Annotated in this window: 60 protein-coding genes, 2 tRNA genes and 1 pseudogene; 34 read left to right on the top strand and 29 right to left on the bottom strand. The window is 68.7% G+C overall.

All coding sequences use genetic code 11. The annotated features are described in order from the left end of the window. Window positions 1-60 precede the first annotated feature (60 nt). From ME121_RS18050 to ME121_RS18025, 6 genes are all read right to left on the bottom strand, one after another. On the bottom strand, window positions 61-1,470 hold the full coding sequence (locus ME121_RS18050) for a phage major capsid protein (RefSeq protein ID WP_059409375.1): 1,410 nt from the start codon (window positions 1,468-1,470) through the stop codon (window positions 61-63). 93 nt (window positions 1,471-1,563) lie between these two features. Then, complete coding sequence (locus tag ME121_RS18045; protein WP_059409374.1) at window positions 1,564-2,628, bottom strand: HK97 family phage prohead protease; 1,065 nt, start codon at window positions 2,626-2,628, stop codon at window positions 1,564-1,566. Further along, window positions 2,628-4,052, bottom strand: a complete 1,425-nt coding sequence (locus ME121_RS18040; protein ID WP_059409373.1) for a phage portal protein — start codon at window positions 4,050-4,052, stop codon at window positions 2,628-2,630. Before ME121_RS18040 ends, ME121_RS18045 begins: the two co-directional genes overlap by 1 nt. Next, the gene (locus tag ME121_RS18035) at window positions 4,052-5,752 is read right to left on the bottom strand and encodes a terminase large subunit (RefSeq protein ID WP_059409371.1); all 1,701 of its coding nucleotides are present in this window, start codon (window positions 5,750-5,752) and stop codon (window positions 4,052-4,054) included. Before ME121_RS18035 ends, ME121_RS18040 begins: the two co-directional genes overlap by 1 nt. Before the next feature lie 55 nt (window positions 5,753-5,807). Continuing rightward, a complete protein-coding gene (locus ME121_RS18030; RefSeq protein WP_059409368.1) occupies window positions 5,808-6,188 on the bottom strand; it encodes a hypothetical protein in 381 nt (126 codons plus the stop codon). A 4-nt stretch (window positions 6,189-6,192) separates the two neighbouring features. After that, window positions 6,193-6,507 (bottom strand): hypothetical protein, encoded by a 315-nt coding sequence (locus ME121_RS18025; protein WP_059409367.1) that lies wholly within the window; start codon window positions 6,505-6,507, stop codon window positions 6,193-6,195. Between the two features lie 91 nt (window positions 6,508-6,598). Between ME121_RS18025 and ME121_RS18020 the strand changes: the two genes are divergently transcribed. Next, entirely contained in the window at window positions 6,599-6,946 is a 348-nt protein-coding gene (locus tag ME121_RS18020) for a hypothetical protein (RefSeq protein ID WP_059409366.1), read from the top strand. Here the strand turns inward: ME121_RS18020 and ME121_RS33780 are convergent. Further along, window positions 6,921-7,127 (bottom strand): HNH endonuclease signature motif containing protein, encoded by a 207-nt coding sequence (locus ME121_RS33780; protein ID WP_143739289.1) that lies wholly within the window; start codon window positions 7,125-7,127, stop codon window positions 6,921-6,923. The genes ME121_RS18020 and ME121_RS33780 overlap by 26 nt on opposite strands. 376 nt (window positions 7,128-7,503) lie before the next feature. On the opposite strand from ME121_RS33780, the gene ME121_RS18015 reads away from it, so the two are divergent. Further along, a complete protein-coding gene (locus ME121_RS18015; protein WP_059409365.1) occupies window positions 7,504-7,974 on the top strand; it encodes a LexA family protein in 471 nt (156 codons plus the stop codon). Here the strand turns inward: ME121_RS18015 and ME121_RS33775 are convergent, their stop codons facing one another. The 3 genes from ME121_RS33775 to ME121_RS18005 form a co-directional block, all read right to left on the bottom strand. Further along, entirely contained in the window at window positions 7,975-8,580 is a 606-nt protein-coding gene (locus ME121_RS33775) for a hypothetical protein (RefSeq protein WP_143739290.1), read from the bottom strand. 553 nt (window positions 8,581-9,133) lie between these two features. Next, the gene (locus ME121_RS18010) at window positions 9,134-9,337 is read right to left on the bottom strand and encodes a hypothetical protein (RefSeq protein WP_059409363.1); all 204 of its coding nucleotides are present in this window, start codon (window positions 9,335-9,337) and stop codon (window positions 9,134-9,136) included. Further along, window positions 9,337-9,609, bottom strand: a complete 273-nt coding sequence (locus ME121_RS18005) for an HU family DNA-binding protein (RefSeq protein WP_059409362.1) — start codon at window positions 9,607-9,609, stop codon at window positions 9,337-9,339. Before ME121_RS18005 ends, ME121_RS18010 begins: the two co-directional genes overlap by 1 nt. 439 nt (window positions 9,610-10,048) lie before the next feature. Here ME121_RS18005 and ME121_RS33770 point away from each other — a divergent pair, with 439 nt between their 5' ends. The 4 genes from ME121_RS33770 to ME121_RS33765 all read left to right on the top strand — a co-directional run bounded on the left by ME121_RS33770 (window position 10,049) and on the right by ME121_RS33765 (window position 12,641). After that, window positions 10,049-10,225 (top strand): hypothetical protein, encoded by a 177-nt coding sequence (locus ME121_RS33770; RefSeq protein ID WP_179240017.1) that lies wholly within the window; start codon window positions 10,049-10,051, stop codon window positions 10,223-10,225. Window positions 10,226-10,783: 558 nt separating this feature from the next. After that, window positions 10,784-11,023, top strand: coding sequence for a hypothetical protein (locus ME121_RS18000; RefSeq protein WP_059409361.1), 240 nt, complete (start codon window positions 10,784-10,786; stop codon window positions 11,021-11,023). Window positions 11,024-11,328: 305 nt separating this feature from the next. After that, a complete protein-coding gene (locus ME121_RS17995) occupies window positions 11,329-11,691 on the top strand; it encodes a hypothetical protein (RefSeq protein WP_089231528.1) in 363 nt (120 codons plus the stop codon). A 65-nt stretch (window positions 11,692-11,756) separates the two neighbouring features. Then, entirely contained in the window at window positions 11,757-12,641 is an 885-nt protein-coding gene (locus tag ME121_RS33765) for a hypothetical protein (RefSeq protein ID WP_143739292.1), read from the top strand. Here ME121_RS33765 and ME121_RS17985 read toward each other — a convergent pair. The 11 genes from ME121_RS17985 to ME121_RS17935 form a co-directional block, all read right to left on the bottom strand. Next, a complete protein-coding gene (locus ME121_RS17985; RefSeq protein WP_059409357.1) occupies window positions 12,586-13,503 on the bottom strand; it encodes a hypothetical protein in 918 nt (305 codons plus the stop codon). The genes ME121_RS33765 and ME121_RS17985 overlap by 56 nt on opposite strands. 8 nt (window positions 13,504-13,511) lie before the next feature. Continuing rightward, window positions 13,512-15,323 carry a replicative DNA helicase gene (locus tag ME121_RS17980; RefSeq protein WP_089231530.1) on the bottom strand — a complete coding sequence of 604 codons (1,812 nt, stop codon included), beginning with the start codon at window positions 15,321-15,323 and terminating at the stop codon, window positions 13,512-13,514. Further along, a complete protein-coding gene (locus tag ME121_RS17975; protein WP_059409356.1) occupies window positions 15,320-15,730 on the bottom strand; it encodes an SLOG family protein in 411 nt (136 codons plus the stop codon). Before ME121_RS17975 ends, ME121_RS17980 begins: the two co-directional genes overlap by 4 nt. Then, window positions 15,727-16,419, bottom strand: coding sequence for a hypothetical protein (locus ME121_RS17970; protein WP_059409355.1), 693 nt, complete (start codon window positions 16,417-16,419; stop codon window positions 15,727-15,729). The genes ME121_RS17975 and ME121_RS17970 overlap by 4 nt, the downstream gene beginning before the upstream one ends. Continuing rightward, the gene (locus tag ME121_RS17965; protein WP_059409353.1) at window positions 16,416-17,219 is read right to left on the bottom strand and encodes a hypothetical protein; all 804 of its coding nucleotides are present in this window, start codon (window positions 17,217-17,219) and stop codon (window positions 16,416-16,418) included. The genes ME121_RS17970 and ME121_RS17965 overlap by 4 nt, the downstream gene beginning before the upstream one ends. Next, window positions 17,219-17,854: a hypothetical protein gene (locus ME121_RS17960; RefSeq protein ID WP_059409351.1), complete on the bottom strand. Its 636-nt coding sequence runs from the start codon at window positions 17,852-17,854 to the stop codon at window positions 17,219-17,221. The genes ME121_RS17965 and ME121_RS17960 overlap by 1 nt, the downstream gene beginning before the upstream one ends. 541 nt (window positions 17,855-18,395) lie before the next feature. Further along, window positions 18,396-18,620 carry a hypothetical protein gene (locus tag ME121_RS17955; RefSeq protein ID WP_059409350.1) on the bottom strand — a complete coding sequence of 75 codons (225 nt, stop codon included), beginning with the start codon at window positions 18,618-18,620 and terminating at the stop codon, window positions 18,396-18,398. A 4-nt stretch (window positions 18,621-18,624) separates the two neighbouring features. After that, window positions 18,625-19,092 (bottom strand): Ros/MucR family transcriptional regulator, encoded by a 468-nt coding sequence (locus tag ME121_RS17950; protein ID WP_059409348.1) that lies wholly within the window; start codon window positions 19,090-19,092, stop codon window positions 18,625-18,627. Window positions 19,093-19,127: 35 nt separating this feature from the next. Continuing rightward, complete coding sequence (locus ME121_RS17945; protein ID WP_059409346.1) at window positions 19,128-19,697, bottom strand: hypothetical protein; 570 nt, start codon at window positions 19,695-19,697, stop codon at window positions 19,128-19,130. 7 nt (window positions 19,698-19,704) lie between these two features. Next, a complete protein-coding gene (locus ME121_RS17940; RefSeq protein WP_059409344.1) occupies window positions 19,705-20,634 on the bottom strand; it encodes a hypothetical protein in 930 nt (309 codons plus the stop codon). A gap of 219 nt (window positions 20,635-20,853) precedes the next feature. Next, window positions 20,854-21,219 (bottom strand): hypothetical protein, encoded by a 366-nt coding sequence (locus ME121_RS17935; protein ID WP_143739293.1) that lies wholly within the window; start codon window positions 21,217-21,219, stop codon window positions 20,854-20,856. Between the two features lie 166 nt (window positions 21,220-21,385). Here ME121_RS17935 and ME121_RS17930 point away from each other — a divergent pair, with 166 nt between their 5' ends. After that, window positions 21,386-21,685, top strand: coding sequence for a hypothetical protein (locus tag ME121_RS17930; protein WP_089231532.1), 300 nt, complete (start codon window positions 21,386-21,388; stop codon window positions 21,683-21,685). An 8-nt stretch (window positions 21,686-21,693) separates the two neighbouring features. Here the strand turns inward: ME121_RS17930 and ME121_RS33760 are convergent, their stop codons facing one another. Continuing rightward, complete coding sequence (locus tag ME121_RS33760) at window positions 21,694-22,008, bottom strand: transcriptional regulator (RefSeq protein WP_245337845.1); 315 nt, start codon at window positions 22,006-22,008, stop codon at window positions 21,694-21,696. Window positions 22,009-22,106: 98 nt separating this feature from the next. Between ME121_RS33760 and ME121_RS33755 the strand changes: the two genes are divergently transcribed. The 11 genes from ME121_RS33755 to ME121_RS17880 all read left to right on the top strand — a co-directional run bounded on the left by ME121_RS33755 (window position 22,107) and on the right by ME121_RS17880 (window position 29,336). Beyond that, window positions 22,107-22,925, top strand: coding sequence for an XRE family transcriptional regulator (locus tag ME121_RS33755; RefSeq protein ID WP_089231537.1), 819 nt, complete (start codon window positions 22,107-22,109; stop codon window positions 22,923-22,925). Window positions 22,926-23,555: 630 nt separating this feature from the next. Beyond that, window positions 23,556-23,846, top strand: a complete 291-nt coding sequence (locus ME121_RS17925) for a hypothetical protein (protein WP_059409337.1) — start codon at window positions 23,556-23,558, stop codon at window positions 23,844-23,846. Further along, window positions 23,847-24,026 carry a hypothetical protein gene (locus tag ME121_RS17920; RefSeq protein ID WP_059409336.1) on the top strand — a complete coding sequence of 60 codons (180 nt, stop codon included), beginning with the start codon at window positions 23,847-23,849 and terminating at the stop codon, window positions 24,024-24,026. Between the two features lie 145 nt (window positions 24,027-24,171). Beyond that, on the top strand, window positions 24,172-24,804 hold the full coding sequence (locus ME121_RS17915) for a hypothetical protein (RefSeq protein ID WP_059409335.1): 633 nt from the start codon (window positions 24,172-24,174) through the stop codon (window positions 24,802-24,804). Further along, the gene (locus ME121_RS17910; protein WP_143739294.1) at window positions 24,801-25,205 is read left to right on the top strand and encodes a hypothetical protein; all 405 of its coding nucleotides are present in this window, start codon (window positions 24,801-24,803) and stop codon (window positions 25,203-25,205) included. The genes ME121_RS17915 and ME121_RS17910 overlap by 4 nt, the downstream gene beginning before the upstream one ends. After that, a complete protein-coding gene (locus ME121_RS17905) occupies window positions 25,202-26,758 on the top strand; it encodes a recombinase family protein (protein ID WP_059409331.1) in 1,557 nt (518 codons plus the stop codon). The genes ME121_RS17910 and ME121_RS17905 overlap by 4 nt, the downstream gene beginning before the upstream one ends. A gap of 2 nt (window positions 26,759-26,760) precedes the next feature. Further along, the gene (locus ME121_RS17900) at window positions 26,761-27,864 is read left to right on the top strand and encodes an ATP-dependent DNA helicase (RefSeq protein WP_059409330.1); all 1,104 of its coding nucleotides are present in this window, start codon (window positions 26,761-26,763) and stop codon (window positions 27,862-27,864) included. Next, a complete protein-coding gene (locus ME121_RS17895; RefSeq protein WP_059409328.1) occupies window positions 27,861-28,283 on the top strand; it encodes a hypothetical protein in 423 nt (140 codons plus the stop codon). Before ME121_RS17900 ends, ME121_RS17895 begins: the two co-directional genes overlap by 4 nt. Then, window positions 28,280-28,477 (top strand): hypothetical protein, encoded by a 198-nt coding sequence (locus ME121_RS17890; RefSeq protein WP_059409326.1) that lies wholly within the window; start codon window positions 28,280-28,282, stop codon window positions 28,475-28,477. Before ME121_RS17895 ends, ME121_RS17890 begins: the two co-directional genes overlap by 4 nt. Continuing rightward, window positions 28,474-28,968: a hypothetical protein gene (locus tag ME121_RS17885; protein WP_206406862.1), complete on the top strand. Its 495-nt coding sequence runs from the start codon at window positions 28,474-28,476 to the stop codon at window positions 28,966-28,968. Before ME121_RS17890 ends, ME121_RS17885 begins: the two co-directional genes overlap by 4 nt. After that, window positions 28,965-29,336, top strand: a complete 372-nt coding sequence (locus tag ME121_RS17880; RefSeq protein ID WP_059409324.1) for a helix-turn-helix domain-containing protein — start codon at window positions 28,965-28,967, stop codon at window positions 29,334-29,336. Before ME121_RS17885 ends, ME121_RS17880 begins: the two co-directional genes overlap by 4 nt. Window positions 29,337-29,374: 38 nt before the next feature. On the opposite strand, the gene ME121_RS17875 is transcribed toward ME121_RS17880, so the two are convergent. Then, entirely contained in the window at window positions 29,375-29,641 is a 267-nt protein-coding gene (locus ME121_RS17875; protein ID WP_059409322.1) for a hypothetical protein, read from the bottom strand. A 190-nt stretch (window positions 29,642-29,831) separates the two neighbouring features. Between ME121_RS17875 and ME121_RS17870 the strand changes: the two genes are divergently transcribed. The 7 genes from ME121_RS17870 (at window position 29,832) to ME121_RS17845 (ending at window position 33,815) form a co-directional block, all read left to right on the top strand. Beyond that, a complete protein-coding gene (locus ME121_RS17870; protein ID WP_059409321.1) occupies window positions 29,832-30,740 on the top strand; it encodes a hypothetical protein in 909 nt (302 codons plus the stop codon). A 55-nt stretch (window positions 30,741-30,795) separates the two neighbouring features. Then, entirely contained in the window at window positions 30,796-31,020 is a 225-nt protein-coding gene (locus tag ME121_RS33750; RefSeq protein WP_143739295.1) for a hypothetical protein, read from the top strand. 69 nt (window positions 31,021-31,089) lie between these two features. Further along, entirely contained in the window at window positions 31,090-31,527 is a 438-nt protein-coding gene (locus tag ME121_RS17865) for a hypothetical protein (protein ID WP_059409320.1), read from the top strand. Continuing rightward, complete coding sequence (locus ME121_RS17860; protein WP_059409318.1) at window positions 31,524-31,889, top strand: hypothetical protein; 366 nt, start codon at window positions 31,524-31,526, stop codon at window positions 31,887-31,889. Before ME121_RS17865 ends, ME121_RS17860 begins: the two co-directional genes overlap by 4 nt. Then, window positions 31,886-32,350 (top strand): hypothetical protein, encoded by a 465-nt coding sequence (locus tag ME121_RS17855; protein WP_059409316.1) that lies wholly within the window; start codon window positions 31,886-31,888, stop codon window positions 32,348-32,350. Before ME121_RS17860 ends, ME121_RS17855 begins: the two co-directional genes overlap by 4 nt. Next, window positions 32,340-32,597 (top strand): hypothetical protein, encoded by a 258-nt coding sequence (locus ME121_RS17850; protein ID WP_059409315.1) that lies wholly within the window; start codon window positions 32,340-32,342, stop codon window positions 32,595-32,597. Before ME121_RS17855 ends, ME121_RS17850 begins: the two co-directional genes overlap by 11 nt. A gap of 12 nt (window positions 32,598-32,609) precedes the next feature. Continuing rightward, window positions 32,610-33,815 carry a site-specific integrase gene (locus tag ME121_RS17845; RefSeq protein WP_245337846.1) on the top strand — a complete coding sequence of 402 codons (1,206 nt, stop codon included), beginning with the start codon at window positions 32,610-32,612 and terminating at the stop codon, window positions 33,813-33,815. Window positions 33,816-33,905: 90 nt separating this feature from the next. Here ME121_RS17845 and ME121_RS17840 read toward each other — a convergent pair. Next, a tRNA-Asn gene (locus ME121_RS17840) sits at window positions 33,906-33,981 on the bottom strand. A gap of 292 nt (window positions 33,982-34,273) precedes the next feature. Here ME121_RS17840 and ME121_RS17835 point away from each other — a divergent pair. After that, complete coding sequence (locus ME121_RS17835; protein ID WP_059409314.1) at window positions 34,274-34,510, top strand: hypothetical protein; 237 nt, start codon at window positions 34,274-34,276, stop codon at window positions 34,508-34,510. A gap of 319 nt (window positions 34,511-34,829) precedes the next feature. Beyond that, window positions 34,830-36,509 carry a methyl-accepting chemotaxis protein gene (locus tag ME121_RS17830; RefSeq protein WP_012319436.1) on the top strand — a complete coding sequence of 560 codons (1,680 nt, stop codon included), beginning with the start codon at window positions 34,830-34,832 and terminating at the stop codon, window positions 36,507-36,509. 49 nt (window positions 36,510-36,558) lie between these two features. On the opposite strand, the gene ME121_RS17825 is transcribed toward ME121_RS17830, so the two are convergent. The 3 genes from ME121_RS17825 to rocF form a co-directional block, all read right to left on the bottom strand. Then, window positions 36,559-36,632: transfer RNA gene (locus ME121_RS17825), tRNA-Cys, on the bottom strand. 117 nt (window positions 36,633-36,749) lie between these two features. After that, on the bottom strand, window positions 36,750-37,616 hold the full coding sequence (locus ME121_RS17820) for an urease accessory protein UreD (protein WP_059409312.1): 867 nt from the start codon (window positions 37,614-37,616) through the stop codon (window positions 36,750-36,752). Next, a complete protein-coding gene (gene rocF / locus ME121_RS17815) occupies window positions 37,616-38,584 on the bottom strand; it encodes an arginase (RefSeq protein WP_059409311.1) in 969 nt (322 codons plus the stop codon). Before rocF ends, ME121_RS17820 begins: the two co-directional genes overlap by 1 nt. 405 nt (window positions 38,585-38,989) lie before the next feature. On the opposite strand from rocF, the gene ME121_RS17810 reads away from it, so the two are divergent. After that, window positions 38,990-41,146, top strand: coding sequence for a methyl-accepting chemotaxis protein (locus ME121_RS17810; RefSeq protein WP_012319439.1), 2,157 nt, complete (start codon window positions 38,990-38,992; stop codon window positions 41,144-41,146). A 25-nt stretch (window positions 41,147-41,171) separates the two neighbouring features. Here the strand turns inward: ME121_RS17810 and ME121_RS17805 are convergent, their stop codons facing one another. After that, window positions 41,172-42,581, bottom strand: a complete 1,410-nt coding sequence (locus ME121_RS17805) for an ATP-binding protein (protein ID WP_059409310.1) — start codon at window positions 42,579-42,581, stop codon at window positions 41,172-41,174. After that, window positions 42,578-43,333 (bottom strand): response regulator, encoded by a 756-nt coding sequence (locus tag ME121_RS17800; RefSeq protein WP_012319441.1) that lies wholly within the window; start codon window positions 43,331-43,333, stop codon window positions 42,578-42,580. The genes ME121_RS17805 and ME121_RS17800 overlap by 4 nt, the downstream gene beginning before the upstream one ends. A 124-nt stretch (window positions 43,334-43,457) precedes the next feature. Between ME121_RS17800 and ME121_RS17795 the strand changes: the two genes are divergently transcribed. The 6 genes and pseudogenes from ME121_RS17795 to ME121_RS17770 form a co-directional block, all read left to right on the top strand. Then, window positions 43,458-44,702: an acyl-CoA dehydrogenase family protein gene (locus tag ME121_RS17795; RefSeq protein WP_043073768.1), complete on the top strand. Its 1,245-nt coding sequence runs from the start codon at window positions 43,458-43,460 to the stop codon at window positions 44,700-44,702. A 114-nt stretch (window positions 44,703-44,816) separates the two neighbouring features. Further along, window positions 44,817-46,682: a glycoside hydrolase family 15 protein gene (locus ME121_RS17790; protein ID WP_059409309.1), complete on the top strand. Its 1,866-nt coding sequence runs from the start codon at window positions 44,817-44,819 to the stop codon at window positions 46,680-46,682. Between the two features lie 130 nt (window positions 46,683-46,812). Further along, the gene (locus ME121_RS17785) at window positions 46,813-48,072 is read left to right on the top strand and encodes an aromatic ring-hydroxylating oxygenase subunit alpha (RefSeq protein ID WP_024829786.1); all 1,260 of its coding nucleotides are present in this window, start codon (window positions 46,813-46,815) and stop codon (window positions 48,070-48,072) included. A gap of 2 nt (window positions 48,073-48,074) precedes the next feature. After that, complete coding sequence (locus tag ME121_RS17780) at window positions 48,075-49,214, top strand: FAD-binding oxidoreductase (RefSeq protein WP_029358872.1); 1,140 nt, start codon at window positions 48,075-48,077, stop codon at window positions 49,212-49,214. Window positions 49,215-49,276: 62 nt separating this feature from the next. Further along, a complete protein-coding gene (locus tag ME121_RS17775; RefSeq protein ID WP_059409307.1) occupies window positions 49,277-51,319 on the top strand; it encodes an NADH:flavin oxidoreductase in 2,043 nt (680 codons plus the stop codon). 8 nt (window positions 51,320-51,327) lie between these two features. Next, a pseudogene (locus tag ME121_RS17770) lies at window positions 51,328-53,187 on the top strand (DUF3483 domain-containing protein); the annotation flags it as partial.

Genomic DNA, 53,187 nt, shown 5'->3' with positions numbered 1-53,187 from the left:
GACGTCGCCGCTGCGTGCCGCGCGCCAGCCGGAGCCAGCGCGCGGCTATGCGGACGCCGATCAGGCGACGGTGGAGGGCGAACCCGCGCGGACGTGGGTCAGCCGGACCGCGGCCTTGGGCTGGTCGAGGGTCACGTCGTGCTGCATCTCGCAGAGGATCGCGCTCATGTTCTGCTGCCAGAGCAGGACGAGCGTGCCGCCGTCGTCGATGGTCGCCTCGGTGGAGGTCTTCATGGTCATGCCCTCCTCCTCGGCGAAGAGCACGTGCCCGAAGTCGACGAGGCCCAGATCGCCCTCGTCGGTGTTGGCGCCGCCGTTCTCCGCGAACTGGTTCGAGACCAGGATGCGGATGCCCTTCCAGCGCGGGTTCACCGGATCGTCGACGCCCGGGTAGATCTGGTTGCCGTTCCCGTCGCGCATGTCGGCGAGGTACTGCTGGAAGCGGTAGCCCATCGTCCACCGCCAGGTGTCCGACCGGACGATGTTGGCGCCGGTGAGGGCCAGCATCATGCGCGAGGCGATCCGGTCGAGCTCGGCGTAGGTCGGGGCCCGGCTGTTGGCGAACAGACCCGCGGCCGAGCCGTCGATGACGGTGATCCCGTCCTGGTTGTAGATGCCGGTCGGCGTGGCCCCGGCGCCGGTGCCGAAGTACATCGCCGAGTCCATCTTCAGACCCATGACGCGCTGCAGGTCGGTCCGGACGTAGTCCTCAAGCCGGCCGATGGTCCACTTGGCCGCCTCGTTCGTCATGTAGACGATGCCGGCGAGCTTGTGGCTCCGCATGTCGATGTCGTCGAAGGTCGGCGCGCCGACGGGCTTCTTCGCGCCCTCGCCGACGTAGGCCGCGGTCGCCGAGCCGACGCCGCGGGCCTGCCGGTACGTGCCGCCGATGAGCTGCACGCGGCGCGGGTTGCCCTGGAGGAAGGTGGCGGCCGGATAGAGGATCGGGATGATCTCGTCGGCCACCGGCTGCGGCAGCAGCACGCCTCCGCTGACGCCCGAGGCGAGGCCGGCCTTGAAGCGCTGCTCGCGCGCCTTGGCGTCGAGCTCCTTGAGCACCTCGCCGTAGCCTTCCTGCTTCAGCAGGTCGACCGGGCTGATGCGCTCGCCGGAGCCGCTCTCCTGCGACTGCTTGTTCAGGATGGCGGCCTTGGCCTGGGCGGCGACCGGCAGGAGCGCCTTCTGGTAATCCTTCACCGTCTTGGCGGGGGACGCATAGGGACGGCGCTCGCCACCCTCAGCGCCCTCGCCGCCGGCCGGATCGTTGGCGCCCTTGGATGCCGCCGCCTCGATCGCCTGCTCGCGCTCGGCCAGCTTGATCTGCTCCAGGGTGTCCTCGCAGGACTTCAGGCCGTCGGTGTAGGCGGTCCGGTCCTCGGTGGAGGCGTTCTCGGCGAAGGCCTTGGCCTTCAGGTCCACGAGGCGCGCGCGGCCGTCCTTCAGGCGCTGGCGCAGGGTCTTCAGGTCCATGTCATTCTCCCACGACTCGAAAGACCGCGCACCGCACCAGCGCCGGCCTATTGGTGATGCGCCCCGAAGGGCTCCGGTTGGAGGTGCGGCCGGTCAGGCGGCGCTGTGGAGCGCCATCTCCTCGTCGAGGGCGGCCTCGCGGGCCGACGCCTCGAGCAGTGCGTGCCGCGCTTCGAGCGCGGGGATGTCCTTGGCAAACTGATCGCGGAGCTTCTGCTCCGGGGTCGGCTCGGGAGCGGGCTTCTTGCCGTCCTCGGCCGGCTTCGGGTCAGCCTCGCCCGTCTTGCTCTTCAGGCCGAGGGCCAGCAGGACCCGATCCACGACGCCGGGCTCCTTCTCGATCGCCTCGGCGAAGCGCTCGGCCTCGCTGGGCTCGATCGGCGCCAGGACCGGTGCGCCGCCCTCGCCCGCCTTCACCTCGAACGTCTTGCCGCCGAACACCACGGTGCTTTTGGCCGGCCGAGAGTCACGGTGCGCGTCCTCGAACGCCTTGCGGGGCACGATCAGGCCGTCTTTCAGGTCCCAGCAGTCGAGCACCTGCTCGATCATCTCGCGGGACAGCGTGTCGCCCTCGGCTGCGGCCTTGGCCAGCGCGGCAGGGTTGGCCGGGATCGAGCACGGGGAGCACTCGTACAGCTCGGCCTCGTGGATCATGTAGCCCGGGTAGAAGTAGGAATCCCGCTGATCCTCGGGCACCTCGCGGCGCTCAATGGTCTTCGGCATAAAGCCGATCGAGCAGGCCCGGATCGACCCGGCCTCGAGGTGGAGCGCCAGCCGGTCGGCCTGCGGCTCGCCCTTCGTCAGGTTCAGCGTGCCCTCGGTGCGCTTCGGGCGCCCGGTGAGCGTCTTCTGGATGTCCGACCACTGGCCGACCGGCATGTCGCGCGCCTGATGCCCCCACGGGGCAACCGGGTTCTTCTCGAACTGCGCGGTGTCGAGGCCGGCCTGAACCACGATGTCCCGGTCCCGGTCCTCGATCTCGGCCGACATGACGAAGCGGATGGTGCCCGCGTCCTTGTCGAACTTGGCCTTCTCGACCATGGCGGCCGGGAGCGCCTTGAGCACCAGCCCGTCGTCGCGGGCGAAGTGCTTGCGCTCCACGCCGCCGTAGCCACGCGAGCCGAGATATTCGTCGATCGAGACGCGCTTCGAGGCCATCAGGCTGCTCCTGCGGTGTGGACGAGCCGCGGGCCCGCCTTGCCAGCGTTGTTGTCCGGGCTCTCGCCTTCACCGGCGCCTGGCTGTGTCGGGTTCTGACCGGTCGCCGCATGGACGACCTCGCCGTTGGCGTCGATCAGGCTCATGTTGACCGGCACCGTGCGCTGGTCGCCGCCCTTCTTCAGCGGGTTCAGCCGGAACGGCATGACCTCGCGGCCTTCGTCGAAGGTCATGAGGCCGGAGCTCATGCCGGCCTTGACCAGCTTCTCCAGAGTGTCCGGATCGTTCGACATCAGGGCCGAGCGGTCGAACTGGAGGCTGTAGATCGGCCACTGCTCTTCCGGCAGCGAGTGATTCCGGAACTTCGTCTCGATGTTGACCGCCAGCGGCATGAGGCAGTCATTCACGTACTGCCGGTTCATCGCCGACATGTTGTTGTAGGCCACGGCCTCCAGCGCGTAGATCCGGTGCGGCGGCACATCCATGAGGCCACAGATCCGCATGACAGCCTGCGTGAAGCTGTCCTTGCTCTGGGCGTCGACCGAGTTGATCGCGACCGGCTTCGCTGTGAGCCCGGCCTCCAGAAGGATCGCCTCGCCGCTGCTGGTCGCCCGGCGGGCCGCCTCGCGGAGTTGATCCTTCAGCCGGCGGAAGGCGGCCTCACCCTGCTCGGTGGTGGCGAAGCCCTCCTTCGTCTCGAACACCAGCGGCTGCTTGCCGTCGTTGCCGAACAGCTTGGTCTGATAGCGGCCGATCGCGGACAGCAGGTCGAGGTTCGGGCCGCCCAGCGCGAGGTTAGACAGGCCGTTGACACCGTCGAGGAGCCGCCCGCGCAGGTGGATCATCTCGTGCTCGGGCACGATCAGGTAGGTGTCGCCGAGGGCGGCCCGCTCGTATTCGGTCGCGGCCACGATCTCGTAGAAGATGTTGCCCCTGTCGCTGACGCGCATGCGGGCCCGGCCAGGCATGATCGGGATGTACTCCTCGATCGTGTCCTCGCGGTCGCGCGGCGTGTACACGTAGGCGTTCTGCGCCACCTCCAAGTGGAGCACGACCATCCGCCAGAACTCCGGCCACGTCATCGCCGTGCCGTTCGGCTTCGTCATCAGGTGGTAGGCGAGCTCGCCCTTGCGCGGCTCGATCATCTGCCAGCCGCGGCCGTTGCGGCGCCACTGGAGCATCTCGGCCTTGGAGATGTCCCGGGCCTTCACGTCCGCGCACTGGATCAGCAGCGCGAGACCGATGGCGCTGCCCTGGTAGTAGCCCCGGCCGACGCCGAGAAAGCCGAGATCGTCCCAGCCGCGATCGTACATCTCGCGGGTGATGGCCTCGCGCGGGTCCTGCGCCGGGCCGGAGTAGACGAGCTGCCCCGCCTCATCCGACTTGGCGAGGCCCGCCCACATCTCGGCTTCGGTCATCGCCATCAGGAGAATCCGATCAGGCCGCGGTTCATGTAGATTGAGGGCTTCTCGACCTTGATCCCGGCCGCGATGTTGCCGGCATCCGCCTGGAGGCGGGCGGCGTCCGCGGAGATCAGGGCGTCCATGCCGTCGATCGACTGCTTCGAGCCGCGCTGCTCCTTCTTGGGCAGCACGTTGTCGTTGGCGTCCCGGTGACCGACCACGTTGCCGGCCATCCACGATGAGATCGGATTCCCGTCGTGCTGGAAGCGGCTCGGCTCCGCGTGGCGGGTCATGATGTCGTCGGTCGCGTAGGTGATGTGCCGGGCGACCTTCGGGACGATGTAGGCGGTGTAGCCCTCGGCCTCGACCTCACCCATGAGGTAATCGGCCTGGTGCTGGTCGAAGGCGAAGCCGGCCACGTTGTGCCCGCGGATCATGCCGAGCACGTCGTTCCGGATCGTCGGGTGGTGGACGTGGCTGCCCTTCGTCAGGGTCAGGTAGCCGGCATCGGCCCACGCCTGGAATTGGTCCGCGTACCGATCATCCTGGAACCGCGGCGATCGCTCCGGAAGCCAGTACCGGAACACCGCATAGAGGACGTCCTCCACGCAGATCAGGAAGCAGGCCGCGTTCAGATCCGAGTGGCTCGCGAGGTCCACACCCACGAACATCGGGAAGCCCTTCAGGGCGTCCAGCGTAAGCTTGCGGTCCCCGCAGGCGTCCCATTGCTCGACCGAGAAGAGGTTGCCGGCGGCTCGGCTCCAGATATTGAGCCGAGTGCGCTTGTACTCCTGGAGCTTCGCCTCGCTCTTCCGGGCCTCGCGCTCCTCGGTCTCCAGGGAGGTCGGGTTCAGCGAGATCCCGTAGAGCGGGTTCAGCTTCTCGACCACGCCCGGGTCGAAGCGATTGTCCTCGTCGCCCGGGTCGGCCGCGTACATCGCGACGAAGACACGATCCGCGCGCAGCTTGCCCTCCAGCACCTGCTGGTCCGACTTCCAGCCATCGTATGCCGGGCCCGAGGCGTTGCGCCCCGCCGTCGAGATGCCCAGCCACAGCGGCTGCTGCCGGGCGCCCTGCGCGCTCTTCAGCACGCCGATGACGTCCTGGTTCTGCGCGTGGACCTCCTCGGCAAGCACGACGTGCGGGTTGAGGCCGTCGAGGTTCGGCGCGCGGCCCGCGAGGAGCTTCAGCTCGGCGCCGGTGCGCCGGAACTTGATCGTCTCCGTCGTGTCCTTGGCCATCAGCCAGGACCGAAGCTCCTGCTCCTTCTCCAGCGTCTGCCGGATGGCGAGGTACGGGATATCGGCCTGCTTCTCAGAGCCCGCCGCGACGCAGCCCTCGGCGCCCGGCTCACCCTCGTAGTTCAGGCAGTACAGGACGATCCCGACCGAGAGCGCCGTCTTGGCGTTCTTCCGCGGAACCCAGAAAGCCACCTCTCGAACCCAGCGCCGACCGGTGTCACGCTCGCGGAATCCGAAGATCGCCGCCAGCCACCAGCACTGCACCGGCTCCAGGATGATCGTCCCGGCGAACCCCTTGATGTGCGGCAGCGTCTCAATGAAGGCGCAGGCGTCGTTCGCCCGGTCCGCGTCGAAGATGAACTCGCTGCGGGGCTTCTTGGCCTCCTGCAGCATGTGGAGGAAGCGGTGGCAGCCGAGCCGTTCCCAGCGGCAGGCCACCACCGCGCCCTGTACGACGGCCTGGGCGTACCATTCGGCCATGCCGACGTAGTCAGGGATCAGATCGCCCTTCAGGTCGACCTGGGCAAAGCGATGGTCAGCGACCTCCCGAGAAACCGAAGCGCGCGTACCGGTTGACGGGCGCTTCCTTCGGCGCGGAGATCGGCTTGTCGAGGTCATCGAGAGCCAGCCGTTTCTGTGCCGCGAGCAGCCCCGTGAACCACGATGCCCGGGGCGTCAGGCCCTCGGTCTCGATCCGCTCGATCTGGTCGAGCAGCCCCGCGTAGGTCGACAGCGTCATGTGCATGTCGATCGAGAGCCGGCCGGCATTCCAGATTAGCCGAGCGAGCTCGTCGTAGGTGCGCTTCGCCTTCTCGGTCTTCAGCGCGGCGCGACAGGGCGGCAGCTCCCGAAAGCCCGGGTGCGCGACCACCTTCGCATCGCCCTGCCCTACCTGTGCGAGACTGGCCTTGGACATGACATCAGGAGCCGTCGTCGTTCTCTCGGCTGGCCACGTCGGGATGGCCGGGCGAGCCCTTGCCGATCCGCGGGACGCCGGTGGGGCCGCGATCCGCGCCCATGGCCTCGGTCAGGATCCGCTGGCTGTGCTCCTGGAGCGTCACGCACTCACGCAACCGGGCGATGATGTCCCTGTTGTTGCGGTGGACGTCCTTGGCCACGTTCCGCGGATCGTCGGCGATCTTGGCGCATTTCGCCTCGATCTCCCCGATCATGTCGCGCAGGTGCTCCTCGAGCTTCGCGCCACCCGGGTTCTCGGCCGACATCAGGATCGCCATGGCTGAAATCCTTATCCACAGAGCCGCAGCCCTGAATTGACTCGTCTCAGCACTAGAACGAAAAAAGAACATCTGCCGCTGGAGATCCAGCATGCCCGACGCCCGCCGCGACCCATTTGCCGGCTGCCCCGAGACGACGCAGTTCATGCTCCTGCTGCCGTCGACCATCCTCGACGACGATAATCGGCGGTCAGATCTCGTCGAACGCCTCGAAGCGGCCTTTCCCGGATCGACTTTCTCCGCCGCGCCCTGCGAGCGCCTCGCGAAGCCCGGCGGTGGGACGCTCCTGATCGACGAGCCGATCGCGATCCCCCTCATGGGCAGCGTCGGCGCCGAGGATCGTCACTCGCCGATGTACCGCCGCCCCTCTCCCGACCGCATGGCGGAAATCAACGCGGCGTTGCTCGCCTTCATCAACGGATCGGCGAGCCTGAATTAAACCTTGCTGGTCGGGCGCTCGGGTCGTCGCACCACAGCGGCAACTGATCGAGCTGCCCGATCTGGCGCGCGTGGATCTCCATCGAGCCCTTCAGGCCGTGATGCCGGATGCAGAGGCCCCACCAGTTCGCCGGATCGAACATCGCCCCACCGTCGGCGATCGGAATCTTGTGATCGACCACCTTCGCGAATTCGAGGCGCCCTTCCTGGTCGCACCAGATGCAGAAAGGGTGCTTCCGACGATGCTGCTCCGAAGCTCGGTCCCACCGACTGCTGTAGCCGCGTTCGCGAGGCGAAGTGCGGGGCTTCTGGACTACCAGCGCCCGCGGCGGCCGTCGGCCCGGGAGAACCTTCGGCATCGCTGCCCGCGGACGCAATTCGGGATGTGGCGAAACACATGCCCCCAACCGTGCGGTATGGCAACCGGAAATTTGCGAGTCATATCAATGTGTTGGTTTAGCATTTCGGGCCAAGGGATTCCTCGGACTCGCTAAACCATCATTGATTGCGTCAATCGGTCATGCCGCATTGATAGATGGCATCAATCGGAGGAGACGAATGCGAGGGCTGACCAACGGGCAATGCCGCGCTCTGACTTTCATCAGGCGGCGGGTCGAGGCGCAGGAGGAATCACCCACGTTGCAGGAGATCGCCGACCACATGGGCGTGAAGGCCAGATCAGCCGCGCACCGAGCGGTGGAGGGGCTGATCGAGGCCGGCTACGTGATCAGGTCGGGGCGCGGCCGCCTTTGTTTGACGATTCCCGGAGATGCTCCTGCGCTCGCCATCGTCGATCGGAAAGTCGAGCGGGTCGTGAAGCACACCGTGGCGCTCGACGCGATGTCGGCGCACCCGCCGGCGGACAAGGCGAAGCTCCTCAGCACCAGGAAGAAGCGCACCTACGTGGTGGAATTGGAGAAGGACCTGCACACGCGGCTGCGGAAGATTGCCCGGGACGCCGAAGCGCCACCGGAGCGGATCATCGCAATGGCGCTCCGCGACTTCATCATGGAGCGGAATGCTGGCTGATTAAGGGGTAGGCAGGGGGCCCTGACCAATCAATGCGACGATGCGCGCTTGCAGCTGTGCCCTTAGATCAACAGCGTCAGTCCAAAGAATATGAGGGTACTGTCTTGTGTCGAAGTGCAGGCCATTGATCTGGTTGGCACGTATAGTCCAGATTACTGGGATGCCAAGGCCTAAAGCGAAACCTGCTTCGAAATAGACGCCACCGCGAGGTACGAGTTCTGTGCCACCATTGGCGGTGTTAACATGACCGGTGGTGAAATCCGACACCACAAATTTAGATCGACGTATCTGTGCAATAATCTCATCATCAATGCGGTTCTGATGAGTGTGCTGATCGATGCGCATGGGTGCATAACCAGCCGCACGAATGCCTGGCTCAAATCCATCCTGCCAGATTTCGCCCATCTCCGCCCCAAACCACATCGCAACAAAGGCTTGCTGCGATTGCGCGATTTTTGTCTGCAATCTCTCCAGATGAATGACGCCAGCTGGCGTGATCTTGACAGCCGAGTTGCCGCCCTCTCCAAGCGTCTTCTTGATAAGTCCCTGCTCATGCATGTAATCAATATAAAACTGTACTTGTTGTTTTGCGCTGCCCTGGTTCATGTTTTCGTTGTTCTGCCGGGTCTCGATGCACCCAATTGTGCATAATTCCTGTTCTACTCTGTCCGGTTTGCTGGTGTCATATATTACAACAGGCTCGCCCAATCTTGTGCTGCGTCGGCGAATGGCAGAGAGCATATCATTCGCTGCTTGCTCAAACGTAGGCCCCGAGGATTCCACTGCGCGGTCTATATAGCCGCTATCGACTCGGGGAACGCCTCCTCGCTGATTGCTCTTCCAAATCGCGTGTCGGATAAGTGCAAGATCCTTACTAGATAGATGTTGAAGGCGTGCTTCTGCGCTCCCTGTAATGCGGCATGCGCCTCCGAGCTGAGCGCCGCGCACCTCGACCTCGTCAGCGCCGACAGGCCCGTTTCTATTTGGATTTGAGAGGAGCAAGAGAGGCGAAACAGGCACGAGTGATCCCTTTTGTGGGCAGCCATAAAGCCAGAGCTCAGAGCGGCGGGGGATCACCGTGAACGCCTTTGCAGGCTTGGTCCACAACCTTGTTTGATAGCGGCCGCAGCAGCGTTAGCCACCGCGGCCGGGACGTCGATCAGCGATTGGCTGGCTTCAGGATGGTCGGAGAAACCCAGACGCATTGCAGCGCGCCGTTGTTCATCCATGAGACCTCGACCTGCGGGACTTCGGCTTTCCAGAGAATGCCGGTCACCGTGGCGACGGTCTGATCATCCTCGCCGATGCACACCTTCTGCCCCAGCGCGAATTGCGAGGCATAGGTGGTGTGAGCGCCGGCCATCAGGCCACGACGTCGGCGAGCGCCTTCGCGGGCTTGAATTTTGCCGCCTTGTGCGCGGGCTTCACGTAGGGCTGACCAGTCGCGGGGCTCTTGCCGCGACGCTCGGCCACCGCCTTCACGCTCAGCCGGCCAACATCGGGGATGATTACATCCCGCCCGCTCCGCAGCTCGACGTGGATCAGATCGCTCAGCGCCTCGACCACCGCGCCGACCTGGCTCTTCTTCAGGGTCGACTTCTCGGCGAGATGCGCCACGAGCTCATTCTTCGTCATCGTCGTTCTCCAATGCACCGCACTATCGCGGTCCGCACAACCTGCTCCGGCCTCTCGCGCAAGTAAAGCCGCCAAATCGGGCTCGGAGTGGATTTTCTTGCCCCATATCCGGTCTCCGGCCAGCCCCAGCTTTATCAGGCCCTTTCGCTGGGTCGCCGATCGCCACCCGAGCGCCAAGTATTGCGATTGTCCGTGCCGGATTTTTGAGGTTTTGGTTCTCGCTTTTTGACCCCCTGTGCGGTCCGCGTCCCCGCTGGCACTTTCCTTAATCGCGCCCGGCCACCCCTTCTGACCTTGGTCACCTCACGGGCGCGTCGGCATCACTGCATCTGTTCTCGCCATTGCTTGCGATTTCGTTCGGAAATGCGTTGACACGGCTTCGGGGCTGATTATGTTCGCTCCCAGATCCGATTGTGGATCGCTCCTGAGTGCCCTGACGATGACGAGCAACGAGATCCGCTCTGCCCTGCAGCTCTCTGACCTCCTGGCTGAGAACGCTGCCCGCTCGCTGGATAGCGGCCTTACTCCTGATCAGGCGATTGCCGACCTCGAGGCGGCGCTGGACGCCAGCCTGAACGGTGCTGGCCCTGAGGCCGCCCCGGCTCTCTCCGCCTGATGTGCTGCTCAGCCCCGCTCCTCGGCGCTCTGGCCTTCCTGTTCCTGGCCAGCGTCTACGCCCTCACGGCACCCCGACCCTGATGCGACCCGTGCGCCGGGCCTGACCTGGCGCACCAGCCGCAACAGTGCGGACCCAGCGGCGATTGTGCCGCGCAGCTCGAGATGTCCCATGTCGATCACCCAGACCCGTCAGCGCGTTTTCCGTCGTGCTCGCCGTGAGCGCATCGCCCGGAAGGAAGCTTTCCTCCGCTCCGCCCATTGATTTGCAGGTATCCAGCCGCGATGCCGGGCCTCTGTTATTGGTCTGTTTAGGCGTCGGGCCGCATAACTACAGCGTCACCGCAGAGCCGATTGTGGCTCGCTTCGGAAGGCACCTGATCATGATCCACAACGCAGTGTCTGCGTGCGCCCGAGCTCTGCGCCGCGCCCTCGTTCCGGCCGCTGAACTGCTGGCCTTCGTCCTGATGACTGCAGGCGTCTGCGGATCCGTGGCGATTTTTTTCTGAGCCGAGATCTTTCTCCCATGCCGCGATCGTGCGGCGCTCTGCGAGGCACCATGGGCATTTCGACTTTCGGCGGGTCAGTCGCCCCCTACACGCACGCTGAGACCTGCGAGGCCGCATCGTGGGTCCCCTATGTCGAGGCCGCGATTGATGCGAGCGACCGCGATCCGGCCGCGGCCATCATCGAGGCGATCGACAAGGCACAACGCCGGGCAGAACTCAGCGTTGGCGCCGCAGCCCTCCTCGCCGAAATCTTCGATGTGCATTATGATGCAGTTCTTCAGCTCATATAGGCCGACAAATGTGGCTGCGAAACTGGGTCCGGGATCTGCGCTACCGATTTGTTGCAGATAGTGAGCGGCTGGAGGCGGCCGCGTACCGCGATAGCCTCCGTGTGCGTGAGATAGAGCGCCAACGCCAATCCGCGGAATTGAATGGCGAAATGGCGGATCTGGAGAAGAGGCTAAGCCCGCGCGATCTGGCTCAGCGCTGATGTGCCCCGACCCTCTCTCGTTCGGGAGAGGGTCGCATCTGCATCCGGTGGGCAGCCCGGCCGGTTCGATCTCTGTTCACGTGGCGTCGCCCGGAAAGCTCCCGTATGCCTTTGCAGATGTCGCGCCGCTGGAATTATCGCCGCCTCAACGCGCTCCAGGTCCGCGACCGGATTGCGGGCCTCGGGTGGTCCGTTCAGCGCTTCGCCTTCGTCTACGGCGTGCCGTTGCAGCGCGCCCGGGACTGGACCTCCGGGAAAGAGGATATCCCGCACTTGGTCGGGCTAGTGCTGCGGCTGCTGAAGCTGCCCGGCGCCCGGACCGTCGCGTACGAGTATGCACTGAGCGTCGCGGAGCCCACCGACAAGCAGGCCGCCTTCATCGCCGACGTCGAGCGGCGCAGGCTGGCCGGCGAATTCGATGATCAGTGGGAAGCGGAGGACGCCGCAGCGACCGGCGACGATTCCTAAGTTCTCATTAGATTTGACCGATCATAACCGCCCAACCAAAAGGCTGGCAAGAAATGAAAAGTGCTGTGAAGGCCATTGCTACGACCGACCCAGTCTTTGAGTTCGCGGTTTTGGCTAACAATTTATTGGTCCATTCTTCTGATAAAGGCGTCACAGTTTTCGAAGGACTCGCTGACTTCGTTGATATTCCGACCGGCGACATCCGCTTTTTTGAAGTTCTTGGAGTGTTTGCTGAAAGGAGCAGCAGTCTTATAAGGTTCCTAAAAGAAATTGAAGATGATTATCTTGATGAAGATTTGCGCGAGAGGCTTATAGAGATAGTCAGGCAGATGACTGGGATTATTCACCCGGCCAATATGTCCGCTCCTTGGAATCAGATTGTAGATAGCAGCATACCGAAAGACAATCTTCGTCTCCTTCGCTCGTTTTCGCGAACAGCTCGACATCATCGCGAGCTCCTTGTCTTCGATGAGAAGCAGCGCAAGGAGCTTCTCGCGGCAATTGAAGACTCGATTAAAGAATTGGATGAAGACAAACATTATCCGAAATGGGCGATGACGCCTCTGCGGGAAGGCGTTCGTCGTTTGCGATTTATCATTAATCATTTCCAGATATTTGGTCACGATCACACTCTTGATCATTTGATCAAATTGCAAGTCGAAACAAAATACAATTTCGATATTCTCGCGATTGGAAAGGAAGTATCTGATCATAAACTCGTCAAAACAGTTGGTCTTTTCGTATTGGCCGCAAATCTGTTTGTATTGCCGCCAAAAGCTGGGGAAGCAATTCCCTATTATCGAAGCCATATCCATGAATTGATGCAGAGGATGCCTGCGCTAATCGGAGGACCGCAGAAGCTGTTGACGCACCGGCAATCGCAGGAAGATGCGGCTAAGCCTGCTGAACAACTTGCGCCATCATCAGAACCGCTTTCGACTGACACGTAAGTTTATAATATTCAGCCACCGCGTCGACTGCCCGCAGGAACAGCACCGCGAGCTCGCGCTCTCCGCCGAACCCCATGTCGCGCATCGCCGTGAAGGTGCGCGCCTCGAAGATCCGGAAGAACAGGATGGCCTTCGCCTCCTCACCAATCCGGGCCGAAAGCTGATCCATCTCTGCCAGCCCGTCGCAACGATCATCCGGCACGCCCGGCAGGCGCTTCGACACATCCACGCCGCGCTCGAACTTCGGGTTCGGGTAAAGGCCGGCGAAAGCCCGGTGGCACAACTCGTCGAATCGGCGCATGGCCTCGATCCGCGGGCCCGTGCGATCCGACGCGGTGCGGATCAGCGAGCCGTAGCCGGCGATCATCGCGCGCTTCTCGGTGGCGCCGCGCCCGCCGGTGATGATGACCTCGCGCTGTGCGGCGGCCGTGCGCGGATCGTGATCGAGACCCGCCCGGCGCAAATCGGATCGGGCTCTCTCTTCGGTCTGGCGCTGCTGCTGAGCGAGCTTCTCTGAGGCGCGAGCGCGGCGCCGCTCTTCCTTCGGGTCCAGGCGGACTGGATGCGGCGTGGACGCGGCCGCAGCGATGGCGCGCTCCAGGATCACGCCGGCCGATTCCGCGTTCACCCGCCGGGCGACACGGGCGCGGGCCGCCGGCACCTCCAGGAAGTCGACCCTCCGGGCGTTGTCTCGAGCGTGGCGCTCCGCGGTCTCGGCGGCCTTGCGCGCCATCTCGGCTGCGGCCGTCTTGCCTCGCGCCTTGGCCTTCGCCTCTCGCTCCCGATGCTTCCTCGCTGCGGCCGCCCATCGATCGCGGGAGGACTCGGCCTTGGCCAGGCGGGTGTCGGCATGCTGGGTCATGACGCTACTCAACCCTCTGCCACAAGCTCGGGGAGCCACAGGTGGATGCCGGTGTCGGCGTTGCCGTGGTACTGGCCGATTCCGGCCTTGCGGATGCTGGTGAAGGCCGCGCTAAAGCGCCTCTTCACGACATCCGATTCCGGCTCCTCCTCGGGCAGGATCTCTGACCGGAAGGCAGCCCGGGCGACTTCAAGCGGGATGAGCCGGGCCCCCTTGCAGAGGCGATGATCCGAGGCACGCTGCTCGTTCGACGCGACCGTCGACCGGGTCAGCGTCAGGCTCTTGAGCAAGCCGTACAGGATGGTCCCTTCGGCCGTGAACGTCGGCTTCTTGGCCGCCCGCTGGCGCACCTCCTCCGGCACGATCTCGCGGGGCTCTGGCTCGTTCAGGAACTGGGTGACGTCAGCACGATAGCCCAGGGTCACGATGCCGGTGCGTCCGTGGCGATTCTTGGCGACGATCACCTCGGCGACGCCCTCGATCTCCTTCATGCGGCGCTCCCAGGCCGCGAAGGCGTCGGTGCCCTCCTTGGGCTTCTTGCTCTGCTCGTAATACTCGTCCCGGTAGGTGAAGAGCACGTAGTCGGCATCCTGCTCGATCGATCCCGACTCGCGCAGGTCGGACAGCAGCGGCCTCCTGTCCTCTCGCAGATCCACCTGCCGACCAACCTGCGCCAGCGCGATGATCGGGACGTGCAGCTCCTTCGCGAGCGCCTTCAGGCCATTCGAGATCTCGGTGACCTCCTGGGCGCGGTTCGGGTCCCGACGGTTCTCCCGGCCCTTGATGAGCTGCAGGTAGTCGATCACCAGCAGTTCGAGGCCGCGGCGCTTCTTCAGCGACCTGGCCTTGTTGGCGACCTGCGCGATCGTCAGGCTGCCGGTCTCATCGATATGCAGCGGGAGGCCGCGCAGATCCCGAGCAGTGTTCACGACCTTTTCAAGCTGGGTCTGCGTCATCTTCCGGCGCCGGATGCGCCAGGATTCAATGCCGGTCTCGGCCGCGATCATCCGGTCGAAGAGCTGCGTGTCGCCCATCTCCAGCGAGAAGAAGCCGACCACCCCGGTCTGCATCTGATGCTTGGTCCGACGGAGGTGCAGCTCCTTCGCCGTCGCGGCGGCGACGTTCAGGGCCAGCGCGGTTTTGCCCATCGCGGTCCGACCGCCAACGATGATGAGGTCGGGAGCCTCTAGGCCGCCCATGACCTCGTCCAGTGCCGGCAAGCCGGTGGAGAGCCCGCGGGGCTGGCCCTCGTTCTGCCAATCTGAGCACATGCGCTCGATAGCGCTATGCGCGACATCATCGAAGGATCGGAAGTCGGCCAGATCCATCGTGATGCGCGGCTTCAGATCCTCGATCTCACCCTCGATCGCCGCGAGGAGCGATGCCGTCGTGGCCTCGACGGGCGCGTCCTGCGCCATGCTGACGATGGTCTCGCCAAGGGTGATGAGCCGCCGGCGCATCGCCGTATCGGCCACAGTGCGCGCGTAGTCCGGCGCGTTGATCACCGTGGTGGCGCCGGAGGCGAGCTTGGCGAGATAAGCGGTGACCGTCTGGCCACCGAAGTTGGCGTTGCCCAGGTAGGTCTGCAGCGTGATCGGGTTGGCCACCTGGCCCTTTCCGATCTGCGCCGCCACGACCTCCCAGATCTTGCGGTGAGCCGGCTCGTGGAAGTGCTCGGCTTCGACCAAGGACGACACCCCCCGGAAGGCATCGTTGTTGATGAGCACAGCGCCGATCAGTGCCTGCTCGGCATCGATGTTCTGCGGGACGCGGCGAGCGGCATCGTCGATGTCCGACAGACGGGCTTGAAGGGCGCTCATGCCTTGACCTCGACCACCTGCACGCCGGCAGCGCGCGCCCTGCTTTTCATGTCCTCAGTGCCGCGTCCGCCCGGTAACGCGATCACGATGTCGGGCCGGCCCTCGGCCAGCATCCGGGCATTCCGCAGCGGCCCCGCGGCCTTGCCGTGCTTCTTCCACTTGGCCGGGAAGGCGAGTGCGGGGACATCGTGGCGCTCGGCCCACCGCGCAGCCACGGAATCGGCACCGGGCGCCGCCCCGTGGATGACCACGTGGGTGCCGCTGTCGCCGACGTACGGCGAGAGGGCGACGGCAAGCACCTGGCGCTCATGCTCGGCGCGGGCGCGCTCGGCCTCCATTTCCTCCGGGGGCGTGTCGGGCGGGACGATGCCGAACGTGCGGCCGCCGCAGACGAGGACGCGAGTCATGCCGGAACCCCCTCGAACAGCGGGGCATCGGCCAACGCGCCGTAGCGCGTGGCATCGTCTGGACGGGTGAACCGCTGCTTCGCGCCCGGCGGGATCCAGCGGAAGTCGACGCCGCCACGGGTGCGCTCGCCCTTGACCCAGATCACCCAGCAGTAGTCCGTCGCCGTGCTGGCAGTCGGGTCGAAGCGGCCCTTCACCATCGCGCAGCGCTCGGAGAACTGCCAGATGAAGGTCGGCGGGTGCGGATCGAAGAGATCGCGGAATCGGCCTGTGCCCGAGATCCACGACGTCCGGACCAGGAGCGCCACGCCCTCCCGTGCGAATTCCAACCCGCGCAGAGCGAACTGCAGCGCGGTGTTGAAGGGCGGGTTGGTAATCACCCAGTCGACGACGCCGGCACCCCCGACGGTCAGCGCTGGGTCGAGAAAGTCGGTCACATCGTAGCCGCGGCCGTAGTCGAACACGTCCGAGGCGACGCAGTAGCTGAAGGCCTCGTTGAGCGGCCCGACCATGTGGCCTTCGCCGGCGGCCGGGTCCCATGCGACGCGCAGGTTGAGCTTCGGCTCGACCATCTTCGCCAGCGCGTCGGTGAGCGCCCGAGTGGCCCAAGGCGGCGTTGGGAAGAAGTCGAGGCTGTCCGGCGGCTCGCGGCGGCCGGCCATGACGTTGCGGGCGTCGCGGGGCTTCATGCTGCCTCCTGCGAGTCGTCGGAGGCGCTGCGCTTCTGCCGGCCGGTGGCGGTCGCCGGGGCGCCGCAGCGGACGAGCAGGTCGACCAGCCAGAACTTGTTCGGCTCCAGCTTGGCGAGGCTGATGTAGGCGGTGTGCTGGACGATGAAGGCGGCCACGTCGCGCTCGTGGATGATGTAGCCGTCGCCATTCTGCGCTGAGGTCCGATTCCAGCCCCGCCGGGAGGCGCGGAGAAGCCCCTTGTTGACCCAACCGGTCACGGTCGCGGTCATGACGCCCATCGCCTCGGCCAGCCCGGCGGCGGTGAACTGCGCGTCGTCGGTGGTCGCGATCTTCCCCTCGGTTCGCATGTAGGCGATCGCGCCGGGCGTGCGGTGATAGCCAAGACGGCGCATGCGGCGGCTCAGCTCCACCGGGGAGATCAGCGGCCACTTCGAGGCGTACTCAAGTTCGGCATCGGACCAGGGGCGCTGATCCCGGGACTTGATCAGCCCGAGCTCTAGGGCGCGCTTCGCCACCCAGTAGCGGGACCGTCCGACAGCCTTGGCGCAGGCCGTGACGAAGCCTGTGGGCCGCTCGCCGGTGTAAGCGCGCCGGATCTGCGCATCGATCCAGTCACTGGTCGGCGCCTTCTCGAAGACGTCCTTCCGGGCCACACCGATGACCCGCACGCGCTTGGTGAGAGAGTGGACGGAGCGCCCGGGCATGCGTTCGGCGCACCAGCGCGCGCCGCGCTTCACGTAGTGGGCCCGGAGGAAGTCGTCCTCCTCCTGGCGATAGTCGGGGCCGCGGGCGGGCATCAGGACTGCCCTCCGATCGCGCGGAGCCGTAGCCCGTAGCCTTTGTGGTGGTGCAGCTCGATGCCGATCTTGGCGAGGGCGGCTGTCCACATCGCGATGAGGTTGACGCACACGGACGGGGTCAGGCCGCCGTGCCGAGCCATGGTCTCCAGGCCGTAGAGCTGACCGTCAGCCAGCATGCTGAAGGCCTTGGCGGTCTCTTTCGACGTGCGCCAGATGCCGGCGGGCCCGTGCACCTCGGCGCCGCGGACGGCGATCAGCTTGCCGGCCGGGATCTCGATGCCACCCGTCGGGATCGGACGAGGCTCCGGAACCTCGGCGATCGGCTTGGCCGCGTCAGCGACATCCCGGGCGGTCGGCTGAACGACGGGCGCCAGCGTCGGCTCCGTCTTGGGCGCCCGAAGATCGTCGCCGGCCTTGATGCGGGGCTCGTCCTTATGCCTCGCCTTGTTCAGCGTCACCTTCACGCTGTCCCGCGTGGATCCGGAATGCTCCGCGATCTCAGCGATCGTCTTCGTGGTGGTCGCGTAGGCGTCGAGGATCACGTCCCGGACGAGCGGCGCCTTCTCGACGGTGGCGGCCGCCGGCTTCAGCGACCCGCCGTCCTGAACGATGCCGCCGCCGGCGTTGCGCACCTCAGGCTCTCTCCGAGGCACACGCGGCGGGTCCGCCGCCGGGGCGGTATCGGCTGAGGCTGCGCTCGCGCCCCCCGCCCCGGCTGACGTGACGCATTCCCTCGATTGGCCGGATCGATGGTCTATGCCCGACTTCCCCTCCGGCGCTTCATCGAGGGCTTCCCGGGCTTGCACCGGCTGCCCTGCGTTCTGGGCTACAGGTAAGGTCCCTGGGGAAGGGGCAGCTTGTGCGGCCGGGCTGATGCGCTCGGCCGAAGTCTTGATCTCGCCGGCGGTGGCTTCAAGCCGCCCGCGCACCGCGCCGAGGCGCTGGCGAAGCTGCTGGAGGTCCGCGCCTGGCGGGACGGGGGCGGTGGTGCAGGACAGGTCCCGGATGACGCGGCTGACCCGCGTCGCGATCTCCGCGTTCCGGACCTGCATGTCGGCCAGTTCGGCGGAGATGCAGGCCAATTCGGTGATGATGGCGCTGCGGGTGTGCGCCGGCTCGGTCTGAGACACAGGGGGCCCTCACAATCGAGGTCGTTCTGCTGCGGGGGCACGCTCAGAGGAGCGTGCGGATCTCGTCCATGTTGTCCCGGAGGAACTCGAGGCTCGCCTTCGCCGCGCGGAGGCCCGGCAGGCTGGCCGCCGTGCATCCGGTGTCAGGCGGGACGGTTCTCCCATCGCGCTGCAACTGCGCCCGGCGCTCGACCCAGGCGACGCGATTGACGATGACGCCTTCGATCTCGTCGATCTGCTGCTGCAGCGTGGGGTACTCGTCGGCCACGGCGCTACGCCGCGAGTGGGGCTTTCGCTCTGCCGGCCGGCTTCGTCTTCCGCCGCTGCTGGCCTAGGCCGAGGGAGATTGCGAGCTGCGAGCGCTGCTCGGAGTAGCCCGGGGCGGTCATCGGGTAGTCGACCGGCAGGCCCCACTTCGCCCGGTACATCTCCGGCGACAGACCGCGCTGGGCGAGATGCCGGCGCAGCATCTTGTAAGGCTTGCCGTCCTCGAACGAGATGAGCGCCTCGTGCGTGATGGACTTCCGCACTTGCGCCGGCGAGAGCTTCTCGACTTCAGCCGGCCCGGGGTTCGCGACCGCCTTCACCAGGCCGACCAGCGTCCCGTGCACGGAGTGGATCAGGCCCGGCAGATCGCTCGCCGCCACGTGGTTCATCCGGACATAGGCGGCGACGATGTTCACGGTGTAGTCGATGGCCGTGTCGATGCCGGCGGTGAGATCGAACGTCTTCTCGGTCACGAGTGCTCTCCTGGGAATAGAGCAGTGGGGAAGGGTCAGGCGGGCACGCGCTCGCCGTGCATGTGCAGCTCGCGTGGGACGTGGCGGCCGCGCACGGCGCAGGCCCAATCCCAGAGTGCGAGGGCATCGCAGATGTTGTCGTCGTTGAAGGTGGGAGGCACGTATCGGAGCGCCTTGCAGCGATCGATCACCGCCTTCTTGGTGGCCTCCGGCGATCCCCAGCGGGCCTTGCCGGTGAAGTGCTTGCGCACCGTCTGCATGTTCGCCGGGAGCACCTCGATGCCGTAGCACTCGGCGACGCCCTGGAGGCCGCCGACGGCGCGCTGCGGGATGCAGATGCTCTCGATGCTCCGCCGAATCGGATCCTTCCGGTCACCATCGCCCTGGCTCTGGTAGGGCGGGATCGGCGCCTCGAACACGATCAGGTCCGGCCGGGTGTCCGCGAGGAAGCAGAGATCCCGGATCTTCTTGCCCATGGCACCGCCCACGACGTCGTAGTGCTCGGAGGGCTTCTTCAGCCTCCAGAGGTCCGTGCGAGGCTGCGTCCCCGGCGCACCGAAGGCGAAGCCCGTACACGTCGCGATGTCGAGGGCGGCGATCAGCATGGCGACCTCAGTGGATCGCGTCGGGGCCGAGGCCGCGGTGAGCGACGTTGCGGCGCGGAGCCGGCGGCGGGAGCTCGTCCTCCAGCGGCTCGGCGGCCTTCGCCTTGCCGCGCGCCGGGGCGGCCGGCGGCAGCTCGTCGTTGGCGGGCTTAGCGGCCTGCTCGCGAATGTCCGCCTCGGACTCGGCGGCACCCTCGCGAAGCGCGCCGGTGATCTCGCCGGGCTTGGCTTCGGGCAGATCGGCGAGCGGCTCGCCATCGGTCTCCGGCGCGGCGGCGCGCTCGGCCTCGCCTTCCGCCGCCAGCCGAGCATCGACCTCGGCCTGGGCGGCATCGAGAGCGGCCTGGGCCTCGACCATGGCCTTCGGCTTCCGGCCCTTGCCCGACCATTTCGCCTTGGCCTCCTCGAACCGGGCGAGCGCCTCGTCGAGCGGGATGCCGGGCGTCGGCGCCGGGCCGGCGGGTGCCGCGGTCTGCTCGACATGCTTCGGCTGGGCGTCCTTGCCGCCGCGGCGCTGGCCCTCGCTGGTGTTGTCGAAGACCGAGCCCTGATCGGCCGCCTGCTGGCCGGCCGACTTCTCGGCATCCTCCGCCAGCGAGACCAGGTCCTTGTCCAAGTAGCCGACCGACTTCGACAGCACGCCGACCTGCGTCAGGATCGCGGCGCGATCGCCGGAGGTCTTCACCTTGTCGAGGATCTTCATGATCTGAAGGGTCGGCTTCGCGAACCCGAAGATCTTCTGCAGCCGCTTCACGTGCTCGCCGACGCCGGCTTCCTCCTTCGCGTCCGCGATCATCTCCTTCTCGCGATCGAGGAGCTCGTAGAGCCGGTTCATCTCCTCGGCGCGCTTCTCGGGCGTGCCCGGCATCATCAGGCAGGCGTTGGCGATGCCGAGCCGGATCTGCTCTTTCACGTCGGGCGGTGTGGTCGTGGCCATGTGCGCTCTCCTCGGTCGTGCGCTTTGGTGGGACGGCTGTCAGAAGGGGCGGTCGTCGTCGGGATCGTCCGGCGGCTCACCCCACTGGCGAGCCCGACGCGCACGGTCTTCCCAGGCCCAATGCCGATCGGCCGCTGTGCCCGCGCGCCATGCGCAGAACCTGAACCAAACGGCGGCGACTACCTGGCGAAGGCCGGGGGACATGCATGGCTCCTGAGATCAGCGATTGCGGGCGGCGAGGCGCGCTGCGATCGAGGCCTCGATTGCCTCTCGCTGCGCCTCAAGCCGCGCCAATTCGGCGTCCTGACCGGCGGCTGTAAGCCAGTCCGGCGTATCCTTTCCGAGTGCTGCGCAGAACGGCTCCGCACCGTATGCGAGCAACAGGGCCAGAGCCGCCGGCCACGACGGCGCACATCCGCTGTCGAGCCATTTCTGAACGGTGTCGACGTGCACGCCGGTATCGGCCGCGACGTTAGCCGCGGTCTTGATCGGATGACGGGCCCGCAGGAAGGCGCCCAGGCGCCCCACGGAATCGGCTCGTTCAGCAGCCGAAAGTTTTCGGACCGAGGATGAAGATTCGCGCATCGGCTTCCCTGATGTTGAGGAAGCCGTGACGGAGCGCTGGGAACGCTTCGGTGCGGTCGAGACGAAGGCAGCGCTGGGAACGCAGCCGACGGATTGTGCAGGTGACGGAAGAGCAGAGGACGCCATAGGATCAGGCCTCCGACTCAGAGGACAAACGATGCCGCGGATGTCGCAAACCAAGCCCGACCTGATCGTCGTGGCTTGGTACACACGGGAGGACTACGAAGCAGTCAGAGCGCTCGGAAAGGACGGCGGAGGCCTGCAAGACACGTTCGACGAGTGGCAGGAACACGCCACCCGCGTAATCGCGGGCCTCGCCGCCAACGGCATCAAAATCGAGCGGGTCGAAGTGAAGTCGACCGAGCTCGGCGCCTGGCTGCGCGCTGAGAACGTCGAGTGCAACGAGCAGACTAGGGCCGGGTTCGCCCACCATCTTGCATCGGCCAAGTACGCCCAGAAGCATTAGATTAGCCATCAGAGTGCTGCCGAGGCGAACTCGGATCGAGCCGCAATTTCCTCCGGGGCAGGCCCGAATACGTCTGGGCGAAGGTCATGACGCGAAACGCCGGTGATCTCCTCTACCTTAAGCACCCGCTCAGCCGGGACGACGTCCCACTTGTCGACTGCTTGAGTCGAGATACCAATCGCCCGCGCAAGTGCAGCTTTGAATCGAACCGCCCGCACGGCCCGATTCAAAGCTTCGCGCATCAGCTGGCGCTGATCGACTGCGTTCGCGTCGCAACGGGGTGGCGGCGGAGAGAAAGCGTTGATGGCTTCAACTTTGCTCATTCAATTATGAAAGCACAGGTTGATAACGCTGGTCAATCCCCGGTTGATGAGCGTCGCGGTTGCTAGACGTGTCAAGGGAGCCTTGCGAAATCCCAGACATGACGAAGTCGCTGGGCGAATTGTTAGCAGAAGGCCGCAGGGCCAAAGGGCTCACTTTAGAGCAAGCCGCGAACGCTCTCGAAGTATCGAGCCAAGCTGTGCTCAATTGGGAGAAGGGCAAGACCGCTCCAGAGGAGGCGCGAGCACGCAGAATCTGCGACTTATACAAAATTGACAGAAATATTGTCCTTTCGTTGGTGTATAAACATAGAGATGAGAAATTTAGACAACGGACCGCACGGCTGAAAGACAGGAAGGCTCAACAGGAGCAATTGATCGAAGATCTGCAAGTTCAGGTGCGGCAATCTGTGCCGCCTGTTTCTGTGCAGAATGCGCCTAATCCCACGCCAAACGCGATTCAATCCACGGAAATCCCGACTGAAGCGCTGGCCGCGCAAATCTATATGCCGTTAGATGTTCCCGTGCTGGGAGTGAGTATGGGCGGCAAAGATCACGATTTTCAATTCAATGGGATCACCGTTGATTACGTGCGCAGGCCGCCAGGGATCGCGAATGCGAAACGCGCCTATGCTGTTTGGGTGATCGGTGAAAGCATGTTGCCGGTCTACCGCGAAAATTCCGTGGTCTACGTCAATCCCGACAAGCCGCCGGCAATTGGCGATGACGTGGTTATTGAATTACACCCGGACGACGGCCACAACGAAGCCGGAGCGGCATACATCAAAAGGCTCAAGAAACGGACTGCCGAAAGGATCGTCGTCGAGCAATTCAATCCGTCTCGTGATATTGAATTCGACCGCGGTGCGATCAAGGCGATGCACCGTGTCGTTCCGTGGAACGAGCTTCTCGCAATCTGAATAGCCTTAGAGCCTTATCCTGATCTGAGATGCTCTTCAGAACGGTTCAGGAAGGTAGGTGGGGATGTTGTGACCTGTCACAGGTAGCCACCCGCGTGAGGGCTGAGCCTCCGCAGGAGCTACCTCTGACAGGGGGCGAGGAAGGCCGGAGCCGGACGCCGCTTACTGCCGAGTGCCGAACCGAGAGTCGGACACCTTCAGAGCTTCTTCTCAGCCTCTCGGGCCTATCCCCCGGCGTGCCCTCTTCAGGTGCCGTGCGAGCTGGGGAGCCTCCTGGTTCTCGCCTCCAGGACCGCGACCTTTCGATCGTCCCGCCGCCCCCAGCGTCGCTGCCGCCAGGCGGATTTCAGCTCACGGCAGTTGCCGTCCGTGAACTCTGATTGATGGAAGATCCGAGAACGGCGCGACTGGAACGAAACAATACGATGTGGTATTATTTCAGTGCCAGACGGAGCGCACCGACATGCATCCATCCGTTTGAGGCCCCGGTCGGACCGCCAGTCCACCGGGGCTTTTTCGTTCATACGCCAGGCTAAGATTTTTATCAACTGCGTGTTGTGTGACGTTGACCAACCTCATCAACTCGTGATTGATTAAGCCATCGCCGCTTTCCCACGGCGCGAGGGCACTATGCAGACAATTCAGCTTTCAGCAGCTCGCGCGCCGATACAGGCGACGCGGCTGACGAGCCTCCTCGAGGCTGCACGCGATCCGCTCAGCCGGGCGCGGACCAATCTCTCCATCGCCGAAGCTGATCTGAACGGGCTGATTGCCCGCTACTCGGCCAGCCGCAGCGCGCTCGACGCGACCGCGATCTGCTGGGCGCAGATCCGGGTGAATGAGGCCCGGCATACGCTCGACCGCCTCCGCAGCCTCGCAATCGTCGTGATCGGCGACGCGGCCAATGCGGAGGCCTGCTGAATGGCCGCTGATCCGCATCAGCCACTCAGCGTCGACGACGCCTGGCTGCGCAGGCAGCGCCGCCGGCAGGAGCAGCGCGAGGCTGCCCTTCAGCAGGACATCCACCGGGCCGGGCATCTGACGGCCTCCGCGCGGGCGGCTCTCGCCCAGCGGCACAACCGGCTGGAGCACAGCCGATGATCACCGCCTGCATCCTCTCCGCGATGGGCGGCTCAGCCTTCGGCGCTCTCGTCATGGCGTTCTGCGTGGGCAGGCGCTCGTGACCACGGATAGCCGCGATCGTGCGGCGCCCCCGTTCCACCACGACTTCGAAGATTGGTGGGGAATGCTCGACGGCAAGCCGTCCTGCATCCCCGCCGGTCGCGTCTCGCTCGGCTTCTACGCCCGGCGCGAGTCCAATGGCCCGCACATCGGCGTCGCGATCTGGCTGGGCCAGGACAACCGGCCGTGGGTGAAGCTCGGATCGCGCACCGCCTTCTCGCTCTCGACCGACGAGGCCGAGGCGCAGTTCTCCGTCGATCACCTGGCCTGGATGATGGCCGTGACGGAGGAGGCCTACCGCGCGTGGGCCGCCACCGGCGAGTGGCCCGAGGGCACGGTGCTCGACCGGCCCCGGCCGAAAGTGGAGCGGGCGAGGCGGGCCACCGCGGCAGACGCTGAGCCCGCCGAGAAGCAGCCCGCCGTCTACGTGCGGCTCTACCGCACGATCGACCCGCCGAAGTCCTCGATGACCTTCATGGCGCGGGCCATCGCTCGGACGAAGAGCGGCGCCGAGGGCTTCAGCGTCGGCTTCTACGCGGACACCGAGGCCGGCGCTCGGAAGATGGCCGAGATCTGGATCGCCGAGGAGCGCGCCAAGGCGGATCGCGCCGAGGCCGCCCGAGAAAGCCGCGCGGCTCGTATGCGCCGGTCGGCCGCCAGCCCCGAACATACTGCCCCCGAGGGAGCGTCAGCGTGAGACAGCGCCACGTGCCGGCCTTCCGCATCCTGACGGATGTCGAGGTCTCTGCCTCCGCGATCGAGCGGTGGCGCGAGCAGTATTCGCATTGGACGCCGGAGCGGCGCTTCAGCGACGGCAAGTCGAAGGGTGAGGTCGACGCAGCGCTCGACGCCTGCAGTCGCACGCCGTCAGAGATCAGCCGGATCCTGAATGCCGGCTGGGCCAACCCGCGATGCGACCTCTGCGAGGAGCGCGCGACCGTCGTTGCCCAGGTCGGCGGCGAATACGGCGGCAACACCGTCTCTTGCTGCGTCACCTGCGCCGAGCGGGTCTGCTTGCTCCTCGGCCAATTCCTCCCGCGCGCTGCTGATCCGGTCGGTAAGCCGCCGCGCCCCCTTCCCGCTGGAGAACTGCCGTGAACGCGCTCGTGCCGCAGACCGATACCCGTCCGCCGATGGTCACGGGTGGGCGCATTCAGCCCGTGATCCCGCAGAGCATGGAGGACGCCTACCGGCTCGGGAAGGCGATCGTTGCCGCCGGCATGGCCCCGCGGGGAATGGAGACCCCGGAGAAGTGCATGGTCGCGATCCTGCGCGGCCTCGAGGTCGGCCTGTCGCCCATGCAGGCGGTCGACAAGATCGCGGTGGTCAACGGCCGGCCGACGATCTGGGGCGACGGTGCGATGGCGCTGGTCCGCGCTTCCGGGCTCTGCGAGTTCGTGAAGGAGCGGATCGATGGCGACGGCGATGGCCGCATCGCGGTCTGTGAGACGAAGCGCCGGGGCGAGGCCGACACGGTCCGCCGCACGTTCTCGGTCTCCGAGGCGAAGGAGGCCGGCCTCTGGAACAAGCAGGGGCCGTGGAAGCAATTCCCCGCGCGGATGCTCCAGATGCGCGCCCGGGCCTTTGCGCTGCGCGATCTCTACGCGGACGTGCTCGGCGGCCTGTACCTGCGCGAGGAGATCGAGGACGAGGGGCGGCCTGGGCGCGCCGACACGCCGCCGCCGGCCGAGCCGCGCCGGCAGGTCCAGCAGCAGCCGGTCGCCCAGGTGATCGAGCACCAGCCCGCGGACCCGGCAGCAGATCAGCGCAAGCTGGAGGAGGCAGAGGCCGCCGGCGCGCCCCAGGAGGTCGTGTCGACCCTCGCGGCGGTTGTGGACGGCGAGGCCGAGGATGTCGTCACGAAGGACTCGCTGCTCGCCGAGCTCGACGACAAGCTCTCGTATCAGGGCACGGCCGACGCGATCGAGGAGGCCTACACCGACTTCGATGCGGAGGCCCTGCTGTCGGATTACGAGGGCGGCGTCGAGGCGGCGCGCAAGCTGAAGGCTCAGCACCTCGACCGCGTCGGCCCGGCCAGCGGCGCCGCCGCGCCCGCGCCCGATACCAGCGGCTTCCCGGGCGAGGCCGCGATTGCACAGGCGTCCGGCGGGAAGCCGCTCAACCTGCTGCCGCCCGCATCCGACCCGTTCGAGATCCCGGCCGAGTTCAAGGGCGGCGGGCACTATCAGATCTTCATCCGCGCGGCCGCGGCGGCGGCGAAGGCGCCCGAGGACGAGGACCGGCTCCGGAAGATCTGGGCCGACACCAAGCCGCAGCGTGTCGACCTCGCCCAGCAGGGCCAGATCGACAACACGGTGGTGAAGCTGCTGCTGGACGACCTGCAGGCGGCCTTCGCTCGATGCCAGGCCACGGCGCCGCTCGCCGACGACCTGCCGCCGCCCGCACCACCGCGCGCCGTCAGCCTTGCCCCGGCCGCCGAGGCGCCGCCCGCCAGCAACGACGCGATCGCCGCGTACACCGCCCACCAGGAGCGCGAGCTCGCCGCCTGCGCCACGAAGCAGGACGTCGCGAAGTGGTGGGCGTCGACCGGTGATGACCGCGACCAGACCGGCGCCAACGACGCGCACCGGATGGCCTGGAAGTCGAGCATGCAGCGCCGCAAGGCCGATCTGCCCGACGCGGAGGGCTGAGCATGTCCTCCTGGTCCCCTCAGCAGGACGCGGCCATCCGCGACGTTCAGGCGTGGCTCAAGGATCCGAGCGCGCCGCAGGTGTTCCGGCTCTTCGGCTTTGCCGGAACCGGGAAGACGACGCTGGCCCGGGAACTGGCCGGCGACGTGCGGGGCAAGGTGCTCTTCGGCGCCTTCACCGGGAAGGCCGCGCTGGTGCTGCGCAAGAAGGGCTGCACCAACGCCTCGACCATCCACTCCATGATCTACAAGCTGGACGAGGAGGACGAGCAGCGCTGGCAGCCGAAGTTCATCCTCAACCCGCTCTCGGTTGTGAAGGGCGCCAAGCTCGTCGTGATCGACGAGTGCTCCATGGTCGGCGAGGAGCTCGCCCGGGACCTGCTGTCGTTCGGTGTGAAGGTGCTGGTGCTGGGCGATCCAGCGCAGCTCCCGCCGGTGAAGGACGCTGGCTTCTTCACGAACCATGCGCCCGATGTGATGCTCACGGAGGTGCACCGGCAGGCTGCCGAGAACCCAATCATCCGCATGTCGATGGACATCCGGCAGGGCAAGCGGCTGCAGCACGGCCAGTATGGCGACAGCCGGGTGATTAGCGCCGACGGGCTCGGGCGGAAAGCCGTGCTCAACGCCGGCATCGTGCTGGCCGGCCGCAACGCCACGCGCCGAGAGCTGAACGCCAAAATACGCGCGCTCCACGGCTACGACAGCGCGCACCCGCTACCCGGCGAGCGCCTCGTCTGCCTCCGGAACAACAAGGACAAGAAGCTCCTCAACGGCGGCCTCTGGGGCGTTCATTCCGTCCAGAAGATCAAGGAAGTCGGCGTCGAGCTGCTGGTCACGTCCGACGACACGCCGGAGACCACACCGACCGAGATCTACGTCCGCCACGAGTATTTCGCTGGCGTCGAGGAGCTGCTCTCATGGGAGCAGCGCAAGTTCACGGACGAGTTCACCTTCGGCTACTGCCTGACCGTTCATAAGAGCCAGGGCTCGCAGTGGGACGATGTGATCGTCTTCGACGAGAGCTCGACGTTCCGTGAGGATGCCAAGCGCTGGCTCTACACAGGCGTCACCCGGGCCGCCGAGCGTGTGACGGTGGTCGCATGACCCGCCGCGCCGCTCCCGCGATCATCATGCGCGTCGAGGCGCGCGGGCCGGTCCCCGCGTCCGGCAACGACGCCGAGGACTACGGCCGGCTGAAGATCGGGTCGTTCGTCGAGGTGCGCCCGTACCGCGGCGAGCCCAGCAAGGCGCTGGCTGCTTGGTGGCTCCTCTGCGGCCGCACCGCCGAGGCGCTCGACGACACCCACACGAAGCACTCGATCTCGAACCGGATCCTGCTCGACCTGAACATGGTGGAGACCGTGGTGCTGATCGGCGGCGAGCACCGCATTCCGATGAGCCTCACCGACTTCGACGAGGAGCAGCTCTGGCGGCTGGTCGAGGCCGGCAAGAACTACGTCGAGAACGTGCTGATCCCGAACGTCGACATCGACGCGCTGATGAAGAGCCGGAGGTCCGCATGAGCGCGACCTGCCTCATCACAGCGGCCGCGATCACGCTGGCGAACATCCTGATCATCGACGGCCTGCTCGGCATCGCCGACATCGGCCACCGCGAGGCAGCCTGCGGGCGCTGCATCCTCACCCGGTCCGTCGAGGTGAGCGGCGGCGTCTTCATGGCGACCGGCATCCTGGCTGTGCTGGGGGGCTTCTTGTGAAGGCAGAGCCTCGCCGTACGCCGCCGCTGTCCGTGAAGCTGGAGGCCGCCCTCAATCAGCTCGAGGCGGCCATGCGCAAGCTCGGGATGATCCCGGTCGAGTGCACCGTCCCGGAATGGCAGTTCGACCACGACCCGGCCCTCGGCCTGCGCGCTGTCGACGACAATGGCACGCACCGGCCGCACCAGCACGACGTCCGTTTTCTCGTGTGGCGGCCGCGCGTCGAGCACGCGGTGAAGACCACCGGGCGCCGGGGCGAATCCGATCTGAGCCTTCGCGATGGCGACCAGGCGAAGATCGCCAAGGTGAAGCGCCGCGACCGGAAGCGCGCCGCCGAGCAGGCTGAGGCGTCCGCGCCCGCCAGCCCTCCGAAGCCGGCCAAGCCCAAGCGCTCTATGCGCGGACGGCCGGACAAAAAGCTCTCGCCCTGCCGACAGCCGTCGAAGCTGGCCGGGCTCCCCCGCAACACCTTCACGGAGCGCGCCCGATGAGCGTCGAACCCTTGGCCGTGCCCGGCCCGAAGACCTGCACCGACCTCGACGTCCGCATCGGGGATCGCGTTCGGATCGCCCGGCAGCGTGCCCGCCTGACCCAATCGGCCCTGGCCGCCGCGCTGAACATCTCGTTCCAGCAGATCCAGAAGTACGAGAAGGGCCGGAACCGGTTCTCCGCCAGCAGCCTCCAGCGCGTGGCCGATCTCCTCGGCGTCCCGGTGGCGTCCTTCTACGACGAGCCGGGCCCGGTCCGGGTGCCGCCTCCGCTCTCTGTCGCCGAAGCCCGCGCCGCCCAGCGTGCCGCCACCGAGGCGCTTGAGGAAGCCGTGCGCCGCGAGGCCGCTGCGATGCAGGTGGCGGCATGACTGTCCGCACTCTTCCGCACAGCAGCGGCCAGGCGGGGTCAGGCTGCGCGAGCGTCCTGCGCCACCTGCAGGTCGAGCCAGAGGTCGAGACCGAGCGGGCCCTGCTTGCGCAGCGCGACACGGGCGCGCCGGACCTCGCCGGCACGGACGAAGGTCAGGTGTTCCGGGATGCCGCCAGCAGTGATCACGCGCACGTGGGCGGTCGCGTCCGTAGACGAGATCACTGTGCACGGCACGTCGAAGCTGCCGAGACGGATCATGGCCGTCGGGTGCGTGGACGCCTGGGTGAAGTGCTTGTTGGCCATGCTGCGCGTGTCCTTTGTGCGGAGGCCGTCAGCGTAGGCGTTTCAGGCGTTCCGGTCCGTTGCAGTGCAGCAACGGCCTCAGCGGTTGCGGTGGCGAGATCATGACCGCCCCCAACGATCCTCCCGCTCTCCCCGCCACCGATGCCCTGGCCGCCGTGAAGGCGGGTGAGGACGAGAATGGGAGGGCGGCGTGAGCGAGAAGCCCTCCTACGACCGTGGCGATTGGGTCGGCGGTCTCGCCGAGTGGATCGATGGCGACACGGCATACCTGTCGGTCGCCTTCACCTGGAAGCTCGACGACGCCTATCAGCGGGCGATCTTCCTTCGCGCGCAGGGCTACCGCGTCCGCGCGGGCGGACCCGGCATCTTCACCCGCAAGCACTACCTCGCGGACGTGGCTGAGATTGGCGGCGCGCTGCCCGGCGGCGAGGCGCTGATCCGGCACAACCCGATGGCGACGATCGCGAGCCGCGGCTGCCCGGTCGGCTGCTGGTTCTGCATCGTGCCGAAGATGGAGGGGAAGGAGTTCACCGAGCTGCCGGACTTCCCGGTCCGGCCGGTGCTCTGCGACAACAACCTGTCGGCCCTGTCGCCGGCCTTCCAGCAGCACATCGTCGACCGTTATCGCGCGACCGGCGTGCCGCTCCTCAACGCCAACAGCGGGTTCGAGCCGGCCACCTTCGACGACGAGGTGTTCTCCCGGTGGCGGCCGATCAACCGCGGGCCGTGGCGGTTCGGCTTCGACGAGACCACCGAGGGCGCCGCTGTCGAGCGCGCCTTCCGGGTGCTGAAGGGCGTCTCAGCGCGCCGGAAGCAGGTCTACACGATGATCGGCCACGAGCCGTTCGAGGTCTGCATGGAGCGGCTCCGGCGCGTGATCGCATGGGGCGGCGAGCCCTACGCGCAGCCCTTCATCAAGCTAAACGCGCTCTCGAAGACGCCAGCCATCCGGCACGACTGGTCGCCGGTGCTCCTCGCCCGCGTCCAGCGATGGGTGAACCGGCGCGTGTGGCGGGACGTGCCCTTCGAGCAGTACCGGCCGTCCGCCAAGACGAGCCAGGACACCGCCCATCCGGATCAGATGGAGCTGGTCCCGTGATGATCCCCCTCCTCCCCCTACCCAGCGCCATCGCGATCACCGCGGGAGATGACGCATGAAGGTCCTTGGTTTGGTTGCCGGCTGCCATGAGTGCCCGAACAAGAGCTACTATTCGGGCGGCCAGTACGTCTGCGCGAAAGCAAACGCGCCGCTCCCGTTCAATCAGGGCCCCAATCAAATACCGGAGTGGTGCCCACTCGCCGACTATCCAGCCCGTGCCATGGGCCGATTGTCTGAGGAGAACGCCGCTCTCCGTCGCCAGCTTGAGCAGCGGGACTGAGATGGCGATCGGATCCTCCCTCGCCCTGGCCGCCGGTCTGCTCGCCTACACCGCAGGAGAAGCCGCGTGATGACTCTCCGCACGCTCAAGAAGCGCTCGAAGCAGGCGCTTCCGATCCTGCAGAAGCACTACCCAGATGTGCTGCGCGACCTCGGCGAAGTGTTTCTCGCCAAGCGCGGCGAGAACTACCACGGCTACGTGATCCGCTGCACGCACGGGGCCAGCGACCCAGGTGACGGCATGCGCCGCCACTGCTCCTGCAGCTACCACCCGCTGCCGGGCACGCCGATGACGGGCGAGGTCTCCGGCTACTACGAGCCCGAGTGGAACGAGCGGCCGGTCTACCAGACGCTGGTCGAGGCCGTCCGGTGGCACGATCGCCCGGCGACGATGACGGACCGGGAGTGGCGCCGCACGCTCGCCATCACCCGCACGGCGCCAATCACCGAGGCCGAGATGGCCGCTTGGGCTGCCGAGGACGAAGTGGATCTGGAGAACGCGGCATGAGCCCGTTCATCAGTCCGTGGCCCGCGCACGTCCCGCACATTGGCGGCATCCGCATCGTCGCCAGCGAGGCCATGCCGACCAACACCGTCGAGGACTGGACGGAGGTTCGCTCGCCTTCCCGGGCCGCGCGTCGGCGCCGTCAGGGCCATCGCCAGCGGATCATCTACCGGCAGGAGCCCCGGCGCGAGATCCTGTACGCCGAGGCGCAGAACCTGATGTTCATGCACCCGGTCGTGCTGCGCGAGTTCCAGGCGGCGCTAAAGCGACGCGAGGCGACCAACGACTATTGGGCCGCTGTGAAGAAGGCGCTGCTCGACGTCGGGTGCCGGCAGGCCGCGGCCAGCATGGGAGCCCGGGTATGACCTCCGCCCCCGATACCGGCCGGACGGCCGAGGAGATGCGGGACGACCTCGCTGGCGAGTTGGCAGACGTCATCCTTGAGGGTGGCGCCATGTCTCCGAAGATGCTCGCGGATCGGCTCATGGCCCGTCCGCTGGCCCCGCTCCTTTCTGAAGCCGCCCACCTCCGCGCCGAGAACGCCAACCTCCGGGATAGGGTGAGGGAAGTGGAGAAGGGCGTCGAGATGATGCGGGAGGCCTGCCTGAAGGCAGCGATCAGCGCGTCCTACGGGCCGCCGTCATCTTGGCCCGGCCCCTACCCGAAAGGCTGGAAGCATCCGCCCTGCTGGGAGCCGGGCCAGAAGCCGACGCCCGATCAGGCCGCATGGCACGACAACGGCGCCCGAGATGCCTGGTTCGCGATCCGCGCGCTGGCGGGGCCCCCTGTTGGTCTGAACGAGAAGGGAGGGACCGGTGCCGCGTAGCGTTCGGGCGGTCGAGCGAGCAGAGCCGACCTGCCTCTATCCGGACGAGAAAGAGCTCGCCGAGATCATCATGGGGCCGGCCCGCTCGAAGGGCTGGACCGGGCTCGCCGTAGTGCTCGAGCGTGGGGGCTTTCCGCGCATCGATCCGCAGTTCGGCGGCCGCTACTGGCCGGCCGTGAAAGCCTTTCTGGACCGGCGGTATCATGTCGGCGACGATGCCGGCGCTCGGCGGCCGCGCCGGGAATAGGAGATCCACATCATGACAGCCGAGGATGCGCTCTACAGCCCAGGGCTGAAGCGCATGAAGCGCCACAATGGGCGCATCGATCTCTATTGGGTGGCCGACGAGAAGCTCGTCGCGAAGGGCTACCCGACCAAGACGGTTCGGATCCCGAGCGATATGCCGCCTGAAGGCATCGCCGCCCGGTGTCAGATCCTGCAACAGGAGATGCTGGAGTGGGCAGGCGGGTTCGTGCCGTCCAAGAACTCAGCCGTCCCCGGCACCTTGGAATGGGTGTGCCGCGCGTTCGAGACCGACACGGACTCGCCCTATCACGACAGGCGCCAGGCGACCCGCGTCTTCTACTCGAAATACATCCGCACGCTGGTCGACACGGCGGGTCACATGCACCTCGCCGACATCCTCGGGCGGGACGTGCGCCGCTGGCACAAAGACTGGAGCGCCTCGACGGGCGAGCGGAGCGCCTATGCCTGCATCCAGACCCTGCGGCGGGTCGTGAGCTACGGGTGCGAGCTGCGGAACGCCGACGCGATCGAATTGGCGGCGGTGCTGGAGCGGACCGAGTTTCCGATGCCGCGGAAGCGCAAGCACCGGCCGACCTTCGAGCAGATCGTGGCGCTCCGCAGGGCCGCCCATGCGGCGGACCGGCCGAGCATCGCGCTTGCCGTCGCGCTCCAATTCGAGCTCGGCCTGCGACAGAAGGACGTGATCGGGGAATGGGTGCGGCCGACGCCGGCCCAACGCGCGGCGATCACCGGCGCGATCACCGATGGCGTCTGGGTTTGGCAATGGGGGCTGACCTGGAACCACATCACTGCCGAGCACCTCCTCGAGAAGCCGACCTCGAAGTCCAACGGGCGCGAGGTCGCGGCGCACGATCTGCGGCTGCACCCCGAGATCCTCGCCGAGCTGCCGCCGCGCGGGGTCGGTCCGGTGGTGGTCGACGAGCGGTCCAAGCTGCCCTGGAAGGCGACCCACTTCTCGCACACGTTCCGCAAGATCGCTCGGGCCGCCGGCTGGCCGGATGACCTCTGGAACATGGACAGCCGAGCCGGCGCCGTGTCGGAGGCCTTCGAGGCGGGGGCGGACGCGACCGACGTGATGCGCACGGCCACCCACACGCAGATGTCCACGACGATGATCTACAACCGCGGAGGGGTGGTCCAATCGAGCCGCGTGGCAGAGCTTCGAGCCGCCCGGCGGAAGGGACGCGAACAGGGCTGAAACAAGCCTCGGTAACAGGGGCCCGATCCGCGGTAACGCGAAGCTATTGCCCCGGCTGCTCTAAGCGCCTGATTGTATTGGGAGAAGTGATGGCTCCCCGAGCAGGACTCGAACCTGCGACAAGGCGATTAACAGTCGCCTGCTCTACCAACTGAGCTATCGGGGATCACGAGGGGGTCTCTACACACCGGGATCGCGGGGCGCAAGGGCCTCGTTGCAGGATCCGCGTTCAAACCGACGCGCGGCGCCCTGCGCCACGGGGCAGGCGCCCTCCCCGGGGCGTTCGCGAGGCCCGGACTGTGACTGATCGGCAACATTCGGGTCGACCCCATGCGCCGCTCCCGCCCGAGTCCGGCTGCGATCGCCTCGTTCGCGGGCGACGGAAGTCATCCGTCTGTCGTGACACGCCCCTACGCGAGCCACCTCGCCGGCGCGCCGGTGTGAAGACCCTGACACCCATGCTGACCCATCGCTGCCTCGACCCGCAGGACCCCTACGCCGAGCGCGAGGTGCGCGTCGCCTTCGAGTGGGCCGCCGATCATCCCTGCCTGATCGCGGCCCTGGACGAGCACGAGGCCGATATCCTGCCCTACCTCGTCGAGGCGCAGCGCGACGATCTCCGTCGCGAGATCGTCGCCGCCTTTCTGCTGCCGGAGCCGCGCATCCCCGGCCGGGCCGAGATCCGGTTGCCCTGATCGCCGAGCGGATGTGTCGCCGACGCTCGGGGCGCGGCGCTCCGGTGCGGTCCGGGCGAATTCAACCTCGCGCCCGTCCCAGAGCCAACTGTTGGCGCGCGCGAGACCGCACTGACAGTCCCGCGCGGCACGAGATCTGGATCGGCGCGGCGTATTGATCCTGTATAACGTCCGAATATTCCGGTATTTTGTCGGCCATCTATGCGCTTTTGCGTAGTGTAAAAGGGTCGAATTTGCCGGCTATATTCATTTTTCCGAAAAGATTGGCTTGGATATAGCTGCGGCAGCGCGATCCTCCGGTCACAGCGGTCCTCCTGCCATGCGTATCTCACTCGGCCTGAAGCTCTCTGCGGTGATCGGGCTGCTCGCCCTTGTGGCGAGCGGCATCGCGGCCTTCGCGATTCGCCAATCGAACTGGGAGCAGGAGCGCGCGGCCGCCACGGACCGGATCTGGAACGCCGGCCTGCAGGCCGGCGCTCTGGGCCAGGCGATTGAGCACGCGGTGGTGCAGGCCACGGCCCTCTACACCGCGGACGACACGACCGAGGCGCGCACCCGCCTGTCGGCGCTCCACGACGCCCTCGCCACGGTGGAGCAGGTGCGGGGGCCTTTCCTGGAGGCCATGGAGGATCAACTTCCCGCCGACCGTCGGCGCCGGTTCGACCTCTTCGTCAAGGAATTCATCGCCTACCAGACCGATACCGCCGAACTCGGCCTCACGGTCTCGCCGAAGGCCGCCCTGATCCAGGCGACCGACGAGGCGACCGTGAAGAACCGCGAGCGCATGGTGGCCGAGATCGGCATTCTCGGGCGGGAGGTGCTGAGCCGCCTGAACGCCCGTCGCGCCGCGGACGCGGCCGACCGCCGCCGGTCGCGGATCACCCTGGTGGTCGTGCCGGCCGTCGCGCTGGCGCTCGGCCTGCTCGCGGCGATCTGGATCATCCTGACTCAGGTGCGGCGGCCGCTGCATCGGCTCAAGGACGGCATGACGGCGCTCGCCGCCAACGATCTCGACCGCGCGATCCCGTTCACGCATCGCCGCGACGAGATCGGCGAGATGGCCGCCGCCATCGCGGCGTTCCGCACGGCGCTGATCGAGAAGCGCGACCTCGACGCGGAGGCGCAGGCGCGCCGCGACCGCGACCGCAGCCGGGCCGAGGCCCTGGCCGCGGCGACGCGCGCCTTCGAGGCCGAGACGCATCGCGCCGTCACCGATCTCGCCGACTCGGCCGAGGCGATGCAGGCGGCGGCCGACACCCTCTCGGGCAATGCGGGCGCGATGGCCGCCGAGGCGGCCGTCGTGGCCGGAGCGTCGGAACAGAGCGCGGGCCTCGTCGACAGCATCGCCAGCGCCGCCGAGGAACTCTCGGCCTCGGCGCGGGAGATCGAGGCGCGGGTCCGGCACACGAGCGCGATCGCCACCTCCGCCCTCTCCGACACGCAGGGGCTCAAGGAGACGGTGATGAGCCTCTCGCAGGCGGCCGAGGAGATCGGCGCCGTGGTCACGCTGATCCGCGAGGTCGCCGAGCAGACGAACCTTCTCGCGCTCAACGCGACGATCGAGGCGGCCCGCGCGGGGGCTGCCGGGCGGGGCTTCGCGGTGGTCGCCGCGGAGGTGAAGGCGCTGGCCGGCCAGACGGCGCTCGCCACGGACCGCATCACCGGGCAGGTCGGGTCGATCCAGGGGGCCGCCGGGCGCACGGTCGGCGCCATCGGCACGATCGGCGAGACGATCGCCCGGATGAGCCTGATCGCGTCCGAGGTGGCCGACGCCACCGACCAGCAGGGCCGCGCCAGCCAGGAGATCGCCCGGGCGATCTCCGGCGCGGCCGCGGAGGCCCGGCATGTCTCGGAGAGCGTGGCCGGCGTTCAGGCCGCGGCCGCGTCCAACGAGGCGCAGGCCGGCCAGGTGCGCGGCAGTGCCGCCCGGGTCAATGCCGGGACGCACAGCCTGCAGCGGGCGATCGAGACCTTCATGGTGGAGGTCCACGGCGCCTGAGGGGCGCCGCATCGGCGCGGCGCGGCCGGTTCAGTCTGTCGGGGAAGGATGGAGGCCTCGCCCGGAATCGAACCGGGGTGCAAGGATTTGCAGTCCTCTGCGTAACCACTCCGCCACGAGGCCTTCCCGAACGGCGCTGCCGTCCCGTCCGGAGCTTGGCGGACAGCTCCGGGTGCGCGTCTCTAGCAGAGGTCGGCGGTCGCAGGCAACGGCTCCGAGGCCCCGATTGTGCGGACCGCGTCAGCTCTGCCAGACCCGGGGCATCGGCAGGGCCCGGTAGCCCGCGAGGAAGCGGGCGACGAGCCCGCGCAGGGGTCCAACCGCGTCCCCCAGCGCGCGGACCGCCAGATGGCCGTTCCAGGCGCTCGCCGCCGCCGTCGTTCCGGGCGAGGCGGCCTCGGCCAGACGGGCCCGCGCCTCCTCGAGGCGCGCTTCCGCGCCGGGCGAGACGTCGAGGATCGTCGCGCAGGCGCGGGCGCCGCCGCCGATGGCCGGGCGGGCGAGGTGGTCGCTGATCGGCCCCTCCAGCAGGACGCTGTCGGCGTAGGCGAGCCGCCCGCCTCGGCGGATCCGCCAGGAATCCGCGAACAGACCGTCGACGATCCGCTCGCCCCGGGCGGCGCGGCCGAACGCGACGACCTCCGCGGCGATCAGCGCGGCGCCGTCGGCGAGATCGGCCTCGAAGCGCCGCCGCACCCGGGCCCGATCGAACAGGATCGTCTCCTGCGGCAGCCAGGCGAGGCCGGCCCCCTCCCCGAGGGTCAGGGTGTTGGCGATGCGGCTCACGGGGCCGTCCGAGCGGTAGATCTTCTCGGCCGCCGTGGTGGTCAGCACCAGGTCGGCCCCCGGTTCCAGGGCGAGGTCGATGGCGAAGCTGTCTCCGCAGGCCACGCCGCCCGCCGTGTTGACGAGGACCGCCTCCAGCGCGCCGGTCCCCCGCGGGAAGCGCAGACGCGACGGCCCGGCTTCCGCGAGATCCAGGATGCGCGTCCCGCCGCCCGTACGGGCCGGCCCGACGCGCAGCCGGACGCGCCCGTCGGAGCGCTGGCGCGCGGGCGCGGCCCCGAGCCTCTCGGGCGAGGGTGCGGGAGCGAGGGGACCGTGCATCAGGCGCGTCCGGCCGGCTCGGCGGCCACGGCCTCGATCGGCCCGGTCGGCCGGTCGAGGATGCGCCGGCCGAACAGGCTCGCCACCAGCTCGACCAAGACCCGGGCGCTGCGGCCGCGCTCGTCCAGGAAGGGGTTGAGTTCCACCACGTCGAGGGAGCGGACCAGCCCGGAATCGTGGAGCATCTCCATGATCAGGTGCGCCTCCCGGAAGGTCGCGCCGCCCGGAACGGTGGTGCCCACGGCCGGGGCGATCGACGGATCGAGGAAGTCGATGTCGAGGCTGACATGGAGATGCGCCCCCTGCGCGGCGACGCGGTCGAGCACCCGCCGCAGGGGCGCCACGACTCCGAACTCGTCGATCGTGCGCATGTCGGTGACGCCGACCCGGCGCGCCGTCACGAGGGCGCGCTCGCCGGCGTCGATCGACCGGAGGCCGAACAGGTGGACATGGGCGGGCGGCAGGGGCGCCGGTGCCGGCTCGGCGAACAGGGACGGGAATCCCGGCTCCCCGCACAGGGCGGCGAGCGGCATGCCGTGGACGTTGCCGGAGGGGGAGGTCGCCGGCGTGTTGAAGTCGGCGTGGGCGTCGAGCCAGAGCACGAAGACGGGCTGGCCGCGCCGCGCGCAGTGCCGCATCACCCCGTCGACGGAGCCCAGGGACAGGCTGTGATCGCCGCCGGCGGTCAGCGGGAGCGCCCCCGCGTCGAGGGCGTCCCCCACGGCCCTGGACACGGCCCGCGTCCAGGCGGCGACACCCTCGAGCCCGCGCGTCCCGGCGGGCCCGTCCGGGACCACGTCGCCGCGATCCGCGATCGCGTGGCCGAGTTCGGCGAGCGCCCGGACGAGACCGGCCGTGCGCAGGGCCGCCGGTCCCATGAGGGCGCCGGGCTCGCTGGTGCCGACCTCGATCGGCGCTCCGATCAGCGCGATGCTGCGCGCCGCGTCCGGCAGGGCTTCGCCGCTCATCACACCTCCATCGCCGTCCCGGAGCACCGGTGCTCCGCGGCCGCTCTACCATCCGGACTCATAACCGTCCGATGACGGTGACCGCGAGACCGGATCGGCCAGCAAGATCCGTGACGGAGCGCCCGGGCCGGGATCTGGGTCGCGAGACGATGCGCGCTCCAGGGGCGCGCCGGATGCCGGGCCTCCGCGCCACGCGCAAGGTTCCGGCGACGATCCGACCGGCAGAACCTTGCCCGGCCGGACGATCGACCACTCATAACTTGGGTTTGTGGCGCTAGGATCGTCTCGTAAGTTGTATGTTTCGAGTCTGCTGAAGTTTCGGGCGGCGTATTGGTGTTTACGAGATTTTTATAAGGATTGGGCGATTGGTAAGCCTCAAGCAATTTCTAAAATATCAGGGGCATCATGATCACGCTATCGCGGCTGAGCACGCGCCTTCCCGCGACAACCGTCGGCCTGGCGCTCCTGAGCGCCACCGCCATGGGGGGTTTCAGCTGGTACTCGGCGCGGGCGGGCCTGATGACCGCGGCCCACGAGCGCCTCGAGCTCGCCGCGGCGGCGCGCCGGGACGCGATCGAGCTGGTGGCGGACCGGGCGCAGGCCGACTTCCTGGCGGTGGCGGCGCACCCGCAGATCGTCTCGAACTTCCCCGACCTGCTCGAGAACCTCGATCCGGCAAAGCCCGACACCGCGAGCGTCATCGAGGCCTTCCGCGCGCCGCAGACCGCCGAGGCGCGAGTCGCCCTCGACGGCAGCGGCATGTCGTCGATGTATGCCCGCCGGCACGTCAAGGTCCAGGAAGTGGCGCGCAAGCTCGTCGCGCAGCCGGGCTACGCCGACCTGCTGTTCCTCGACGACAACGGCCGGATCGACTACACCACGACGAAGGGCGCCGATTTCGGCAAGTCGGTCACGGACGACGGCTTGGCGGGGACGGCGCTCGCGCGCCTCGTCGAGCGCCTGAAGTCCGCCGACCCGGGCGCGGTCCTCTACGAGGATTTCGCCGCCTACCCGGTGGACGGGGTCCCGGCCGCGTTCATCGGCCGCGCCATGACCAAGCGGGCCAACGTCGCCATGGGCACGGCGCAGGCCGCCGAGCGGATCGGCTTCATCGTCATGCGGGTCACGCCGACCCTGTTCGACCAGACGCTGTCGAAGCGGACGGGCCTCGGCGACACGGGTCAGATCCTGGCGGTCGGCGCGGACGGCCTCCTGCGCAGCAACCCGCCGTTGAACCCCGCCGTGCACGCCGGCGCGGGCCTCGCCGGGATCGGCCTGGCCGCCGACCGGATCAAGGCCGGCGGTCCCGTCGACTTCGCGGCGGAGAACGGCGCCCACATGGCGGCCGCCTCCGCGGTGACCGTCCTGGGCGCGCCCTGGACGGTGGTGGCGGAGCAGACCCAGGCCGAGGCGATCGACGCGGTCCAGGCCCTGTCGCGCACGCTGATCCTGACCGGCCTGTTCGTCCTGGCCGGAACCGCCCTGCTCGGCCTCCTGCTCGCCCGCTCGATCGTGGCGCCGCTCGGCGCCCTCACCCGCGCGCTCAAGGCCCTCGCCGATCGCCAGGCCCTCACCGACGTGCCGGGCAGCAAGCGGCGGGACGAGATCGGTGACATCGCCCGGGCCGTGGTCACGATCCGCGACATGTCGCTGGAGGAGGCCGCCCAGCAGCTCCAGACCACGGAGGCCGCGCGCCTGCGCGAGGAGCAGAGCCGGCGCGCCATGCTCAAGCAGCTGGCCGACGGCTTCGAGCACTCGGTCGGCGGCATCGTCGAGGGCCTGACCGGCGCCGTCACGGAGCTTCAGGGAGCCTCGGACACCATGCGGGCCGCGGTCTCCAGCACCTCCGAGCGCTCGACCAGCGTCGCCGGGGCGGCGCAGCAGACCTCCGACAACGTCAACACCGTGGCGGCCGCGGCCGAGGAGCTCGGCGCCACCGTCCAGGAGATCGGCCGTCAGGTCGAGCAGGCGGCCGGGATGTCCGCCACCGCGGTCGGCGAGGCCCGCCGGGCCGAGCAGACCATGACCGACCTCGCCGCGGCGGCGACGCGCATCGGCGACGTGGTCGGCATGGTCTCGACGATCGCCGGGCAGACGAACCTGCTGGCACTCAACGCCACGATCGAGGCCGCCCGCGCCGGCGAGGCCGGTCGCGGCTTCGCGGTGGTCGCCGCCGAGGTCAAGGAACTCGCCGCCCAGACCACCCGCGCCACCGAGGAGATCAGCCGTCAGGTCGCCTCGATCCAGAATGTCACGGGCGACGCGGCCGGGGCGATCCAGGGCATCACGGCCCAGATCGAGGCGATGAACCAGGTGTCGACCAGCATCGCCGCCGCGGTGGACCAGCAGGGCGTCACCACGCAGGACATCGTCCGCAGCATGGGGCAGGCTTCGGCCGGCACCGGCACGATGACCCTGGAGATCGCCGAGGTTGCCCGGGTCGCCGGCGATGCCGGCGAGGCCGCGGACTCGGTCGCGCTGGCGTCCGACGCCCTGGCCACGCGCTCGGAGCAGCTCCGCGCCGAGGTGGCGCAGTTCCTCCGCAACGTGCGGGCGGCGTAGGCCGGACGCGACCCCCGGGGCGGCCTCAGGCCGCCTCGGCCGGGAGCGGCGCGGGCTTCTGCGCCGCGCGACCCGCGAAGGCCTGGGCGGCCAGGGGCAGCTCGATCGCCGCGCAGAGCCCGCCCTCGGGGCGGTTCTCCAGCCGCAGGCGCCCGTTATGGGCCTCGACGATGGCCTGCACGATCGAGAGGCCGAGGCCGAAGCCGCTCGCCTCGTTGAGATTGCGCGCCCGGTCGCCGCGCACGAAGGGCTGGAGCATCGCCTCGCGCTCCGCATCGGGGATCCCCGGGCCGTTATCCAAGATGCAGACCCGGACACCGCGCTCGGAAGCCTCCATCTGAACGTCGGCCCGCCCGCCGTACTTCACGGCGTTGTCCACGAGGTTGGTCACCGCCCGCTGGAGCTCCTCGGGCCGGCCCTGGACCAGGACGTGCCGGCTGCGGCTGACGCTGACCGGGGCGCCGAAATCCGAGAAGTCGTCGCAGACCGTCTGCACCACCGAGGCGAGATCCACGAGGCTGTGGCTGTTCGCGTCCCGGATCTGGCCGTCGCGCACGAAGGAGAGCGCCGCCTCGACGAGGCCGTTCATCTGGTCGAGGTCGCGCAGGGTCGAGGCCCGGGCATTCTCGTCCTCGATGAACTCGGCACGCAGGCGGAGCCGGGTGATCGGCGTGCGCAGGTCGTGGCTGATCGCTGCCAGCATCTGGGTCCGATCGTCGATCAGGCGGCGGACGCGCGACCGCATCCGGTCCAGCGCCCGGGACACGGCGAGGACCTCGCGCGGGCCCGCCTCCGGCAGCGCCACGTGGTCGTCGCGGGCGCCGAACGCCTCGGCGGCGCCCGCGAGCCGCTTCAGCGGCGCCGTGAGGGCGCGGGTGGCCCAGACGCAGAGCAGCGCCAGCGTCAGCGCCAGGAAGACCACGGTGAAGATCAGCGCCCCCTGGCGGGGGCCCCGGAGGGGATCGTTCGGCAGCGTCGCCTGGAGCCGCGCCCCCGTCGGCGTGACGACGCCGATATGGAGACGCGCGTCCGACCGGCCGCGCTCGGGATCGGCCGCCGAGAGGTCGGTGATCGTCACGGGCCGACCGGCGCCGTTGCGCAGCTTCCGGATCACCGGCAGGTCGGGCGGCGACGTCGCCCCCGACGGCACCGTCCCGTCCCAGGGCTCCACGTGGATCAGCGGCAGGCTGCGACCGCTCGCCAGGAGGGCCGGTCGCGCCGCCGGGTCTGCGGCGTCCATGAGCCTCACCAGGACCCCGAGGCGGCTCGCGGCCACGCCCGGCAGCGTGTCGGGATTCTGCGACTCGTGCAGGATCAGGAAGGCCGCGGTGGCGACCACGTGGGCGACCGCGATGCCGGCGACCACGAGCAGCGCGATCTGGCCCGCGATGGTCTTCGGGCGCAGCCGCGCGCGGAGCCGCCCCAGGCCGCTCATGACCGCGTGACCTCGGGCGTGAACAGGTAGCCGCCGGACCGGATCGTGCGGATGAACTCGGGGTTGCGGGTGTCGCGCTCGATCTTCTGGCGGATCCGCGAGATCAGCACGTCGATGCTCCGCTCGAACGGGCCCGCGGCCCGGCCCTGGGTGAGGTCGAGGAGCTGGTCCCGCGACAGCACCCGCCCCGGCCGGAGACACAGGGCGTGGAGCAGGTCGAACTCCGCCCCGGTGATCGAGATGCGGGCGCCCTCGGGGGAGAGCACCTGTCGCAGGGAGACGTCGAGGGTCCAGCCGGAGAAGTGCAGCCGCCGCCGCTCGTCCGCGTCCGGCGCCTCGGCGGCGACCCGGCGCAGGATCGCGCGGATCCGGGCGAGCAGTTCCCGCGGGTTGAACGGCTTGGCGAGGTAGTCGTCGGCGCCGAGTTCGAGGCCGAGGATCCGGTCCACGTCCTCGGACTTCGCGGTCAGGATCAGGATCGGGATCTGCGAGGTGCCGCGCAGGCGCTTGCACAGGCTCAGACCGTCCTCGCCGGGAAGCATCAGGTCGAGCACGATGAGGTCGATGCGCGCCTCCGCCAGGACCCGGTCCATGTCGGTGCCGTCCCCGGCCAGCGTGACGCGGCAATCGTTGCCGCGCAGGTAGCGCGCGATCAGCGCCGAGATCTCCCGATCGTCCTCGACGACGAGGATGTGGGGTGTTGCGGGTGCGCTCATCGCAAAGGAGTCGGTCTGCGGGTCGGCCTGCATCATCAGGCTATTATGACGCCATCCGCCGATTATTCGAAGGTGGGGCACGGAACCATTTTGTAAGCGCGTGTTTCCCGCACGGACCTGAACTGAGTTGCCGAACGGCGTCACATCGCAGGGGGGAACGATGACCGGAACCGAGGATCGGAAGGACCTGATCGCGCCGCGGCCGCCGGAACTCGCCTCGCCCTGGCGGACCGAGGCTCGGGCGGCGCTGCAGGCCGAGGCCCGCGCCTTCGCCCGCGACACGGTGCTGCCGCTCGCCGACGAGCTCGACCGCCACAAGGCCGAGATGCCGCGCGCGCTCATCGACGCCATGGCCGAGAAAGGCTGGTTCGGCATCACGATCCCGGCGGAGCACGGCGGCCTCGGCCTCGGCGTGTTCGAGTACTGCCTGGTCTCGGAGGAACTGGCCCGGGCCTGGCTGTCCGTGGGCAGCATCCTGGCCCGCGGCCAGGGCCTCGGCACCCAGACCCTCGACCCGGATCGCCGGGCGGAGCTGCTCCGGCGCTCGGCGCGGGGGCAGTGGATCGGCTCGATCTCCCTGTCGGAACCCGATGCCGGCTCCGACCTCGCCGGCGTGCAGACCCGGGCGGTGCGCGACGGCGACCGGTGGCGATTGACCGGCACCAAGCGCTGGGCGGGCTTCGCCAAGGGGGCCGACTTCATCGAGGTCCTGGCCCGGACCCGCGACCCGGAGCCGGGGGAACCGCGCTCCGCCGGCCTGGAGCCGTTCCTGGTGCTCAAGGAGCGCGACAGCTTCCCGCCCGGGGTGACCGGCCGGGTGATCGACAAGATCGGCTATCACGGCTTCCAGACCTTCGAGCTGAGGCTGGAGGACGTGTGCGTGCCCGAGAGCGACCGGCTCACCGGGCTCTACGGCGACCAGGGGGCGGACGCGGATTCCGGCGGGTTCGCCGCCGTCCAGCGCGGCCTCAACATCGCCCGGGTCCACACGGCGGCCCGGGCCGTCGGCGTCGCCCGCGCGGCGGTCGAGGATTGCCAGAGCTACCTCCAGGAGCGGGTCCAGTTCGGCCACCCGATCGGCGACTTCCAGGCGCTGCGCTTCGCGCTGGCCGACATGGCCGCCGACGTCGCGCAGGCGCGGGCCTTCTGGCACCAGGTCGCCCACCTTCTCGACCAGGGGGAGCCCGCCGAGAGCGAGTCGGCGATGGTGAAGCTTCTGGCCACCGAGATGGCGGTGCGGGTCACCAACCAGGCGATGCAGCTCCACGGCGGCAACGGCTACACCACCGAGCGGCGGGTCGAGCGCTACTGGCGCGACGCGCGGCTGACGACGATCTTCGAGGGCACGAGCGAGATCCAGCGGCGGATCATCAGCGACCGGATGCTGCCGCGGCCCGGGGCCTGATCGCCCGCGCGCCCGTGCGGCGAATCGTCGAGCGGGACTCCCCGCCCGGCGTCGCCCGGCTACCTCACGAACCTGTCCTGCCCGGCGGACCGGGTGCCGCCATCCGGAAGCTCCGTGTCGAAGCCCATCAGCGATTACGCCCTCATCGGCGACACACATTCCTGCGCGCTGATCGCCCGCGACGGCTCGATCGACTGGCTGTGCTGGCCGCGTCACGACTCGCCGGCGCTGTTCGTGAAGCTCCTCGACGACGTGAGGGGCGGTGCCTGCACCGTCGCCTTCGACGGACCGGCCGGGAGCGCGCGCCGCTACCTGCCCGACACCAACATCCTGGAGACGACCTTCACCACCGAGACCGGCCGGGCGCGCCTCGTCGACCTGATGCCGGTCAACCCGCCGAGTCCGGAACCCGACGAGGGACCGGACGGCGAGAGCGAGAGCCGCCTGATCCGGCTGCTGACCTGCGAGCAGGGCCGGGTCTCGGGCGCGTTCCGGGTGCGGCCGACCTTCGACTACGCCCGCCGCCCCTGCACGCCGCTGGTCGAGGGCGGTTCGGTCCTGTTCGAGGCCGGGGAGTGGCGCGTGCGCGTCAACGCGCAGGCGTGCCCGACCCTCGCGGGCGACGCGGCCGAGATCCGGTTCGACCTCGCGGAGGGCGAGACCGCCTACCTGGTCCTGACGCACGGCGAGGATCAGGACGAGGCCTGCATCGAGGACTTCGCCGGCGCCCGGCGGCGCCTGGAGACGACCGCCGATTACTGGCGCCGCTGGAGCGCCCGCAGCACCTATCGCGGCGCCTACCGGGACGCGGTGATGCGGTCCGCCCTGTGCCTGAAGCTGCTGACCTACTCGCCCTCGGGCGGCATCGTGGCGGCGGCCACCGCCGGCCTGCCCGAGGCGGTCCCGGGCAACCGCAACTACGATTACCGCTTCACGTGGATGCGGGACGCCTCCTTCACGGTCACCGCCTTCGTGATGCTGGGCTACGTCAGGGAAGCGTCCGAGTTCCTGCGCTTCCTGCGCGAGCGCGACGGCACGTTCGGACGGGAGACGCGGCTGATGTACGGCATCGCCGGCGACATGCCGCCGGAGGAGGAGCTGAGCCACCTCGCCGGCTGGAACGGCGTGGGGCCGGTGGTGATCGGCAACCTCGCCGAGCACCAGGACCAGCACGACATCTACGGCGAGCTGCTGCGGGCGCTGTGTGTCTTCCTCGAGGCGGTGGATTACGACCCGCCCGAGAAGGTCAACGACCGGCTGCCGGAGGTGCTGGACAACCTCACCGCCCGGGCCATCCGCCACCGCCACGACGCGGATCACGGCATCTGGGAGCTGCGCACCGGGCCGCGCCAGCAGGTCCACACCAAGGCGATGATCTGGGTCGCGCTGCGGGACGCGGCCCGGATCGCCCGCAACATCGCGGGCGTGCCGGAGGCGAAGATCGCCGAGTGGGAGCGGGTCGCCGCGGAGATCCGGTCGGAATATCTGGAGAGGGGCTGGAGCGTCGAGAAGCAGGCCTATGTCGGCGCCTACGACTCGCATCACCTCGACGCCGCGGTCCTGCGCGTGGCCCTGTTCGGGGCCCTCGACCCGCGGGAGCCGCGGATGCGCGCGACCCTGGCGGCGATCGAGTACGAGCTGGGCGTCGGCGACCTGATCTACCGCTACCGCATGGAGGACGGGCTGGAGGGCGACGAGGGCACGTTCACGGCCTGCGCCTTCTGGCGGGTCGGCTGCCTCGCCCTCGACGGGCGGACCGGCGAGGCCAAGGCGGCCTTCGAGCGGCTGATCGCCCGGTGCAACGATGTCGGGCTGCTCGCGGAGGAGATCGACCCGGCCAGCGGCGCGCAGCGCGGGAACACGCCGCAGGGCTTCTCCCACATGGCCCTGATCAACGCCGCGCTGCGTCTGGAGGACAGCATCGCGCGCTTCGGCGCGGACGAAAGGCCGGAGAGCGCGGCCCGGTCGGCCGCCGAGTAGCGCCGCTCCAGCTCCCGGCGCAGGCCGGTCCGCGCCACGTCGCGGTTGACCAAGCGAGTGTCGCTGGCGTGGCAGCGGGCGGTCGGTCCGGCGGCGATAGTTTCGGGGCCTGAATGGCTCCGGAGGTCCCATGCTCGACGTGACGCCGACCCCTCTGCAGCGTCTCCTGCGGGAGCGCCGTCGCGGCTACAGCCTGCCGGCCGAGTTCTACCTGAGCCCCGAAATCTTCGACGCCGACATGGCGGTGATCTTCGGCCGCCACTGGATCTACGTCGGCGTCGAGCCCGACGTGCCGGAGGCCGGCGACGTCATGGTCGTCGACATCGGCACGACCTCCGTGGCGATCGTCCGCGACGACGACGGCGCGGTCCGGGCCTTCCACAACGTCTGCCGCCACCGCGGCGCCCGGCTCGTCCACGAGGAGAAGTCGACCGTCGGCAACCTCGTCTGCCGCTACCATTCCTGGACCTACGACCTCACCGGCGCCCTCATCCACGCCGACCACATGGGGCCGGATTTCAGGCGCGGCTGCCACGGGCTGAAGCCCGTCCACATCCGCTCGCTGGAAGGCCTGCTCTTCGTCTGCCTCTCCGACGATCCGCCCGCCGATTTCGACGCCATGGCGGCCCGGCTCGGCCCCTACATCGCGCCCCACAACATCCGCGACACCAAGGTCGCCTTCCAGAAGGACATCGTCGAGCCGGGCAACTGGAAGCTCACGATGGAGAACAACCGCGAGTGCTACCATTGCGGCGCGAACCATCCCGAGCTGACCGTGCCGCTCTTCGCCTACGGCTTCGGCTTCGCGCCCGAGGAGATGGACGAGCACGACCGCGCCCAGGCCGAGCGCTACGGCAGCCTGCTCCGGACGCGCCACGGCGAGTGGGAGGCGGAGGGGCTGCCGTCGAAGGAGATCGACGAGCTCGACACCATGATCACGGGCTTCCGCACCGAGCGGCTGCCGCTCGACGGCGAGGGTGAATCCCACACGATCGACACCAAGGCCGCCTGCCGGAAGCTCCTCGGCAGCCTGACCAACGCCAAGCTCGGCGGCCTCTCGGTCTGGACCCAGCCCAATTCCTGGCACCACTTCCTCGGCGACCACATCGTCACCTTCTCGGTGCTCCCACTCGACGCCGAGCGCTCGCTCCTGCGCACCAAGTGGCTCGTCCACAAGGACGCGGTCGAGGGCGTCGACTACGACCTCGCCAACCTGACCGGCGTCTGGGAGGCCACCAACGACCAGGACAGCGAGCTCGTCGGCATCTGCCAGCAGGGCGTGCGCAGCCCGGCCTACGAGCCCGGCCCGTACTCGCCCCACACCGAGATGCTCGTGGAGAAGTTCTGCACCTGGTACGTCGGCCGCATGGCCGCGCATCTGGGGCGCTGATCGTGGCCGCGGCCTCCGCCAGAAGTCCCGGATCGGCAGAGCCGGCCGCCGCGTCGCTCGCGGCCAGCGCGCCCTGGGATGCCGAGACGGACGACGTCCTCACCTGCGTCGCGGTGCGGGCCGAGACGCACGACGTGAAGACCTTCGTGCTCGCCGCCCGCGAGCCGCGGACGTTCCGCTACCGGCCGGGCCAGTTCCTCACCTTCGCCTTCGAGATCGGCGGGGAGACGCTCCACCGCTGCTACACGATCTCCTCGGCCCCGACCCGGCCCCACACCCTGGCGATCACCGTCAAGCGCGTGGCCGGCGGGCCGGTCTCGAACTGGCTGCACGACCATCTGGCGCCCGGCGACAGCGTTCGGGCGCTCGGTCCGATGGGCGACTTCTCGTGCTTCACCCATCCCGGGGCGAAGTACCTGCTCCTGTCGGGCGGCAGCGGCGTCACGCCCATGATGGCGATGGCGCGCACCTTCCACGACCTCGGGGCGGGCCGCGACCTGGCCTTCGTGCACTCGGCGCGCAGCCCGGCCGACATCGTCTTCCGGGACGAGCTCGCCCTGATGGCCCGCCGCGACCCGGCGCTCAGCGTCCACGCGATCTGCGAGGCCGACGCCCCGGGCGAGGCCTGGACGGGCCCGCGGGGCCGGCTGACCCCGGCGCTCCTGCGCGAGACGGTGCCCGACTTCCTCGAGCGCACGGTCTTCGTCTGCGGCCCGAAACCCTACATGGACGCGGTGCGGGCGATGCTGGCCGAGGCCGGCTTCGACATGGCCCGGTACCACGAGGAGAGCTTCGACTTCGGCGCCCTGCCGGAGGCCGAGCAGGACGCCGCCCGCGAGGCGGAGCACGCCCTCGACGACGCGCCGGCCGCGGGCGTGCGCAGCTTCCGGGTGGAGTTCGCCAAGACCCGCCGGGTGCTCGACTGCCCGGAGGACACGACGGTGCTGGACGCGGCCCGCAAGGCCGGGATCCGCCTGCCCTCCTCCTGCGCCAAGGGCCTGTGCGGCACCTGCAAGTCGAAGGTGACCTCCGGCACCGTGGCGATGACCCACGCGGGCGGCATCCGCCAGCGCGAGATCGATGCCGGCATGGCCCTGCTGTGCTGCTCCAGGCCGACGAGCGACCTCGTCATCGAGCGGTGAGGCCCGGGCCGCGCCCGGCCCCTCCCCGCATCGCACACCCCCTCGCCTTCGGGAGTGCTCCCGTGATCGCCAACGCCGACGCGCTGCTGAAACCCCTGACCATCAAGGGGCTGACGATCCGCAACCGGGTGATGTCCACCAGTCACGCGCCGGGCTACGGCCGCGACGGCAAGCCCCAGGAGCGCTACCAGCTCTACCACGCCGAGAAGGCCAGGGGCGGGATCGGGCTGACCATGTTCGGCGGCTCCTCGTCGGTCGCCCCTGACAGCCCGGCCGCCCCCTGGAACCAGATCTCGGTCGCCGACGACGCGGTGATCCCGTTCTTCCGGCAGTTCGCCGACCGGGTCCACGCCCACGGCGGCAAGCTGATGATCCAGCTCACCCATATGGGCCGCCGCACCAAGTGGGACACCGAGCACTGGCTGCCGACGCTCGCGCCCTCGCCGCGCCGGGAACCCGCCTCCCGCACGATCCCGAAGGAGATGGAGGCGGAGGACATCGCCCGCGTGGTGCGGAGCTTCGCCGCGGCCGCGCGCCGCTGCCGCGAGGGCGGACTCGACGGCTGCGAGGTCTCGGCGGCCCACGGCCACCTGATCGACCAGTTCTGGTCGCCCGCGGTCAACCGGCGCACCGACCGGTACGGCGGCAGCCTGGAGAACCGGATGCGCTTCGGCATCGAGGTCCTGGAGGCGATGCGCGCCGAGGTCGGCGACGCCTACGTCATCGGCATCCGCATGTCCGGCGACGAGATGATCGCCGACGGTCTCTCGCAGGAGGATTGCCTCGCGATCGCCTCGGAATATGCCAGGCGCGGCCTCGTGGACTTCCTCAACATCCTGGGCGGGCAGGCGCGGGACCACATCGCCCACGCGATCTCCCTGCCCAACATGTCCTTCCCGGTGGCGCCGTTCCTGTTCCTGCCGAGCGCGATCAAGCGCGAGGTCGACGTGCCGGTCTTCCACGCCCAGCGCGTCACCGACCTCGCGACCGCGGCCCGGGCAGTGGCTGAGGGCCACGTCGACATGGTAGCGATGACCCGGGCGCACATCGCCGACCCGCACTTGGTGCGCAAGCTGTCCGAGGGCCGGGCCGACGACATCCGCCAGTGCGTCGGCGCGGGCTACTGCATCGACCGCATCTACGTCGGCGGCGACGCCCTGTGCATCCAGAACGCCGCCACCGGCCGCGAGGCCACGATGCCCCACGAGATCCGAAAGGCGGATGTCCGCCGCCGCGTCGTGGTCGTCGGCGCCGGGCCGGCCGGGCTCGAGGCGGCCCGCGTCTGCGCCGAGCGCGGCCACGCGGTCGTGCTGTTCGAGAAGGGCGCCCAGCCCGGCGGACAGATCACCCTGGCGGCGAAGGCCGGCTGGCGCGAGGCGATGTCGGGCATCACCCGGTGGCTAGTCGCCCAGGTCACCAAGCTCGGCGTCGACCTGCGCCTGAACACGGCCGCCACCGAAGAGGCGGTCCGCGCCGAGAAGCCCGACGTGGTGATCGTCGCCACCGGCGGCAGCCCGTCCCGCGGCCACGCCAAGGGGGCCGAGGCGCACGCCGTGACCACGGCCGAGGTGCTCTCCGGCGCGGTCGAGCCGACCGGCTCGGTCCTGCTCTACGACGAGATGGGCCAGCACAACGCCGCCTCGGTCGCCGAGCTCCTGGCCAAGCGCGGCTGCCTCGTGGAGATCGCCACCCACGACCGGATGGTGGCCGAGGAGGTCGGCACCACCAACCAGCCGATCCACCTGCGCGAACTCTACAGGCTCGGCGTGGTGATGACGCCGAACATGGAGCTGATCGAGATCTACCCCGAGGGCAACCGCTTCGTGGCGGCCCTGCGCAACACCATGACCGACGCCGAGGAGGAGCGCCTCGTCGACCGCATCGTGGTGGATCACGGCACCCTCCCGGTGGACGGGCTCTATCACGGCCTGAAGGCCTGCTCGGTGAATCGCGGCCGGACCGACCAGGGCGCCCTGCTCCGCGGCGAGCCGCAGCCCTTCGACCTGTCCGGCGGCTACACCCTCCACCGGATCGGCGACGCCGTGGCCGGCCGCAACATCCACGCGGCGCTCTACGACGCCCTGCGGCTGTGCAAGGACATCTGAGCTGAGCCATGGCCGGTCCCGTCTCCCTGGCCACCGTCTTCCCCGGCCTCGTCTGGGCGATGGCGGCGCTGGCCCTCGTTCAGGTCGCGCGCCGGGCGATCCTCTGGCGGGCCGGCGCGACCGCCCCGGTGGCGTGGCTCGAGGGCCTCGCCAAGCTGCCCCGGCGCTACCTCGTGGACGTGCACAACGTCGTGGCGCGGGACGCCTACGCGTCGCGGATGCACGCGGTGGTGGCGGGCGGCCTGCTCGTGGCCTCGGTCCTGACGGCCCTGGCGATCCTGCCGCCGCTGGGCGGGTTCGCGCCCTACTGGATCCTCGTCGCCCTCGCCTTCGCCGTCACGGCCGCCGGCGCGCTGCTCGTCGGCGCCCGCCGCTACCCGCGCCGGACGCCGCGCCTCTCGGCCGGGCGTTTCCAGATCCTGCCCGTCCTGCTCGTCGCCTACGCCCTCGGCGGCGCGGTAACGGCCCTGGCGCTGGCCACCGGCGGCGGCCTCCTCGCCCCCGTCGCCCTGGCGCTCGCGGCGGCCGGCGGCCTCGGTCTCGCCTTCGAGGTGCGCCACGGCCCGATGCGTCACGCCGCGGCGGGCGCCCTCCACCTCGTCGCCCATCCGCGGCCCGGCCGCTTCGCGGGGCGGCCGGACACCGCGCTCCAGCCCCTCGACCTCGAAGCGCCGCGGCTCGGCGTCGCGACGCCGGCGGACTTCACCTGGAACCGGCTGCTCTCCTACGACGCCTGCGTCAGCTGCGGGCGCTGCGAGACGGCCTGCCCGGCCTTCGCGGCCGGCCAGCCGCTCAACCCGAAGCGGCTCATCCAGGACCTCGTCGCCGGCCTGTCGCCGGCGGAGCCCGCCTACGCCGGCGCGCCCTATCCGGGCGGCCGCGAGGCCGCGGGCGGGCGGGGTCCCCTCGCCCGCCTGATCGGGCCCGACGCCCGGATCCATCCCGACACGCTCTGGTCCTGCACGACCTGCCGCGCCTGCGTCGAGGAATGCCCGATGATGATCGAGCACGTCGACGCGGTGGTGGCCCTGCGCCGCCACGAGACCCTGGAGCGCGGCGCCCTGCCCGAGAAGGCGATCGCCCCGGTGACGGAGCTGCGCCAGGCCGGCGATCCCGGCGGCCGGCCGCTCCGGGCCCGCACCGACTTCGCCGCCGGCCTCGACCTCCCGCTGATCTCCGGCCGGGAGAGCACCGACGTGCTGCTCTGGCTCGGCGAGGGCGCCTACGACCTCCGCTACGGCCGCACGCTCCGGGCCCTCGTGCGGCTCCTGCGGGAGGCGGGCGTGGACTTCGCCGTCCTCGGCCCGGAGGAGCGCGACACCGGCGACCTCGCCCGGCGGCTCGGGGACGAGGCGACCTTCCAGGACCTCGCCCGGACGAACGCCGCGACGCTCGCCCGCCACCGCTTCCGGCGCATCGTCACCGCGGATCCGCACGCCCTGCACGCCCTGCGCAACGAGTACCCGGACTTCGGCGCCCGCTACCCGGTGGTGCACCACTCCGCGTTCCTCCTGGAACTGGTCCGGGACGGGCGCCTGAATCCGGGGCGCCTGCCGGACCGGGCCGTGACCTATCACGACCCCTGCTACCTCGCCCGCTACAACGGGGAGACGGAGGCACCCCGCGCTCTGCTCGACGCGATCGGGCTGACCCGCGTCGAGATGGCCCGCTCCGGACGCCGCGCCATGTGCTGCGGCGGCGGGGGCGGTGCCCCCGGTGAGCGACATCCCCGGCGAGCGGCGCATCCCCGACCTGCGGATGGCCCAGGCGGCCGAGACCGGTGCCGGAACTGTCGCGGTCGCCTGCCCGTCCTGCACGGCGATGCTGGAGGGCGTGACCGACCGCGAGGCCGAGATCCGCGACATCGC

This window comes from Methylobacterium sp. ME121 (genome assembly GCF_000974725.1).
Lineage (GTDB): Bacteria > Pseudomonadota > Alphaproteobacteria > Rhizobiales > Beijerinckiaceae > Methylobacterium > Methylobacterium radiotolerans.
Note: the sequence above shows the minus strand (reverse complement) of the source record. Positions and strands in the feature narration are given on the sequence as shown.

Excerpts from the sequence above, each read along its gene's own strand:
- ME121_RS17915 (WP_059409335.1), top strand. The coding sequence starts at position 24,172 with ATGCTCGACGGCAAGCCGTCCTGCATCCCCGCCGGTCGCGTCTCGCTC.
- ME121_RS17835 (WP_059409314.1), top strand. The coding sequence starts at position 34,274 with ATGCTGACCCATCGCTGCCTCGACCCGCAGGACCCCTACGCCGAGCGC.
- ME121_RS17980 (WP_089231530.1), bottom strand. The coding sequence starts at position 15,323 with ATGAGCGCCCTTCAAGCCCGTCTGTCGGACATCGACGATGCCGCTCGC.
- ME121_RS18000 (WP_059409361.1), top strand. The coding sequence starts at position 10,784 with ATGGGCATTTCGACTTTCGGCGGGTCAGTCGCCCCCTACACGCACGCT.
- ME121_RS17880 (WP_059409324.1), top strand. The coding sequence starts at position 28,965 with ATGAGCGTCGAACCCTTGGCCGTGCCCGGCCCGAAGACCTGCACCGAC.
- ME121_RS18005 (WP_059409362.1), bottom strand. The coding sequence starts at position 9,609 with ATGACGAAGAATGAGCTCGTGGCGCATCTCGCCGAGAAGTCGACCCTG.
- ME121_RS17855 (WP_059409316.1), top strand. The coding sequence starts at position 31,886 with ATGACCTCCGCCCCCGATACCGGCCGGACGGCCGAGGAGATGCGGGAC.
- ME121_RS18025 (WP_059409367.1), bottom strand. The coding sequence starts at position 6,507 with ATGGCGATCCTGATGTCGGCCGAGAACCCGGGTGGCGCGAAGCTCGAG.
- ME121_RS17995 (WP_089231528.1), top strand. The coding sequence starts at position 11,329 with ATGCCTTTGCAGATGTCGCGCCGCTGGAATTATCGCCGCCTCAACGCG.
- ME121_RS17845 (WP_245337846.1), top strand. The coding sequence starts at position 32,610 with ATGACAGCCGAGGATGCGCTCTACAGCCCAGGGCTGAAGCGCATGAAG.
- ME121_RS18015 (WP_059409365.1), top strand. The coding sequence starts at position 7,504 with ATGCGAGGGCTGACCAACGGGCAATGCCGCGCTCTGACTTTCATCAGG.
- ME121_RS33760 (WP_245337845.1), bottom strand. The coding sequence starts at position 22,008 with ATGAGCAAAGTTGAAGCCATCAACGCTTTCTCTCCGCCGCCACCCCGT.
- ME121_RS17970 (WP_059409355.1), bottom strand. The coding sequence starts at position 16,419 with ATGAAGCCCCGCGACGCCCGCAACGTCATGGCCGGCCGCCGCGAGCCG.
- ME121_RS17935 (WP_143739293.1), bottom strand. The coding sequence starts at position 21,219 with ATGCGCGAATCTTCATCCTCGGTCCGAAAACTTTCGGCTGCTGAACGA.
- ME121_RS17830 (WP_012319436.1), top strand. The coding sequence starts at position 34,830 with ATGCGTATCTCACTCGGCCTGAAGCTCTCTGCGGTGATCGGGCTGCTC.
- ME121_RS17900 (WP_059409330.1), top strand. The coding sequence starts at position 26,761 with ATGTCCTCCTGGTCCCCTCAGCAGGACGCGGCCATCCGCGACGTTCAG.
- ME121_RS17940 (WP_059409344.1), bottom strand. The coding sequence starts at position 20,634 with ATGGCCACGACCACACCGCCCGACGTGAAAGAGCAGATCCGGCTCGGC.
- ME121_RS17985 (WP_059409357.1), bottom strand. The coding sequence starts at position 13,503 with ATGACCCAGCATGCCGACACCCGCCTGGCCAAGGCCGAGTCCTCCCGC.
- ME121_RS17875 (WP_059409322.1), bottom strand. The coding sequence starts at position 29,641 with ATGGCCAACAAGCACTTCACCCAGGCGTCCACGCACCCGACGGCCATG.
- ME121_RS17800 (WP_012319441.1), bottom strand. The coding sequence starts at position 43,333 with ATGATGCAGGCCGACCCGCAGACCGACTCCTTTGCGATGAGCGCACCC.
- ME121_RS33750 (WP_143739295.1), top strand. The coding sequence starts at position 30,796 with ATGAAGGTCCTTGGTTTGGTTGCCGGCTGCCATGAGTGCCCGAACAAG.
- ME121_RS17890 (WP_059409326.1), top strand. The coding sequence starts at position 28,280 with ATGAGCGCGACCTGCCTCATCACAGCGGCCGCGATCACGCTGGCGAAC.
- ME121_RS17925 (WP_059409337.1), top strand. The coding sequence starts at position 23,556 with ATGCAGACAATTCAGCTTTCAGCAGCTCGCGCGCCGATACAGGCGACG.
- ME121_RS17920 (WP_059409336.1), top strand. The coding sequence starts at position 23,847 with ATGGCCGCTGATCCGCATCAGCCACTCAGCGTCGACGACGCCTGGCTG.
- rocF (WP_059409311.1), bottom strand. The coding sequence starts at position 38,584 with ATGAGCGGCGAAGCCCTGCCGGACGCGGCGCGCAGCATCGCGCTGATC.
- ME121_RS18010 (WP_059409363.1), bottom strand. The coding sequence starts at position 9,337 with ATGGCCGGCGCTCACACCACCTATGCCTCGCAATTCGCGCTGGGGCAG.
- ME121_RS18035 (WP_059409371.1), bottom strand. The coding sequence starts at position 5,752 with ATGGCCGAATGGTACGCCCAGGCCGTCGTACAGGGCGCGGTGGTGGCC.
- ME121_RS33775 (WP_143739290.1), bottom strand. The coding sequence starts at position 8,580 with ATGAACCAGGGCAGCGCAAAACAACAAGTACAGTTTTATATTGATTAC.
- ME121_RS17965 (WP_059409353.1), bottom strand. The coding sequence starts at position 17,219 with ATGCCCGCCCGCGGCCCCGACTATCGCCAGGAGGAGGACGACTTCCTC.
- ME121_RS17795 (WP_043073768.1), top strand. The coding sequence starts at position 43,458 with ATGACCGGAACCGAGGATCGGAAGGACCTGATCGCGCCGCGGCCGCCG.
- ME121_RS33755 (WP_089231537.1), top strand. The coding sequence starts at position 22,107 with ATGACGAAGTCGCTGGGCGAATTGTTAGCAGAAGGCCGCAGGGCCAAA.
- ME121_RS18045 (WP_059409374.1), bottom strand. The coding sequence starts at position 2,628 with ATGGCCTCGAAGCGCGTCTCGATCGACGAATATCTCGGCTCGCGTGGC.
- ME121_RS18050 (WP_059409375.1), bottom strand. The coding sequence starts at position 1,470 with ATGGACCTGAAGACCCTGCGCCAGCGCCTGAAGGACGGCCGCGCGCGC.
- ME121_RS17820 (WP_059409312.1), bottom strand. The coding sequence starts at position 37,616 with ATGCACGGTCCCCTCGCTCCCGCACCCTCGCCCGAGAGGCTCGGGGCC.
- ME121_RS17865 (WP_059409320.1), top strand. The coding sequence starts at position 31,090 with ATGACTCTCCGCACGCTCAAGAAGCGCTCGAAGCAGGCGCTTCCGATC.
- ME121_RS17810 (WP_012319439.1), top strand. The coding sequence starts at position 38,990 with ATGATCACGCTATCGCGGCTGAGCACGCGCCTTCCCGCGACAACCGTC.
- ME121_RS17945 (WP_059409346.1), bottom strand. The coding sequence starts at position 19,697 with ATGCTGATCGCCGCCCTCGACATCGCGACGTGTACGGGCTTCGCCTTC.
- ME121_RS18040 (WP_059409373.1), bottom strand. The coding sequence starts at position 4,052 with ATGGCGATGACCGAAGCCGAGATGTGGGCGGGCCTCGCCAAGTCGGAT.
- ME121_RS33770 (WP_179240017.1), top strand. The coding sequence starts at position 10,049 with ATGACGAGCAACGAGATCCGCTCTGCCCTGCAGCTCTCTGACCTCCTG.
- ME121_RS17975 (WP_059409356.1), bottom strand. The coding sequence starts at position 15,730 with ATGACTCGCGTCCTCGTCTGCGGCGGCCGCACGTTCGGCATCGTCCCG.
- ME121_RS17860 (WP_059409318.1), top strand. The coding sequence starts at position 31,524 with ATGAGCCCGTTCATCAGTCCGTGGCCCGCGCACGTCCCGCACATTGGC.
- ME121_RS17930 (WP_089231532.1), top strand. The coding sequence starts at position 21,386 with ATGTCGCAAACCAAGCCCGACCTGATCGTCGTGGCTTGGTACACACGG.
- ME121_RS18020 (WP_059409366.1), top strand. The coding sequence starts at position 6,599 with ATGCCCGACGCCCGCCGCGACCCATTTGCCGGCTGCCCCGAGACGACG.
- ME121_RS17895 (WP_059409328.1), top strand. The coding sequence starts at position 27,861 with ATGACCCGCCGCGCCGCTCCCGCGATCATCATGCGCGTCGAGGCGCGC.
- ME121_RS17805 (WP_059409310.1), bottom strand. The coding sequence starts at position 42,581 with ATGAGCGGCCTGGGGCGGCTCCGCGCGCGGCTGCGCCCGAAGACCATC.
- ME121_RS17785 (WP_024829786.1), top strand. The coding sequence starts at position 46,813 with ATGCTCGACGTGACGCCGACCCCTCTGCAGCGTCTCCTGCGGGAGCGC.
- ME121_RS18030 (WP_059409368.1), bottom strand. The coding sequence starts at position 6,188 with ATGTCCAAGGCCAGTCTCGCACAGGTAGGGCAGGGCGATGCGAAGGTG.